Origin of the sequence: Paraburkholderia dinghuensis, from assembly GCF_003837865.1 — a bacterium.
Taxonomy (GTDB): domain Bacteria; phylum Pseudomonadota; class Gammaproteobacteria; order Burkholderiales; family Burkholderiaceae; genus Paraburkholderia; species Paraburkholderia dinghuensis.
The window spans coordinates 113,180-169,438 of the sequence record NZ_RQIS01000014.1 but is presented as its reverse complement, the minus strand read 5'-3'; the positions used below and the strand labels follow the sequence as shown (position 1 = coordinate 169,438).

At 64.9% G+C, this 56,259-nt stretch carries 47 protein-coding genes and 1 pseudogene (1 of these 48 running past the window's edge); 21 read left to right on the top strand and 27 right to left on the bottom strand.

Annotated features, from left to right (window positions below):
• Positions 1 to 93: 93 nt before the first annotated feature.
• The 4 genes and pseudogenes from D1Y85_RS19415 to D1Y85_RS19395 form a co-directional block, all read left to right on the top strand.
• Positions 94 to 786: pseudogene (locus tag D1Y85_RS19415) on the top strand (IS3 family transposase); the annotation flags it as partial.
• A gap of 149 nt (positions 787 to 935) precedes the next feature.
• Positions 936 to 1,676, top strand: a complete 741-nt coding sequence (locus D1Y85_RS19405) for a PAAR domain-containing protein (RefSeq protein WP_246024981.1) — start codon at positions 936 to 938, stop codon at positions 1,674 to 1,676.
• Entirely contained in the window at positions 1,669 to 2,232 is a 564-nt protein-coding gene (locus D1Y85_RS19400; protein WP_124152696.1) for a lysozyme family protein, read from the top strand. The genes D1Y85_RS19405 and D1Y85_RS19400 overlap by 8 nt, the downstream gene beginning before the upstream one ends.
• The gene (locus D1Y85_RS19395) at positions 2,229 to 2,795 is read left to right on the top strand and encodes a hypothetical protein (RefSeq protein ID WP_124152695.1); all 567 of its coding nucleotides are present in this window, start codon (positions 2,229 to 2,231) and stop codon (positions 2,793 to 2,795) included. Before D1Y85_RS19400 ends, D1Y85_RS19395 begins: the two co-directional genes overlap by 4 nt.
• Positions 2,796 to 3,088: 293 nt before the next feature.
• Here the strand turns inward: D1Y85_RS19395 and mnmA are convergent, their stop codons facing one another.
• Complete coding sequence (gene mnmA, locus D1Y85_RS19390) at positions 3,089 to 4,306, bottom strand: tRNA 2-thiouridine(34) synthase MnmA (RefSeq protein ID WP_124152694.1); 1,218 nt, start codon at positions 4,304 to 4,306, stop codon at positions 3,089 to 3,091.
• Between the two features lie 13 nt (positions 4,307 to 4,319).
• Positions 4,320 to 4,823 (bottom strand): NUDIX hydrolase, encoded by a 504-nt coding sequence (locus D1Y85_RS19385; RefSeq protein WP_124152693.1) that lies wholly within the window; start codon positions 4,821 to 4,823, stop codon positions 4,320 to 4,322.
• A gap of 274 nt (positions 4,824 to 5,097) precedes the next feature.
• On the opposite strand from D1Y85_RS19385, the gene D1Y85_RS19380 reads away from it, so the two are divergent.
• The 3 genes from D1Y85_RS19380 to D1Y85_RS19370 are packed head-to-tail and all read left to right on the top strand — an operon-like array spanning position 5,098 to position 8,046.
• Entirely contained in the window at positions 5,098 to 6,249 is a 1,152-nt protein-coding gene (locus tag D1Y85_RS19380) for a Re/Si-specific NAD(P)(+) transhydrogenase subunit alpha (protein ID WP_124152692.1), read from the top strand.
• A gap of 13 nt (positions 6,250 to 6,262) precedes the next feature.
• Positions 6,263 to 6,595 carry an NAD(P) transhydrogenase subunit alpha part 2 gene (locus D1Y85_RS19375; RefSeq protein WP_124152691.1) on the top strand — a complete coding sequence of 111 codons (333 nt, stop codon included), beginning with the start codon at positions 6,263 to 6,265 and terminating at the stop codon, positions 6,593 to 6,595.
• Positions 6,592 to 8,046, top strand: coding sequence for an NAD(P)(+) transhydrogenase (Re/Si-specific) subunit beta (locus D1Y85_RS19370; protein WP_124152690.1), 1,455 nt, complete (start codon positions 6,592 to 6,594; stop codon positions 8,044 to 8,046). The genes D1Y85_RS19375 and D1Y85_RS19370 overlap by 4 nt, the downstream gene beginning before the upstream one ends.
• Here the strand turns inward: D1Y85_RS19370 and D1Y85_RS19365 are convergent.
• The 8 genes from D1Y85_RS19365 to D1Y85_RS19330 all read right to left on the bottom strand — a co-directional run bounded on the left by D1Y85_RS19365 (position 8,015) and on the right by D1Y85_RS19330 (position 15,633).
• Positions 8,015 to 8,404 carry a porin family protein gene (locus D1Y85_RS19365; RefSeq protein WP_185219046.1) on the bottom strand — a complete coding sequence of 130 codons (390 nt, stop codon included), beginning with the start codon at positions 8,402 to 8,404 and terminating at the stop codon, positions 8,015 to 8,017. The two genes, D1Y85_RS19370 and D1Y85_RS19365, sit on opposite strands and share 32 nt — an antisense overlap.
• 201 nt (positions 8,405 to 8,605) lie before the next feature.
• Positions 8,606 to 9,292, bottom strand: coding sequence for a helix-turn-helix transcriptional regulator (locus D1Y85_RS19360; protein ID WP_124152688.1), 687 nt, complete (start codon positions 9,290 to 9,292; stop codon positions 8,606 to 8,608).
• 272 nt (positions 9,293 to 9,564) lie between these two features.
• Positions 9,565 to 9,954: a VOC family protein gene (locus tag D1Y85_RS19355; RefSeq protein ID WP_124152687.1), complete on the bottom strand. Its 390-nt coding sequence runs from the start codon at positions 9,952 to 9,954 to the stop codon at positions 9,565 to 9,567.
• Between the two features lie 297 nt (positions 9,955 to 10,251).
• Positions 10,252 to 11,553 carry a THUMP domain-containing class I SAM-dependent RNA methyltransferase gene (locus D1Y85_RS19350; protein WP_124152686.1) on the bottom strand — a complete coding sequence of 434 codons (1,302 nt, stop codon included), beginning with the start codon at positions 11,551 to 11,553 and terminating at the stop codon, positions 10,252 to 10,254.
• Positions 11,554 to 11,692: 139 nt separating this feature from the next.
• A complete protein-coding gene (locus tag D1Y85_RS19345) occupies positions 11,693 to 12,463 on the bottom strand; it encodes a PqiC family protein (RefSeq protein ID WP_124152685.1) in 771 nt (256 codons plus the stop codon).
• Positions 12,460 to 14,097: a PqiB family protein gene (locus D1Y85_RS19340; protein WP_124152684.1), complete on the bottom strand. Its 1,638-nt coding sequence runs from the start codon at positions 14,095 to 14,097 to the stop codon at positions 12,460 to 12,462. The genes D1Y85_RS19345 and D1Y85_RS19340 overlap by 4 nt, the downstream gene beginning before the upstream one ends.
• Positions 14,090 to 14,752, bottom strand: coding sequence for a paraquat-inducible protein A (locus tag D1Y85_RS19335; RefSeq protein ID WP_124152683.1), 663 nt, complete (start codon positions 14,750 to 14,752; stop codon positions 14,090 to 14,092). Before D1Y85_RS19335 ends, D1Y85_RS19340 begins: the two co-directional genes overlap by 8 nt.
• Before the next feature lie 8 nt (positions 14,753 to 14,760).
• Positions 14,761 to 15,633: a paraquat-inducible protein A gene (locus tag D1Y85_RS19330; RefSeq protein WP_221410323.1), complete on the bottom strand. Its 873-nt coding sequence runs from the start codon at positions 15,631 to 15,633 to the stop codon at positions 14,761 to 14,763.
• A gap of 370 nt (positions 15,634 to 16,003) precedes the next feature.
• Between D1Y85_RS19330 and D1Y85_RS19325 the strand changes: the two genes are divergently transcribed.
• The 4 genes from D1Y85_RS19325 to D1Y85_RS27135 all read left to right on the top strand — a co-directional run bounded on the left by D1Y85_RS19325 (position 16,004) and on the right by D1Y85_RS27135 (position 18,205).
• On the top strand, positions 16,004 to 16,570 hold the full coding sequence (locus D1Y85_RS19325; RefSeq protein ID WP_124152682.1) for a cytochrome b: 567 nt from the start codon (positions 16,004 to 16,006) through the stop codon (positions 16,568 to 16,570).
• Positions 16,567 to 17,154: a YceI family protein gene (locus tag D1Y85_RS19320; RefSeq protein ID WP_124152681.1), complete on the top strand. Its 588-nt coding sequence runs from the start codon at positions 16,567 to 16,569 to the stop codon at positions 17,152 to 17,154. The genes D1Y85_RS19325 and D1Y85_RS19320 overlap by 4 nt, the downstream gene beginning before the upstream one ends.
• A 78-nt stretch (positions 17,155 to 17,232) precedes the next feature.
• Complete coding sequence (locus tag D1Y85_RS19315) at positions 17,233 to 17,799, top strand: YceI family protein (RefSeq protein ID WP_246024983.1); 567 nt, start codon at positions 17,233 to 17,235, stop codon at positions 17,797 to 17,799.
• A gap of 238 nt (positions 17,800 to 18,037) precedes the next feature.
• On the top strand, positions 18,038 to 18,205 hold the full coding sequence (locus D1Y85_RS27135) for a hypothetical protein (protein ID WP_185219045.1): 168 nt from the start codon (positions 18,038 to 18,040) through the stop codon (positions 18,203 to 18,205).
• 132 nt (positions 18,206 to 18,337) lie between these two features.
• On the opposite strand, the gene secF is transcribed toward D1Y85_RS27135, so the two are convergent.
• From secF to queA, 5 genes are all read right to left on the bottom strand, one after another.
• Entirely contained in the window at positions 18,338 to 19,288 is a 951-nt protein-coding gene (gene secF, locus D1Y85_RS19310) for a protein translocase subunit SecF (protein WP_124152679.1), read from the bottom strand.
• A 15-nt stretch (positions 19,289 to 19,303) separates the two neighbouring features.
• Entirely contained in the window at positions 19,304 to 21,370 is a 2,067-nt protein-coding gene (gene secD, locus D1Y85_RS19305) for a protein translocase subunit SecD (RefSeq protein WP_124152678.1), read from the bottom strand.
• A gap of 143 nt (positions 21,371 to 21,513) precedes the next feature.
• Positions 21,514 to 21,843, bottom strand: a complete 330-nt coding sequence (gene yajC / locus D1Y85_RS19300; RefSeq protein WP_042262488.1) for a preprotein translocase subunit YajC — start codon at positions 21,841 to 21,843, stop codon at positions 21,514 to 21,516.
• Positions 21,844 to 22,228: 385 nt separating this feature from the next.
• Complete coding sequence (gene tgt, locus D1Y85_RS19295; protein ID WP_124152677.1) at positions 22,229 to 23,431, bottom strand: tRNA guanosine(34) transglycosylase Tgt; 1,203 nt, start codon at positions 23,429 to 23,431, stop codon at positions 22,229 to 22,231.
• 105 nt (positions 23,432 to 23,536) lie between these two features.
• Complete coding sequence (queA, locus tag D1Y85_RS19290; RefSeq protein ID WP_124152676.1) at positions 23,537 to 24,607, bottom strand: tRNA preQ1(34) S-adenosylmethionine ribosyltransferase-isomerase QueA; 1,071 nt, start codon at positions 24,605 to 24,607, stop codon at positions 23,537 to 23,539.
• A 290-nt stretch (positions 24,608 to 24,897) separates the two neighbouring features.
• Here queA and recG point away from each other — a divergent pair, with 290 nt between their 5' ends.
• The 5 genes from recG to ubiA all read left to right on the top strand — a co-directional run bounded on the left by recG (position 24,898) and on the right by ubiA (position 30,552).
• Complete coding sequence (gene recG / locus D1Y85_RS19285) at positions 24,898 to 27,384, top strand: ATP-dependent DNA helicase RecG (protein WP_246024980.1); 2,487 nt, start codon at positions 24,898 to 24,900, stop codon at positions 27,382 to 27,384.
• 156 nt (positions 27,385 to 27,540) lie between these two features.
• Positions 27,541 to 28,500 carry a hydrogen peroxide-inducible genes activator gene (locus tag D1Y85_RS19280; RefSeq protein WP_124152675.1) on the top strand — a complete coding sequence of 320 codons (960 nt, stop codon included), beginning with the start codon at positions 27,541 to 27,543 and terminating at the stop codon, positions 28,498 to 28,500.
• 194 nt (positions 28,501 to 28,694) lie between these two features.
• Positions 28,695 to 28,820 (top strand): hypothetical protein, encoded by a 126-nt coding sequence (locus D1Y85_RS27960; protein WP_281278303.1) that lies wholly within the window; start codon positions 28,695 to 28,697, stop codon positions 28,818 to 28,820.
• Between the two features lie 172 nt (positions 28,821 to 28,992).
• A complete protein-coding gene (locus tag D1Y85_RS19275) occupies positions 28,993 to 29,481 on the top strand; it encodes a Dps family protein (RefSeq protein WP_124152674.1) in 489 nt (162 codons plus the stop codon).
• Between the two features lie 207 nt (positions 29,482 to 29,688).
• A complete protein-coding gene (gene ubiA / locus D1Y85_RS19270) occupies positions 29,689 to 30,552 on the top strand; it encodes a 4-hydroxybenzoate octaprenyltransferase (RefSeq protein ID WP_124152673.1) in 864 nt (287 codons plus the stop codon).
• A gap of 101 nt (positions 30,553 to 30,653) precedes the next feature.
• Here ubiA and proC read toward each other — a convergent pair whose 3' ends face one another.
• The 6 genes from proC to D1Y85_RS19240 all read right to left on the bottom strand — a co-directional run bounded on the left by proC (position 30,654) and on the right by D1Y85_RS19240 (position 37,837).
• Complete coding sequence (proC, locus tag D1Y85_RS19265; RefSeq protein WP_124152672.1) at positions 30,654 to 31,469, bottom strand: pyrroline-5-carboxylate reductase; 816 nt, start codon at positions 31,467 to 31,469, stop codon at positions 30,654 to 30,656.
• Positions 31,470 to 31,491: 22 nt separating this feature from the next.
• On the bottom strand, positions 31,492 to 32,190 hold the full coding sequence (locus D1Y85_RS19260; protein WP_124152671.1) for a YggS family pyridoxal phosphate-dependent enzyme: 699 nt from the start codon (positions 32,188 to 32,190) through the stop codon (positions 31,492 to 31,494).
• Between the two features lie 166 nt (positions 32,191 to 32,356).
• Entirely contained in the window at positions 32,357 to 33,586 is a 1,230-nt protein-coding gene (gene glcF / locus D1Y85_RS19255) for a glycolate oxidase subunit GlcF (RefSeq protein WP_124152670.1), read from the bottom strand.
• Between the two features lie 18 nt (positions 33,587 to 33,604).
• Entirely contained in the window at positions 33,605 to 34,693 is a 1,089-nt protein-coding gene (gene glcE / locus D1Y85_RS19250) for a glycolate oxidase subunit GlcE (RefSeq protein WP_124152669.1), read from the bottom strand.
• 159 nt (positions 34,694 to 34,852) lie between these two features.
• The gene (locus D1Y85_RS19245; RefSeq protein WP_124152668.1) at positions 34,853 to 36,346 is read right to left on the bottom strand and encodes an FAD-linked oxidase C-terminal domain-containing protein; all 1,494 of its coding nucleotides are present in this window, start codon (positions 36,344 to 36,346) and stop codon (positions 34,853 to 34,855) included.
• A 75-nt stretch (positions 36,347 to 36,421) separates the two neighbouring features.
• Entirely contained in the window at positions 36,422 to 37,837 is a 1,416-nt protein-coding gene (locus D1Y85_RS19240; RefSeq protein ID WP_124152667.1) for an FAD-linked oxidase C-terminal domain-containing protein, read from the bottom strand.
• A gap of 178 nt (positions 37,838 to 38,015) precedes the next feature.
• Here D1Y85_RS19240 and D1Y85_RS19235 point away from each other — a divergent pair, with 178 nt between their 5' ends.
• A complete protein-coding gene (locus D1Y85_RS19235) occupies positions 38,016 to 38,591 on the top strand; it encodes a cob(I)yrinic acid a,c-diamide adenosyltransferase (protein WP_124152666.1) in 576 nt (191 codons plus the stop codon).
• A gap of 175 nt (positions 38,592 to 38,766) precedes the next feature.
• Positions 38,767 to 39,972: an NO-inducible flavohemoprotein gene (hmpA, locus tag D1Y85_RS19230; protein WP_124152665.1), complete on the top strand. Its 1,206-nt coding sequence runs from the start codon at positions 38,767 to 38,769 to the stop codon at positions 39,970 to 39,972.
• Positions 39,973 to 40,099: 127 nt separating this feature from the next.
• Here the strand turns inward: hmpA and aroG are convergent, their stop codons facing one another.
• The 4 genes from aroG to D1Y85_RS19205 form a co-directional block, all read right to left on the bottom strand.
• The gene (aroG, locus tag D1Y85_RS19225; RefSeq protein WP_124152664.1) at positions 40,100 to 41,173 is read right to left on the bottom strand and encodes a 3-deoxy-7-phosphoheptulonate synthase AroG; all 1,074 of its coding nucleotides are present in this window, start codon (positions 41,171 to 41,173) and stop codon (positions 40,100 to 40,102) included.
• Between the two features lie 414 nt (positions 41,174 to 41,587).
• On the bottom strand, positions 41,588 to 43,054 hold the full coding sequence (gene tldD, locus D1Y85_RS19220) for a metalloprotease TldD (RefSeq protein ID WP_124152663.1): 1,467 nt from the start codon (positions 43,052 to 43,054) through the stop codon (positions 41,588 to 41,590).
• Positions 43,055 to 43,173: 119 nt separating this feature from the next.
• The gene (locus D1Y85_RS19215; protein ID WP_124152662.1) at positions 43,174 to 44,013 is read right to left on the bottom strand and encodes a carbon-nitrogen hydrolase family protein; all 840 of its coding nucleotides are present in this window, start codon (positions 44,011 to 44,013) and stop codon (positions 43,174 to 43,176) included.
• 235 nt (positions 44,014 to 44,248) lie between these two features.
• Complete coding sequence (locus tag D1Y85_RS19205; RefSeq protein ID WP_246024979.1) at positions 44,249 to 48,790, bottom strand: YhdP family phospholipid transporter; 4,542 nt, start codon at positions 48,788 to 48,790, stop codon at positions 44,249 to 44,251.
• Positions 48,791 to 48,879: 89 nt separating this feature from the next.
• On the opposite strand from D1Y85_RS19205, the gene glnE reads away from it, so the two are divergent.
• The gene (glnE, locus tag D1Y85_RS19200) at positions 48,880 to 51,840 is read left to right on the top strand and encodes a bifunctional [glutamate--ammonia ligase]-adenylyl-L-tyrosine phosphorylase/[glutamate--ammonia-ligase] adenylyltransferase (RefSeq protein WP_484217435.1); all 2,961 of its coding nucleotides are present in this window, start codon (positions 48,880 to 48,882) and stop codon (positions 51,838 to 51,840) included.
• A gap of 49 nt (positions 51,841 to 51,889) precedes the next feature.
• On the opposite strand, the gene recN is transcribed toward glnE, so the two are convergent.
• Both recN and D1Y85_RS19190 read right to left on the bottom strand, forming a co-directional pair.
• Positions 51,890 to 53,566: a DNA repair protein RecN gene (recN, locus tag D1Y85_RS19195; protein ID WP_124152660.1), complete on the bottom strand. Its 1,677-nt coding sequence runs from the start codon at positions 53,564 to 53,566 to the stop codon at positions 51,890 to 51,892.
• A gap of 55 nt (positions 53,567 to 53,621) precedes the next feature.
• A complete protein-coding gene (locus tag D1Y85_RS19190; RefSeq protein WP_124152659.1) occupies positions 53,622 to 54,533 on the bottom strand; it encodes an NAD kinase in 912 nt (303 codons plus the stop codon).
• 233 nt (positions 54,534 to 54,766) lie between these two features.
• Here D1Y85_RS19190 and hrcA point away from each other — a divergent pair, with 233 nt between their 5' ends.
• Positions 54,767 to 55,786 (top strand): heat-inducible transcriptional repressor HrcA, encoded by a 1,020-nt coding sequence (gene hrcA, locus D1Y85_RS19185; RefSeq protein WP_124152658.1) that lies wholly within the window; start codon positions 54,767 to 54,769, stop codon positions 55,784 to 55,786.
• A gap of 136 nt (positions 55,787 to 55,922) precedes the next feature.
• Positions 55,923 to 56,259, top strand: the beginning of a protein-coding gene (hemH, locus tag D1Y85_RS19180) for a ferrochelatase (protein WP_124152657.1). It continues 731 nt past the right edge of the window; 337 of the gene's 1,068 nt are visible here — the first part of the coding sequence; the start codon lies at positions 55,923 to 55,925; its stop codon lies beyond the right edge, outside the window.

The following is a 56,259-nucleotide window of genomic DNA, read 5'->3' as shown; positions in this document are numbered from 1 at the left end:
GCCCCACCAGGCGCTGAAGATGAAAACCCCGGCTGAGGCATTCGCTTTAGCTGCTTAATCTGTGCAGGTTTCGCTGGGTCAATACAGGCATGCATGAATCGAATTCCAGGAACGGTCTATACGAAGGAGCTTCGCGACGAAGCGGTCAAGCTGGCGTTGACTGAAGGTGTTGGGGTATCGGAAGCTTCCCGACGGTTGTCGATCCCAATCAAGACGCTGGCAAACTGGGGGCGCGCGGCGAAGGTCGGCAAGCTGAAAGATGTCGGTCGGCACCAGAAGCCACTGACGGAAATGGAGGCCGAGCTGGCGCAGGTCAGGCGCGAACTGGCCGAGGTCAAAATGGAGCGCGATCTCCTAAAAAAGTTCGCGACGCACTTCGTGAAGGAGTCGCGGTGAGGTACGGCGTGATTGAACAAATGCGACAGGACTATGCCGTGCCGCCGATGTGCCGCGTTCCGACGACCGCCGGCTGGCCTGATTCACCATAGCGATCGTGGGTCGCAATATTGTGCGTTGGCCTAACAATGGCTCGTGAGCCAGTTCGACATGCGGGCATCGATGAGCCACCGCGGCAATTGCTACGACAACGCCCCGATCGAATCCTTCTGGGGAACGTTGAAGAACGAACTGGTCTATCATCAACGCTTCGCCACGCGCGAGCAGGCGCGGCACTCGATCAGCGAATACATCGAGATTTTCTACAACCGGCAACGCTTGCAGGCGCGTCTCAATTACCAATCGCCGGTCGCATTTACGCAGCGGTTCTATCGGAATCAGATCGCTGCTCAACCCGTTGGCCTCCACGAATTCCGTCCGACCTCACATACCCGGGTATGTCTTCGAGTAGATCCAAACGTTTGCCTGTGAAGCTGGTCCGCGAGAGGTTAGTGCCGAAGTCCTCGCGGACGGCAACAGCCAGATCACGAATCCGGTCGATGGCCAGCGGTGGAAAATCGTCGTTGAGAGAATTGGCGTTCATGTCGCGACTATCCGTTGCTATGCAACAGCCGGCAACGCAGCACCATTTCAGTCGTCGACCGATGGACTATCATCACGCACTTTCTAATCGCCAATTGCTGTTAATGCTTTTTGCATATACATGTTTTGCCGATACCCCGGCAAAGAGGAAGCAAAGAATGAAGCGTTCTCGTCTTAAAAAAGGCGATAAGTCGTCGGTCGGTGGCATAGTCACTGAAGGAATCCCCTTCATGTCGCACGAAGGAACGGAACTAACGTTTCTCGGGGCCAGCGTGAACTGCCCAGCGTGCAAATCGACGGGACATATTGTTCCCATCGGGCCGCGTCTATCATCCAACTTCATGGGCAAGCAACCGGCATTGGAGGGCGACTTGTGCGCGTGCAAGTGCGCCCCCAAGCCCGTGATGATCGCCTCACAGTCGGTCATGTTCGAATCGTACGAAGCCCATCATCTCGCGAGCATGGGCTACGACGCGGCGGGAAACCCGTTGCCGACGGAGAAATTTTTTGACGAGCAGTTTCAGCTGCTGGACACGCATACCGGAAAGCCATTGGCAAACGTTGAATACGCCATAAAGCGCGCAAGCGGCAACCTCGAACACGGCGTAACTGACGCAAACGGCTACACGCACCGCCTTGCAAAGACGAGTGAAGCCGAAGGCGTGAATATCTTTTGCAGCGGAGCTGAATATGCCTAACACCGTAACGTCTCGTTCCGGTAAGCCGCTCGCTCATGCCGCGCATAGAACGACGACTAGCACGACCGATAGCGCCGCAAAGCAACTGCAAATCGCATCCCGGCAAAAGACCCGACGCGACGAGAATGAGGAATACCTCAAGAACGCCAACGTCAAGGCGTTTCTCTACATGACCGGGAAGTCCGAAGGCGGCGACTATCACGCCAAATACGGCTGGTATCCAGGAAATACAACGTGGGGCTTTACCGACGAAACAACGCACCCAGGCGTGGGAAAGGATGGTCGCACGACTGCCGCAGGGCTTTATCAGATTAACAATGCGGCGTGGACCGAGCACGGAAAAAAGGCGATGGGGCTTGATGACTTCTCCCCGCATACTCAAGACCTGATCGCGGTTGAGGACATCCGGAAACATAACGTGCTGGACGCCGTAATCGGCGGCGACATCAAGACGGCCATCGACAAACTGAAGCCGCATGAGTGGGTCTCCTTCCAGGTCCACGATTACAAAACGCTGAAAGGCTGGTTTGTGGAAGGCGGCGGAACACCAAAATGAAGCGCACATACATTCTTCTCTTGCTCATCGGCCTTGCGGCCGGACACGCATCCGCGACTGAAGCGCTGTTCGAGAATCACACCGAAGACTCAACCAATGGATGGGCGCATGTGACCCCGGCTTTTGCCAAAGCGCTGATGAAGCATGAAGCGCAACAACAGGATTTGAGCGGATATGCCGAGTCGGGTGACATTCCGAAAGATCCAGGCACAAGGCTTGTACAGAAGGCAGTTCCTATCGGCCTTCACGGGAAAAAGGTCCTGTACGTGAGACCGACCCTTGAGCCGTATTTCGCGCCGTTCTATGGCGCGCATCAATTCCAGCATTGGCTCGTTTCTAATGGCCGTATCTTCTACGAAGGTAGCTCAGACGTGTTTCGAGTTCTACCGTCCGATCACGATGGCATGCGCGACATTGAGGAAACGGCATGTACAGCCGTCAAGTGCTACTCGACTCAATTCAAGTTCGACAGCAAAAGCGGTTGTTACAAAGCCGCGTCGTGTCACGCAACTTCGGTGTCGAATGACAAAGAGACCGAGCCGTGCGATCTCGTTGGCAAGTAGTGGACGGGAATCGCCGCGGTGTTGGTGTCGTTCATGTGACCGGCTATTCCGGCAGTGCCGCGATCCCGCAACGAAGCGCCCCTGTTGCCACAGTGACTTCGCTATACTCGCCTGACAGTGCGTATCCTGCTGTTGGCTCTGCGCGGACGCGATTCGAGCAGGGGGCTAATTACCTGACTGGGGCCGTTCCGGTCGAAAAATGGTGATTTCTTCGATAGCCACATCGACTTGCCATAGTGCGTTCTCTTGTTCAAGACTGAAGAATGCACCATGACTTACTGGGACCATACATCTTAGGCTTCGCTCGCCGCGCCGCCGAGCAGCGCGGGTTTTTTCTGCGGTGCGCCCTTCGTGCGCTTTGCGCGCTTCGCGCGGACCGGCTCGGGCGGCAGCACGTCAGGCACGTGGGGCGCAAGCGTTTGAACCGCTTCGATGATCCCGCCGCCGAGGCACACATCGCCGTCATAGAGCACCGCAGACTGGCCGGGAGTGACAGCCCATTGCGCGTCGGGGAAGTGCAGCGAGAACCCACCCGCGCTGGATGACGCCGACGCGCCGAACGTGCAGCGCGCGTCCGCCTGGCGATAGCGCGTCTTGGCTCCGCACGTGTGGCCGTCGACGGGCGCCTCGCCCGCGACCCAGCTCACGTTGCCCGCGCTCAGGTCGTGCGCGAGCAGCCACGGATGATCGTGACCCTGCACGACGTAGAGCGTGTTCGACGCCATGTCCTTGCCCGCGACGAACCACGGTTCGCCGCTGCCGTCCTTGCTGCCGCCGAGGCCGATGCCCTTCCTCTGCCCGAACGTATAGAACGCGAGGCCGATGTGCTCGCCCACGATCTTGCCGTCGGGCGTCATCATCGGGCCGGGCTTCGTCGGCAGATAGCGGTTCAGGAAGTCGCGGAACGGCCGCTCGCCGATGAAGCAGATGCCCGTCGAGTCCTTCTTCTTCGCGTTCGGCAGACCGATCTTTTCGGCGATCTCGCGCACCTTCGTCTTGGGGATCTCGCCGAGCGGGAACATCGTCTTCGACAACTGCGCCTGGTTCAGCCGGTGCAGGAAATACGACTGATCTTTCGTGTGATCGAAGGCCTTCAGCAGTTCGAAACGCCCCTTGTTTTCACGCACGCGCGCGTAGTGGCCCGTCGCGATGGTTTCCGCCCCGAGCGACATCGCGTGATCGAGGAATGCCTTGAACTTGATTTCGGCGTTGCAGAGCACGTCCGGGTTCGGCGTGCGGCCCGCGGAATACTCGCGCAGGAACTCCGCGAACACGCGGTCCTTGTATTCGGCGGCGAAGTTCACCGCTTCGACGTCGATGCCGATCAGGTCCGCCACCGACACCACGTCGATCCAGTCCTGGCGCGTTGAGCAGTATTCCCCGTCGTCGTCGTCTTCCCAGTTCTTCATGAAAAGACCGACGACGTCGAATCCCTGCTCCTTGAGCAGCCATGCCGTCACCGACGAATCGACGCCGCCCGACATACCCACCACGACCTTACGTTTGCTCATCTCTTAGCTGCCTTCAACCTTGGGGACCACCGCTGTGACCCGATCTGGGTCCAACCGCATGCACATGCACGAATTCGAGCGGCACGCGTACACCCGCGAGGTAATCATCGATGCACTTCATCACGAGCGGCGTGCGATGACGCTCGCTCGCGGCGCGCAGCTCGTCGGCGCTCATCCACAGTGTGCGGACGATATCGGGATCGAGCGCGCGCGCTTCCGGCTGATCCGCGACCGAGCCGGAATACGTGAAGCGCAGATACGTCGCGCCGCTCTCGCCCGGTTTGCCGAAGTGGGTCATATAGACGCCGACGAGCGCCTCGGGCGTGAACGCGTGCGCGGTTTCCTCGAGCGTTTCGCGCACGACGGCCTCGACGAGCGTTTCGCCCGCCTCCAGATGGCCGGCGGGCTGGTTCAGCCGCAGGCCGGCCGGCGTGTGCTCCTCGACGAGGAGAAAGCGGCCGCCGCGCTCGACGATCGCCGCCACGGTGACGTGCGGAGCCCAGGTGTCCTCATTCATGGACCGCCATTTTACCGATACATGCCGTGGGCTGCTGGCGGCTGGCTCGACCGGTCATCCACCGCCCGCGGCCGTGACCGGTGGCCGGTCGGTCCGTCTGCCTGCCAGAACACACGATATCGCGCAACCGGCGCTTTTCGCGGGGTCGATCCGCCCCCGGCTTTCGGTTACAGTGGTGCGTCGTTATGCCGTTGCACTACAAAAAATACTCGCCGGCGAACCTCGTCGGCCCCCCGAATCTTTAAAGTGCTGGAAGGTCGAGGAGATTTCAACGATGCATATCGGAGTGCCCGCAGAGACGCGGGCGAACGAAAGTCGCGTGGCCGCGACACCGGAGACAGTCAAGAAATACGTCGCACAGGGCCACACCGTGACCGTCCAGAGCGGCGCGGGCGGCCCCGCCAGCTTTCCCGATGAGGCCTATGCGGCCGTCGGCGCCCAGATCGCCGACGCCGCTGCCGCCTTCGGTGCCGACCTCGTGCTCAAGGTCCAATCGCCATCCGTGAGTGAACTGGCCTTCATGAAGCGTGGCGCCGTGGTGGTCGGCATGCTCGATCCCTTCAACGCCGAAAACGCGGCGCAGCTCGCCGGGGCGGGCGTGACGGCCTTCGCCCTCGAAGCCGCGCCGCGCACCACGCGGGCGCAGAGTCTCGACGTGCTGTCGTCGCAGGCCAACATCGCGGGCTACAAGGCTGTGCTCGTCGCTGCGAACCTCTATCCGCGCTTCATGCCGATGCTCATGACCGCCGCCGGCACCGTCAAGGCCGCGCGCGTGCTGATCCTCGGCGCGGGCGTAGCTGGCCTGCAGGCGATCGCCACGGCGCGGCGCCTCGGCGCCGTGATCGAAGCCTCCGATGTCCGCCCGGCCGTGAAGGAGCAGATCGAATCGCTCGGCGCGAAGTTTCTCGACGTGCCCTTCGAAACCGACGAGGAGCGCGAGGCCGCGCAGGGCGTGGGCGGCTACGCCCGGCCGATGCCGCCATCGTGGCTCGCACGCCAGTCCGCGCTTGTGCACGAACGCGCGAAGCAGGCCGACATCGTCATCTCGACGGCGCTGATCCCGGGCCGCGACGCGCCCACGTTACTGCCCGCCGAAACCGTGCAGGCGATGAAGCCGGGCTCGGTGGTGATCGACCTCGCGGCGGGGCGCGGCCCGGTCGCCGATCCGGCGACCGGAAGGCGCGGTGGCAACTGCCCGCTCACCGTGGCGGACCAGGTGGTCACGCAGCACGGCGTGCAGGTTTGCGGCTACACGAACCTCGCGTCGATGGTGGCCGCCGACGCCTCCGCACTCTACGCGCGCAATCTGCTCGACTTCCTGAAGCTGATCGTCACGAAGGAAGGCACGCTCAACATCGATCTCGCGGACGACATCGTCGCGGCCACGCTGCTGGCTCGCGACGGCGCCGTCACGAAGAAGACGTAAACGGAGACCGGCGATGGAAATCATCAACCACACCGTCATCAACCTGATCATCTTCGTGCTGGCCGTGTACGTCGGCTATCACGTGGTCTGGAACGTCACGCCCGCGCTGCATACGCCGCTCATGGCTGTGACCAATGCCATTTCGGCGATCGTGATCGTCGGCGCGATGCTCGCCACCGGACTCACCGTGGGCGGCGCGGGCAAGTTTTTCGGCACCTTCGCGGTGCTGCTCGCGGCGGTCAATGTGTTCGGCGGGTTCCTCGTCACGCGGCGCATGCTCGAAATGTTCCGCAAGAAGGAACCGAAAAAGCTGGCGGGTGCCGGCAGCAAGGAGGGCGCGCAATGAGCATGAACGTCGTTACGCTGCTCTATCTGGTGGCGTCGGTCTGCTTCATCCAGGCGCTCAAGGGACTCTCGAATCCGAAGAGCGCACGCGCCGGCAATGTGTTCGGCATGGCCGGCATGGCTATCGCGATTCTCACGACGCTCGCGCTGATCGTGAAGGAATCCGCACAATTCGGCTCGAATCTCGGGCTCGGGCTCACCCTGTTGTTCGGGGCGCTCGTGGTGGGCGGGGGCCTCGGTGCGTATGTCGCCGCGCGTGTCGAGATGACGAAGATGCCCGAACTCGTCGCCGCCATGCACTCGCTGATCGGTCTCGCTGCGGTGTGCATCGCCTATGCGGTCGTCTCCGAGCCTTCCGCGTTCGGGCTGGTTGCCGAAGATGCGCCGTATCCGGACTTTCTGCCCTACGGCAATCGCGTCGAGCTGTTCATCGGCACGTTCGTCGGGGCCATCACGTTCAGCGGGTCGGTGATCGCGTTCGGCAAGCTGTCGGGCAAGTACAAATTCCGGCTCTTCCAGGGCGCGCCCGTGGTCTACGCGGGCCAGCATCTGATCAACCTGATGCTCGCGCTCGGCATGATCGGCTTCGGGATTCTGTTCTTCCTCACGCAATCGTGGCTGCCGTTCATCATCATGACGTTGATCGCGTTCGCGCTCGGCGTGCTCATCATCATTCCGATCGGCGGTGCGGATATGCCCGTCGTCGTGTCGATGCTGAACTCGTACTCGGGCTGGGCGGCGGCGGGCATCGGCTTCTCGCTGAACAACGCGATGCTGATCATCGCGGGGTCGCTCGTCGGTTCGTCGGGCGCGATTCTCTCGTACATCATGTGTCACGCGATGAACCGCTCGTTCTTCAACGTGCTGCTGGGCGGATTCGGTGCGGAAGCGGGCAGTGCAGCGGCGGGCGGTGCGCAGGAGCAGCGTCCGGTGAAGTCGGGTTCCGCCGACGATGCCGCGTTCATGCTCGGCAACGCCGAATCGGTCGTGATCGTGCCGGGCTATGGCCTTGCCGTCGCACGGGCGCAGCATGCGTTGAAAGAACTGACCGACAAGCTCGTGGAAAAGGGCGTCGATGTGCGCTACGCGATTCATCCGGTCGCAGGGCGCATGCCGGGCCATATGAACGTGCTGCTCGCGGAAGCCGAAGTGCCCTACGACCTCGTGTTCGAGATGGAGGACATCAACAACGAGTTCGGCCAGACCGATGTCGTGCTCGTGCTCGGCGCGAACGACGTGGTGAATCCGGCGGCAAAGAACGATCCGAAATCGCCGATCGCGGGCATGCCGATCATCGAGGCGTACAAGGCGCGCACGATCATCGTGAACAAGCGGTCGATGGCGGCGGGTTATGCCGGGCTCGACAACGAATTGTTCTACATGGACAAGACGATGATGGTGTTCGGCGATGCCAAGAAGGTCATCGAGGAGATGGTGAAGTCGGTGGAGTGACCGGACCGCGTGGGCATTGCGGGCCGGTCACGCCGATGATCGCGCGACTATCGGGCGATAGTCGCGCTACGACCGGGGGAAACGAAGCGTCGAACGCCTGGAATCGCGTTTCGATTCCCACGCGGGTGAGGAACTGGCTCGGACCGCTCGACGTCCCGTTCGGGGCGAGGATGCCGCTGATCAGCGCCTGCGCACCGGCGTTCGCGCGTTGATTCACCGCCTGCGTATAGACCATCGTACGCTTGGAGCGGAAGTAGTCGATCGACGCCGAGATCCGGTGCGCGTGGTTGTTGTTGAGATACCCGTTGCCCTTCATGGACATGTAGTCGGCGCCGAATTGCACGGCGGTCGTCAGCATATACGTCGCGCCGACTTCACCCTGGGCGATTGGCCATGTTGCGCACCGCTTCGAAACAAGGCGGCTAAAAAGTCGCGCAAATCTAAGCGTTGATTGGCGATTGCGTCCAGCCTTTGTGCTCGACGCGTCGGGACGCATGACATCGCGCCAAACGTTTCATCGAATTGCGCAGTCCCGCACGTCCAGGCGCGCGCTTCTCCGCTACTGCGAAGGCGCATTCACTCGCCGCAAATAATCGGCCAGCCTGCGCCCGCTCACATCTGGAAACGGTTCGAGCACCTGAACGCCGGTCATGCGCGCGATGTCGAAATTGCGGAAGTCCTCGCGCAACTCGCACCACGCGCCGACCGTCCAGCGCGCCCCCCAGTAGACGAGCCCGAGCGGCCACACGCGCCGCTCGGTGTGCGCGCCGAGCCGGTCGCAGTAAGCGAAACGCACGACGAGCCGCGTATCGACGGCGCGGTGCAGCGCATCTACTTTCTCCGAGAAGCCCCGGTCGACGTGATACGAAGGTGCGAACACCGCGAGGCGTTCAAGAACCACGCGCTTGTCCGCAGGCATGGCGGCGGCAATTTTGGCGAGCGCGCCACGCGCGCCGCCTGCGAGCGCCGCGCCGCCCCACGATTCGGCCATGCGCGCGCCGACGGCAAGGGCAGTGAGTTCATCGGCGGTGAAGGTGAGCGGCGGCAGGCTCGCGGTGCGCGCAAGACGATAGCCAATGCCCGCTTCGCCCTCGATCGGCACACCCGACAACTGCAGGTCCCGCACGTCGCGATAGACGGTGCGTGGCGATACTTCGAGCCACTCGGCGAGCTGCTGCGCGGTGGTGAGACGCCGTCCGCGCAATAGCTCGGCGATGCGGAACAGGCGGTCGGCGCGACGGGACATGTATAGGCGCGGAGAGTCAGCGGTGAAGGGGCCGGACGGTTGTCCGGCGGCGAATGGAAGGATTGGTGAGGTTCGATGCCGCGATCATAGCGCCGCTCGCGCGCGCTCGTACGGGCGGACGCGAGCGGCATTGGGCACGACAACGCCCCACGCTTCGCTGCGGTGACGCGGTGCACCGGGCGTCGCTTCGCACGCAGTCGTCTGGGCGGTCCGCTCGTTCACGCGACCGCCCACAACCCGACGCCCGGGCGAGCGAGATGCCCTGGTGCACCTCACCCGAGCTTCGGTGCGTGCAGCCCGACGCGGTTGCCTTCGGTGTCGATGAAGAAGCCGATATAGCCGTAGTTGTTCGGCAGTTCCTGCGCCGGCCCCTGCCTTTTGCCGCCGGCCTTCTCGACGCGCTCGAGCACCGCCGACACCGATGGCTGCGCGTTCAGATAGACGAGCACGCCTTTCGGATCGGGCTTCACGTCGAGGGGATTGAACACGATGCAACCGCCTGTGTCGGCTTCGGTGTGGGCGAACAGCGCCATCTGCACGCCGCCGACCACGTCACGCTGCAGTGACGTCCCAAGGGCCGTTTCGTAGAAGCGGGCGGCGCGATCCAGATCGTGCGCGGGGATTTCGAACCAGGAGATGACGCGGGACACTTCGGCCGACATGATGCGCTCCTCGAGTACGGGCTGCTGACAGTGGATACTGCGGCTGCGCCAGATGGCGTATCTCGAGTGTGCCGAGGGGCTGCTGACAACGTATTGTCAGTACAGGCGGCGTGGTGCGCCTGTTGCGAGGCGACGGCTAAACGGCCCAAGCGCGGTCAAGGCGCTGAAAGGTGCTCCGGCCCCGAATCGGCACGTGGGCCAGGTGTGGAGTACGAAGGTTATCCGCGGCCGCATCGCGATGCGTACCGCGGTCTTCCGCGTCTTGCGGCGCGTCTCGCAGCGCGCCGCAACGCCGGCTCAGGCCTCGTTACCCGTATCGGCGGCACCTGCTGCGGGACGCTGGCGAACGCTGCCCGCGATCAGGTCGAAGCGGAACAGACGGCATTCGAGCGCGCCATTGAAGAGCGGCGTCTTCGCCGATTCGCGCAGGCGCAACTGGCCCGGCAGCTTGCGGTCCGAGGTGAGCACGAACGCGCGCCAGCCCGTGAAGCGCTGCTTGAGCGCGTCGCCGAACGCGTTGAAGAACTCGGCGTCGGGTGCGTCGGTATCGGCCCGGCGAAAGCCTTCGCCGTCTTCATCGCGGTCGCGCGCCGTCGGCCGCGCTTCGCCGCGCGCGTTACGTCCGCGCACTTCGATCCGCTCGCCATACGGCGGATTCGCGACGAGGATGCCCGGAGCGTCTTCGGGCGGCGTCATGTTGCGCGCGTCGAGCTGCTTGAGTGGCACGTTGCCAAGGCCCGCGCGTGTGAAGTTGGCACGAGCCTTTTCGAGCATCAAGTCGGAAATGTCGCTGCCGTAGATGTGCAGATCGCGCACCTTGCTTTGCGCGGTGTTGCGCGCCGTGTTCGCTTCGCTTTTCAGATGGCGCCACGCGGCCGTGTCGAACTGCTTGAGGCGCTCGAAGCCGAAGCTGCGCGTGAGTCCCGGCGCGATGTCGAGCGCGACCTGCGCGGCTTCCGCCAGAAACGTGCCGCTGCCGCACATCGGATCGAACAGCGGTGTGCCGGGCGTCCAGCCGGTCAGGCGCAGGATGCCGGCCGCGAGGTTCTCGCGCAGCGGTGCCGCGCCCTTGTCGAGACGCCAGCCGCGCTTGAAGAGCGGCTCGCCCGAGGTGTCCAGGTAGAGCGTGCAGTCGCCCGCTGTGAGGAACGCGAAGACGCGCACGTCCGGAAACGCGGTGTCGATGCTCGGACGCGCGCCCGACTTCTCGCGCATGCGGTCGCAGATCGCGTCCTTCACGCGCAGCGTCGCGAATTCGAGGCTGCGCAGCGGCGACTTGATCGCCGTGATGTCGATGCGCAACGTCTCGTTCGCCGAGAACCACTGTTCCCAGCGCTGTTCGCGCGCGAGCGCATAGATGTCCTGCTCGCTGCGATAGGGCTGCTGGGCGATTTTCAGGAGCACACGGCTCGCAATGCGCGAATGCAGGTTCGCGGCCATGCCGCCGGCCCAGTTGCCGCGGAAATGCACGCCGCCGGGCACTTCGGCGCCGACGTCGAGAGCGCCGGGCGGCAGGCGCTGTTGCGCGGTTTCGGCCAGTTCGGCGGCGAGCGCGGTTTCGAGGCCGCGCGGGCAGGGGGCGAAGAATTCGAAGGACATGAAGGAGGAGGGACGCTGCGAGGAAGGCGCTATTGTACGCGGGTTGCCGCGCCGGTCCGCGCACCGTGACGCGGGCGGCGGCCGGTACTCGAAAAGCGTGGGCTACAGCGAGCCGCGCCGCGCTACCCGTGCGCCGGGACTAGCCTGCCGCCACGCCCGGTGCCGCCGACGGGCAGGCGATCGCGCTCATCGGCTTTTGATGGCCGGCGGCCTTCGTACCTTCCTGTGGCGTCATCGGCTGTGGCTGCGCCGCAAGCGAGCGCACGCCGCTCGCGATCGCCGTCGAAAGCGCCTCGACTGCGCGCCGGTGTCCGGCGACGAGCGCATCGTAGCCGTCGCCGACGGGTTCGTTGAGCACGCTGCGGCACGTCATGAGCGACTGCGATGCGAGCGAACGCACGCTCCATACGGCGTCGATGAGCGCGTGCGAGCCGGGCCACGACTCGAAGCGCTGCACGTTGACGCTCACGCGGTAGACCGGAACGCCCTCGGGACGCGGCGAGCCGTAGACGTCGATCGTGTCGAGCCGCTGCGTGAGGTCGACGGACAGCGCGCGGCGGATCTCGTCACCGGGCATGGACGCCCAGCGTTGCTGTTCGAGCACATCCACCTGTGTGGCGCCGGTCTGCACGACGATCTGCGGTTTCGCGACCTGAGGCGGCACGTCGACCGGCGCTAGTTCGATCAGCCACGCGGGGTTGGCGCCTCGCGTCGATGCGGTCGCTTGCGTCGCGTCATCGGGTGCGCTTAGCGTGTAAAAGTGACTCGCGGGCGAGGCGCAGCCCGTCAGCACGGCAATCGCCGCTGCAAGGGGCAGTGCCGCACGTCGGACCGCGAGGGAAGTGAGGGCCGCGCAGCGCGGCTCTTCAGCGGTTCCGGCGCGGCGCGCGGGGACCCGGTCGAACGTCATGGCTTGTCTCCTGATTTGCCGCGCAGCAGCGATTCCGGATGGCGTTCCAGATAGTCGGACAGCGAATTCAGCGACTGGAGGGTGCGCGTCAGTTCCTGCATCGCCTGATGCACGTCGGACTGCAGCGGCGAGTCCTGCTGCAGCGTGGCCTGGGCCGCACCGAAGGTCTTCTGGGCTTCGCTGAGGGTGCCGCGCAATTGCGGCAGCACCTCGTTGTTCACCTGGCCGAAGAGCTGGTTGGCGTTCTTGATCGACTCGTTCAGGTTCGTGCCGATCTGGTCGAACGGAATCTTGTCGAGTTTCTTCGCGATGTCGGCTACCTGCAGCTGCAACTCTTCCAGCGAGTTCGGGACGGTCGGCAGCTCGATCGGGTCGCGATCGAGATTGGCCTTCGCCGGGCTCACCTTCGGGAAGATGTCGAGCGCGATGTAGAGCTGGCCCGTGATCAGGTTGCCGGTGCGCAACTGGCCGCGCAGCCCGCGCTCGACCAGGCGCTTGAGCAGATCGCGCCCCTGCGGCGTGCCCGCCGCCGGCGTTTCGCCGCGCGTGCGGCGCGAAAGGCGCAGCGGATAGAGATCGATCGCGACCGGCATCGTGAAGTCGTGCTCCTTCGGGTCGTACTCGACGCCGATTTCGGTGACCTGGCCGAGCGCGATGCCTCGGAAGTCTATCGGCGCGCCCACCGAAAGCCCGCGCAGCGACTGGTTGAAGTACATGACCACGCGCACCGGCGCGCCGTCTGGCTCGCGCATCGCCTCGGTTTCGTCGGTGGCCAGCGAGAACGTGGCGCTGTCGGGCGCCTGCGGACCCGCGGACTGGCCGGGCGGCGCCTGGAACGCGAGGCCGCCCACGACGATGGTCGCGAGCGACTGCGTGTTCACCTTGATGCCGTTCGAGTCGAGCCGCACGTCTACGCCGCTCGCGTGCCACCAGCGCGTATTGGTGCCGACGTACTGGTCGTATGGCGCGCTCACGAAGACGCCGACCGTGACGCCGGTGCCGTCCTTGTCGAGCGAATAGCCGGTCACCTGGCCCACCTGGATGCGCCGGTAGAAGATGGGTGTGCCGATGTCGAGCGAGCCGAGCGTTTCGCTGCGCAGCGTGTAGCGGTGGCCCTTCGCGTCGATTGTGACCGGGGGCGGCCCATCGAGTCCGGTGAAGTCCGTCGCGGTTTCGCCCGAGTGGCCCGCGTCGGCACCGATGTACGAGCCCGACAGCAGCGTGTTGAGTCCCGAGACGCCGCTGGCGCCGATGCGCGCGCGCACGACCCAGAAGCGGCTGTCCTTTACCGCGAAGGCTTCCGCGTCGTTGGTCAGCTCGACGGTGACGAGCACACGCGAGCGATTCGGCGAGAGCTTGATCGTGCGCACCGCACCGATGTCGACGTCCTTGTACTTCACCTTCGTCTTGCCGGGCTCGAGGCCTTCGGCGCTAGAGAAACTGATCGTGATCGTCGGCCCGCGCGTGGACACCGACTTCACCACGAGCGCCACGCCGATCAGCGCCGCCACGAGCGGCACGATCCAGACGAGCGAGGGGAGCCAGCGCCGTGGCTTGACGATCTCCGGTTCCGGAAGATCGGGCGGGACCGGGCCGCCCGCGGAAGGCGGCGTCGGCCCATTCGGATTATTCATGAGGGTGATCCTGAGAGTGTTGCTCGGGCTTTTGTGAATCGTCGTCGAACGGATCCCAGATGAGGCGCGGATCGAACTGCATGGACGCCAGCATGGTCAGGATCACGACCGAGCCGAACGCAATCGCGCCCGGACGCGCCGTGATCACCGCGAGCGACTGGAAGCGTACCAGCGCAACGGTCAGCGTGACGACGAAGATATCGAGCATCGACCAGCGGCCGATGAATTCCACGAGCCGATAAAGCTTCGCGCGCTCGACGGGGCGCCACTTCGAGCGGCGTCCCGCGGTGATCGAAAGGAGCGCGAGGACGAAGATCTTGAGCATCGGCACCAGAATGCTCGCGATGAACACGATGATCGCGAGCGGCCACGAACCTGAGGTCCAGAAGTACACGATGCCGCTCATGATCGTGTCGTCTTCGTCGCCGGTCAGCGAAGCCGTGTGCATGACCGGTAGCAGATTCGCGGGGATATAGAGCAGCGCCGCGGCGATGAGCAGCGCCCAGGTGCGCATGAGGCTGTCGGGGTTGCGCTCGTGCAGCGTCGAGCCGCAGCGCGCGCAGCGCGCCGGCACGCCTCGCCGCGTGCGCGGCTGCACGCGTCCGCATGCGTGGCACGAGACGAGTCCGGCGGCGGTGGCGGTCACGTATTTCATCGGGTGCCTCAGTGCGGTGACGGGCCCGAAGGCTTCGGGTTGACGCGCGGCGGCTTCGTCCCCGCGCGGTCCCGGATTTCGGGTTCGGTGAGCGGGTGGGGTCGTGTGGCGCGTGTCGCAGGCGCAGCCTCCGCCGTGGGTGTGGGCGGCGCGCCGTGTCCGGCCGGGCTCGCGGGAGTAGTGGGTGCATCGGGTGCAGCAGGGCCGCGAGGCCCGCCCGTGCCAGGAAGTCCGCCCCCAGGCGCGCCGCCGCCCGCGCGCCTTGTCGGCTCGCGTTCGCGCAGGTCATCGACGATATCCCACAGCGTGCGAGCGTCGAATGTGACGACCACGGTGAACATGAGCGTGAGCGCGCCGAATGCGAAGAGCGCCGTCTCCGGAATCACGCGCGCAAGACTTGCCATCTTCACGATCGTGATCAGCACGCCGAGCATGAACACTTCGAGCATGCCCCAGGGCCGCACGAATTCGATGGCGCGCAGCACCCGGTTGAAGCCCGGCGGAACGAAGCCGCGACGCACGGGCAACAGCACGTAAAGCAGCGCGACGAGTTCGGTGAGCGGAAAGAGGATGGTGGCGCAGAACACCATCAGCGCGATGATCTGCATGTCCTCGCCCCACAGGATGACGAGCGCGCCGAAGAGACTCGATGCCGACGTGATGCCGTTGGCGTCGAGTTCGATGATCGGAAATGACTGGGCGATGATGAACGTGACGAGCGCGGCGACGGCCATCGCGCAGATGCGGTCGAGTTGCGCGGACCCGCTGTTATAGAGGGTTGCGCCGCAGCGCGAGCAGCGCGCGGCCTGCCGGCCAATGAGACGCGGCTTGCGAAAGAGCGCGTCGCATTCGTGACACGCGATGAGTTGCTCCTGGGCCATGCGGGCAGATACGCAAAACGACGTGAACGGGACGAACAGCGATGGCGCACGCGACACAGGTTCGCGGCGGCTCGGCGCCATGTTACCAAACAGCGAACCGTGCGCGACTTGCGGCAAGCAGGGTGGCAAGCGCGGCCAGTCTTTCGTCGCCCTTTCGCCGCCCCGGCGCCACGTGCGGCACTGGAGTAGCATGACGGGCCAGGAGTGTGCCACGTTTGCCCGATCGGCGGGTGCCAGCCGGGTCTGATGTTTGCCACCGGGACATCCGTGGAAGCGAGCGGCCTGCGCTGTTGTGCTGGCGTTCCCGTCGCACGACGCGATGCTGCAACGCACGAGCGCCGCGCGGGTGAACCAGAACGGATTTCGATCGATGTCGCACGATTTCGCCCCATCCGACGACTACACCCACACCGCGATTGCACTGCACTGGCTGATCGCGCTTCTCATCGTTTGCGCGTTCGCGCTCGGCTGGGTGATGACGGGGATACCCGGAATAACGCCCACCAAGCTCCGTTATTACTCATGGCACAAGTGGCTGGGCGTCACGGTGTTCGGACTCGCCGTGCTGCGCGTCGCGTGGACCGCGACGCACCGCTCACCCGCGCTTCCGCAGGGTATGCCGCGCTGGCAGCGCACGGCGGCGCGCGGGACGCACGTGTTGCTGTACATCCTGATGTTTGTCGTACCGCTGACGGGGTATCTTTTCAGTTGCGCGGCCAACGTGCCTGTCGTTTATCTCGGGCTCGTGCGTCTGCCGATGCTGATCGGTCCCGACCCGGTCATGAAGCCGATCCTGCGCGGACTTCACGTCGCGCTGAACTATGCGTTCGCTGCACTCGTCGTGACGCATGTGCTGGCTGCGCTCAAGCATCAATGGCTGGACCGCGACGGGCTGCTTGCGCGGATGATTCCTTTGCTCAGACGAGGACGATCATGAAGGCGTGTTTCGGGTTGGCGCGATACCGTCCCGCGGCCATGCTGGCGCTCGTGGCGGGTTGTGCCGCCGCGCTCGCGTCCGGCGCCGACGCGCAGGCGCAGATCGATGCGGCGAAGAGTACGCTCGTCGCCATCTCGCGGCAGATGAGCGTGCCGGTGGAAGGCCGCTTTACGAAATTCGACGCCCAGATCGCCTTCGATCCCGCGAAACCGCAGGCCGCCACGGCGCGCATCACGGTGGATGTCGGCAGCTACGATCTCGGCGATGCGAGCTATAACGACTCCGTGCGCGGCCCCGAATGGTTCGATGCGAAGTCGTATCCGCAGGCCACCTTCGTTTCGAATGCAATCGCGCCGACCGGTCCGAACCAGTTCCGCGTGAACGGCAAACTCACGTTCAAGGGGCACACCGAGGCCGTGGCCGTGCCCATCGTCGTCACGCAGCAAGGCACGACGCAAACCTTCGACGGCACGCTGCCGATCCATCGCCTCGCGTTCAACGTGGGCACGGGCGAATGGAAAGACACGTCCACGGTCGCCGACGAAGTGCTCATCAAGTTTCACATCGTCGTCGCGCACCCCTAGCGCGGCGGTCTGCTGGACCTTCAACTTTCTCCCTGGGAGGCGCTTTTGAAGACCTTGTCCCGCGTTACTGTAGAGGCAATTGCCGCTGCGTCCGTTGCGTGCATCGTTTCGTACTCCATTCCAGCGCTCGCCGCCGACACGTACCAGCTTGATCCGAACCACACCTACCCGAGCTTCGAAGCCGATCACATGGCCGGACTCTCGGTCTGGCGCGGGAAGTTCACGAAGACCACGGGCACGGTCACGCTCGATCGCGACGCAAAGACGGGCACCGTGAACGTCACGGTCGATCCGGCCTCGGTGCAGACGGGGAACGCAGAGCTGGACAAGCACGTCGCCGGGCCGGAATTTCTCGATTCGGCGAAGTACCCCACGGCCACCTTCAAGGGCACGCAGATCGTCTTCGACGGCGACACGCCGAAGCAGGTGATCGGCACTTTCACGCTGCACGGCGTGACGCGGCCACTCAACCTCGACATCGTGTCGTTCAAATGCATGCAGCATCCGATGCTCAAGCGCGAGGTGTGCGGGGTCGAGGCCTCGGGCGTGTTCAATCGCGAGGACTTTGGCGTCGACATGGGCAAGAAGTACGGCTTCAATATGGAAGTCAGGCTGCACATTCAAGCCGAAGGGATCAAGCAGTAGGGCGGGGCGGTGAGGACACACGTGGTCGCATCCGGTAAAGGTGCTTCGTCCGCATTTTCTGCGCGATGAGGCGGCCGCCAGGGCGTGATCGAAGGGCGGAATGAACCGGTCGACGACCGTCGCCCTGCATCGGGTGTTTCCTCGCGCTTGCCCCTGTCGGCAATTCAACGGACGCTTTGCAGCAAATCCGGCGACGCGATGGGCAGGTGGCATCCGAGGTATTTGAACGGGTGATTCAATGACAAGGAATGCGGTTGCCGTACTTTACGTGTTGGCGTTGATAGCCGTTATCGTCGGTGTCGACGTACTGTTCTTCAAGGATCGGCTCGTGGCACGGCTGATCGTGAACATCGGCATTGCCGCCGTGTTTGCAGCCGTCTATGTTCTGTTCGTCAGGCGCCGTTAGGGCAAGCGCTGCTGGGTAGCTCGAGAATGCCAAACAACGACTCGCTTCTCCGCGTGCTTTGCACGCATGAGGCAGATAAAAAAATGGCTCACTTACGTGAGCCATTTTTCATTCGCCGAATCGAAGAAGCGCTTAAACCTGCGCCCCCGCATTCGGATCATTCGGATCGTGCCGTTCCTTCTTGTCCTTGATGAGGTCCTCGCGCTTCACGCCGAGCCACATCGCGATCGCCGCTGCCACGAACACCGACGAGTAGATGCCGAAGAGAATACCGACCGTCAGCGCGAGTGCGAAGTAGTGCAGCGTCGGGCCGCCGAAGAAGAACATCGACAGCACCATCAATTGCGTACTGCCGTGCGTGATGATGGTTCGCGAGATCGTGCTCGTGATCGCGTGGTTGATGACTTCGGAGACGGCCATCTTGCGTTCACGTTTGAAGGTCTCGCGGATCCGGTCGAAGATAACGACCGACTCGTTCACCGAGTAGCCGAGCACCGCGAGCACGGCCGCGAGCACGGAAAGCGAGAACTCCCACTGGAAGAACGCGAAGAAGCCGAGAATGATCACGACGTCGTGTAAGTTCGCGATCACGCCGGCCACGGCGTACTTCCATTCGAAGCGGAACGACAGGTAGATGATGATGCCCGCGACCACGCACGCCAGCGCGAGCAGGCCGTCGGTGGCCAGCTCCTTGCCGACCTGCGGACCGACGAACTCCACGCGCTGCAACTGCACCTGCGGATTCGTGGCCTTGAGCGCGCCCATGACCTGATCGCTCTGCTGCGCCGAGCTGAGGCCCGGTTTGAGCGGCAGGCGGATCAGGACGTCGCGCGAGGTGCCGAAGTTCTGCACCTGGGCGTCGCCGTAGCCGATCTTCGCGAGCGTGTCGCGCACGGGCTCAAGTTCGAGCGCTTGCGGATACTGCACTTCGATGACCGTGCCGCCCGTGAACTCGATCGACAGATGCAGGCCGCGGTGGAACAGGAAGAACACCGCGAGAACGAACGTGATGAGCGAAACCGCGTTGAAGACCAACGCGTGCTTCATGAACGGGATGTCTTTGCGGATGCGGAAAAATTCCATGATCTTGACTCCGTATCAGCGGGACGAGCCCGGGTTGCCTGGGCCACTCTGCCCGTTCCTGCGGCGCACGACCGGCTTGGCGCGTGCGGCGCCGGTCGGAGCCTTCGCTCCGCTCGTCGCTTCACGACGCTTCGCTGCACCGGCGAGGGCGCGAGCCGTGTCGGTGTCGGCATCGTTCACGCCGAGCGCGCCTGCGCTTGCCGCACCGCCCGCACCTGCCATCTCCGGCGCCGGACGCCACACCTGGCCGATGGCCAGCGATTTGAGCTTCTTCTTGCCGCCGTACCAGAGATTCACGAGTCCGCGCGAGAAGAACACGGCCGAGAACATCGACGTGAGAATGCCGATACAGTGCACGATCGCGAAGCCGCGCACCGGGCCGGAGCCGAATGCGAGCAGCGCGAGACCGGCGATGAGCGTGGTCACGTTCGAATCGAGAATCGTCGCCCAGGCGTGCGCGTAGCCGTTCTGGATCGCGAGCTGCGGCGGCGCGCCGTTGCGCAGCTCTTCGCGGATGCGCTCGTTGATAAGCACGTTCGAGTCGATCGCCATACCGAGCGCGAGCGCGATAGCGGCGATGCCCGGCAGCGTGAGCGTGGCCTGCAGGATCGAGAGCACCGCGATGAGCAGGAGCAGGTTCACCGAGAGGCCGATCACCGAGACCACACCGAACAGCATGTAGTAGGCGATCATGAACACGGAGATCGCGGCAAAGCCGTAGATCACCGAGTCGAAGCCCTTCTTGATGTTATCGGCGCCGAGGCTCGGGCCAACCGTGCGTTCTTCGATGATCTCCATCGGTGCCGCGAGCGAGCCGGCGCGCAGCAGCAGCGCGAGGTCGGCGGCGGCCTGCGGCGTGGGCTGGCCCGTGATCTGGAAGCGGTCGCCCAGTTCCGACTGGATCGTCGCGACCGTCAGCACCTGGCCCTTGCCGCGCTCGAACAGCACCATCGCCATCGGCTTGCCGATGTTGTCGCGCGAGACGCTGCGCACCGCGCGGCCACCCGCCGAGTCGAGACGGATGTTGACCGACGGACGCTGGTGCTCGTCGAAGCCCGCGGACGCGTCGATGATGCGGTCGCCGGTGAAGATCACCTGCTTCTTGAGCCACACCGGCACCTGGTTGCCCTGCGTGAAGAGTTCGCTACCGGGCGGGACCGGCGCGTTCGGGTCCGGATGCAGGCCCATCGGGTCGGCGAGACGTGCTTCGAGCGTCGCCGTGCGGCCGATGATGTCCTTCGCCTTCGCGGTGTCCTGCACGCCCGGCAGCTCGACCACGATGCGGTCGTTGCCCTGCTGCTGGATCACGGGCTCGGCGACGCCGAGTTCGTTCACCCGGTTGTGCAGCGTCTGGATGTTCTGCTTCAGCGCCGCCTGCTGAACTGCTGTTTTCACCGCCGGCGTGAACGTGCCGACAAGCTGCACGCCGCCTTCCGGCTTGTTCTGCGCGGCCCACTGGAGTTCGCTGACGCCGGACGCGAGCACCTTGCGCGCTTCTTCAGCGACCGCCGGATCGGCGAAATCGATCACCACCGACTGGTCCACGCGGTTCACACCACCGTCACGGATGTTCTTGTCGCGCAGCATCGTGCGCGCATCGGCGGCGTCCGAATCGAGCTTCTTGTTCAGCGCGCCGTTCATGTCGACCTGCAACAGGAAGTGCACGCCGCCGCGCAGATCGAGGCCGAGGTACATCGGCAGCGCGCGCATGGCCGTCAGCCAGCGCGGCGAGGCGCTCTGCAGGTTCAGCGCGACGATGTACTGCGGATCGTTCGGGTCGGCGTTCAGCGCCTTCGAGAGCGCGTCTTTCAGTCGCAGCTGCGTGTCCGTGTCGGCGACGCGCACGCGGATGTTCGCGTTCATCGCCGAGTTGTCGAACGTGACGTCGTCGGCCCGGATGCTGTTCGCGGTGAGCGCGGCTTCCACCCGCTCGAGCGTGGTGTTGTCGAGCCTGACGGTGGCCTTGCCGCTCGACACCTGGACCGCGGGTGCTTCGCCGAAGAAATTGGGCAATGTGTACACGAGGCCAATGGCGAGCGCCACGACCATCACGACATATTTCCAGAGGGGATAACGGTTCATTGGTTGACCCAACGGGGGAGGAGAACTGCCTGCTCGATGCGCGCGCGTCCGGCAGGGCCCTTGCTGTGGTCAGCTTGGACGTTGCCGGACGCGTGAGTCCGCCCGATCAAACGCAGCGGCCTGTGAACCTCGCGAGCGAGGGCTTACAGCGACTTGATCGTGCCCTTCGGCAGGATCGTCGAAACCGACGACTTCTGCACGGTGATCTCGGTGCCGTCAGCAATTTCGACGCCGACATACGCTTCGCTGACCTTCGTCACCTTGCCGACGATGCCGCCGCTCGTGATGACTTCGTCACCCTTGGCCATGGCCGCGAGCATGTTGCGGTGTTCCTTCTGACGCTTCATCTGCGGACGGATCATGATGAAGTAGAGCACAGCGAACATCAGGATCAGCGGCAGGAAGCTCATCAGGCTGGATTCTGCGCCACCTGCTGCGGAGCCTTGTGCGAAGGCATTGGAAATGAACGACACGTTGGTCTCTCCGGTTATACGATCACGATCAAAAATCAAGCCGGTTATTCTACCACCGGCGGCTGGTGTCACGACGTCGCGAAATTGGCTTTCCGATCAAGCGGTTAAATGCGGGTTAGATGCGGGTCAATGCTGGTTAGGGCGATCAAGGCCCCGATGGTTGGCTACAACGAGGGCCATAGCGAAGACCAAAGCGCAGGCACCCAACGCGGCGATAAAAACGCAAGCCGGCAAAAGCGCATTTCGGGCGACGGTTGAAGTGGTTCGTCGGTACTACGCTGGCGCTGCGCTGGACCGACGTGCCGGATCGTCCGGCCGTCGTCGTCGGTGAAAGTTAATTGTAATGCACGGCGATACCGCGAACGGATCACCGCTAAAGCCGCCGCTACTGCTCCACGCCCCGGGCACGGTTCTCGTGGAAGCGCTGGCGGAACGCCGCGAACGTCTTCGTTTCGATCGCCACGCGCATTTCGCCCATCAGCTCAAGGTAGTAGTGCAGATTGTGGATCGTGTTGAGCTGCGCGCCGAGAATCTCGCCGACGCGATGCAGGTGGTGCAGATAGCCGCGCGTGAAATTGCGACAGGTGTAGCAGCCGCATTGCTCGTCGAGTGGACGCAGCGAGTTGCGGTGCGTCGCGTTGCGGATCTTGATGTCGCCGAAGCGTGTGAAGATCCAGCCGTTGCGCGCGTTGCGCGTCGGCATGACGCAGTCGAACATGTCGACGCCCGAGGCCACACCCGCCACGAGATCCTCCGGCGTTCCGACCCCCATCAGGTAGTGCGGTTTGTCGGCGGGGAGCTTCGGTGCGATGTGCTCCAGCACGCGCATCATGTCTTCCTTCGGTTCGCCGACCGACAACCCGCCGATCGCGAAACCATGGAACGGCATCTGCGCGAGGCCGGCCAGCGATTCGTCGCGCAGGTCCTCGAACATGCCGCCCTGCACGATGCCGAAGAGCGCATTCGGATTCCCGAGGCGGTTGAACTCGTCGATCGAGCGCTTCGCCCAGCGCATCGACATGCGCATGGAGTCGGCGGCTTCCTGGTGAGTCGTCGGCACGCCGTTCGTCGCGTAGGGCGTGCATTCGTCGAACTGCATGACGATGTCCGAATTCAGCACCTTCTGGATCTGCATCGACACTTCGGGCGAGAGGAACAGCTTGTCGCCGTTGACGGGCGATGCGAAGCGCACGCCGTCTTCGGAGATCTTGCGCAGATCGCCTAGCGAGAAGACCTGGAAGCCGCCCGAGTCGGTGAGGATGGGGCGGTTCCAGCCCATGAATCGGTGCAGGCCGCCGTGGGCCTCGATCGTCTCCAGCCCCGGTCGCAGCCAGAGGTGGAACGTGTTGCCGAGGATGATCTGCGCGCGCATTTCTTCCAGTTCGCGCGGCTGCGTCGCCTTGACTGTGCCGTACGTGCCCACGGGCATGAAGATCGGCGTTTCGACGACCCCGTGGTTCAGCGTGACGCGGCCCCGACGTGCGAGACCATCGGTGCCGAGCAGCTCGAATTTCAGGCCGTTTTGCGGACGTTCGCCGAGGTAGGTGCCGTGCTCGGCGCGTGCGTTGTTTTGATGACCGTCGGTCATGCGTTGACTCCTGTGCCACCGGAAGACAGTCCGGCGCAGATGGTGAATACCGCCGTGTGTTCACGTGCATGCGCGGCGGTTTGGGAAAACCTGTGTGGGTGCTTCTTACACGTTGAGTGCGTCGGCAGTTCTGGTCAGCAGCATCGCGTCGCCGTAGCTGAAGAAGCGATAGCGCTCCTCGATCGCATGACGGTACGCCGCGCGAATTGTCTCGATCCCCGCGAACGCCGACACCAGCATCAGCAGTGTCGACTTCGGCAGGTGGAAGTTCGTCACGAGCCGGTCCACCACGCGAAACTTGTACCCCGGCGTGATGAAAATGTCGGTTTCTGCCGACGTCGCCGCAAGCGGGCGTCCTTCGCGCTCGGCATCGCGTGCGGCGGCTTCGAGTGCGCGCATCGACGTCGTGCCCACCGCGATCACACGTGAGCCGCGAACACGCGCGGCCGCGATCTTGTCGACGAGCGACTGCGGCAACTGATACCACTCGCTGTGCATCTTGTGCTCGTCGATGTTTTCCACGCGTACCGGCTGGAACGTGCCCGCGCCCACGTGCAGCGTGAGCGTCGCGCGCTCGACGCCCATCGCGTCGAGTTTCGCGAGCATCGCGTCGTCGAAATGCAGTCCTGCCGTAGGCGCGGCCACGGCGCCTGGATTCTGCGCGAACACGGTCTGGTAGCGCGTCTCATCAGTGGAGTCGGCGTCGTGCGTGATGTAGGGCGGCAGCGGCAGGCGGCCGTACTGCTCGATCAGCGTGAGGCAATCGTCGGGGAAATGCAGCGTGTAGAACGGCTCGACACGTTCGCCGACCGTCACGTCGAATGCATCGGCGAGGCGTAGCGTCGTGCCAGGCGAGGGGCTCTTGCTCGCGCGGATCTGCGCGAGCGCCGTGCGCGCGCCGGTCAGGCGCTCGACGAGCACCTCGATTTTGCCGCCACTGGCCTTCTGGCCGAAGAAACGCGCCTTGAGCACCTTGGTATCGTTGAAGATGAGCAGGTCGCCTGGCGCGATGCACTCGGGCAGCTCGGAGAACCGGCGGTCGACAAAATGTGCGGGCTGCGTGCGGCTGCCGGAGTGTGTGACCTCAAGCAGACGGCTCGCACTGCGCTCGGGAAGGGCGGTCTGCGCAATCAGCTCGGCGGGGAGGTCGAAATCGAAATCGGAAAGCTTGAACATGCTGCCTGACGAAACGGGAATGCAATTGAAATCCGGCGGGTGGCGCTGTCACGAGAGACACCTCGCGTGTGGCGATCGGGGCCGGAACGCCCGCCGCGGCGCGGCGAGCGGCTATGATGGCGGGACTGCCCACGCTCGACGCGGCAAGCTATGCGTGCAACGCTTGCCGTGCGGTTGACATTGGACGCCGTCGACATGCGCGCCGTTGACATGCGGATCAACCGCCGGACTCGCGTCCGTTGTCTGCCGCGTCACGCCGGAAAGCCGATATTGTACTTGCGAAGCTGCCTATGCCCTCATCTGTGAGCCGTCTGATGCCCGAACCCGACTCGTCCGGCGATCCGCGCGAGCGCGCCGGTGCGCGCGACGCGGCGGCAGACGGCGAGCGCGCGAATGCGCAGCGCACTCCGAAGCGCCGGACGCAGTCGCGGCGAGATGCGGATGTCGCGAATGTCGCGGATGTCACGAACAACGCGGCGGGCGCTGGACAGACCGCTCCGGAGACCGCAAGCGACCGCGATGTGTCCGCTGCACCGTTGCCGCCAGCCGCGAAGCGCGGCAAACGCGTGGTGAGCGCGGCGAGCGCGCCGCCCGCCGACGACGAGAATGGCGGCGCAGGCGACGCGCCGAAGGGCAAGAAGAAGACGCCGGGCGCGAAAGAGAAGCCCGCAGTCACGAAAACCGCCGATCGCCTTGCCAAACTCGGCCTCACGCGCGACATCGACCTCGTGCTTCATCTGCCGATGCGCTACGAGGACGAAACCACGTTGACGCCGATCGGCGAGCTACTGCCGGGCGGCGTCGCTCAGAGCGAAGGCGTTGTTTTCGACAACGAGATCGCCTACCGTCCGCGCCGCCAGTTGCTCGTGAAGCTGCGCGACGACCACGGCGACGAACTCGTCCTGCGCTTTCTGAACTTCTACGGCTCGCAGGTCACGCAGATGGCAATGGGCCGACGCCTGCGCGTGCGCGGCGACGTGCGCGGTGGATTCTTCGGCATGGAGATGGTGCATCCGGCGGTGCGCGTCGTCGAGGACGACACGCCGTTGCCTCAGGTGCTCACGCCGGTCTATCCGTCGACGGCGGGCGTGAGTCAGGCGTATCTACGCAAGGCGATCGACAATGCGCTGTCGCGCGCGTCGCTGCCCGAACTGCTGCCGGAGGCTGTCGCGCGCGAGTTCATGGAACCGCTTCACTTGCCCCAGCTGATGGAGTCGGTGAAGACGCTGCACCATCCGGGCGTCGGTGCCGACGAAACCGCGCTGATGGACGGCACGCATCCGGCGTGGACACGCATCAAGTTCGAGGAACTGCTCGCGCAGCAGCTCTCGCTCAAACGAGCCCACGAAGAGCGCCGCACGCGAGCGGCACCGGTCATGCCGTCGCGCGAGATTGCGACGAACGCCAGCGCAAGCGACACCGCCGATGACGCAACCGCGCCGCTCGTCGCGCGCCTTCGCGCGTCGTTGCCGTTCCAGCTGACGAACGCGCAGCAGCGTGTCGTCGCGCAGATCGCGCACGACCTCGAAGAGCCGCATCCGATGCAGCGTCTCTTGCAGGGCGATGTCGGCAGCGGCAAGACGGTGGTGGCGGCGCTCGCGGCCGCGCAAGCCATCGACGCGGGTTATCAGGCGGCGCTCATGGCGCCCACCGAAATTCTCGCGGAGCAGCACGCGCGCAAGCTGCGCGGCTGGCTCGAACCGCTCGGCGTGCAGGTGGCGTGGCTCGCGGGCAGTCTGAAGGCGAAAGAGAAGCGTGCGGCACTCGAAGCGGCCGCGCTCGGCACGGCGAAGCTCGTGATCGGCACGCACGCGATCATTCAGGACGCCGTCGAATTCGCGCGCCTCGGCCTCGTGATCGTCGACGAACAGCACCGCTTCGGTGTGGAGCAACGGCTCGCGCTGCGCGCGAAGGCGCAGAACGCAAAGTCCGCCGATCACGGCGCGCGTGAATTTCAGCCGCATCAGCTGATGATGTCGGCGACACCGATCCCGCGCACGCTCGCGATGACCTACTACGCGGACCTCGACGTCTCCACGATCGACGAACTGCCGCCCGGCCGCACGCCGATCCTCACGAAGCTCGTCTCCGATGCGCGCCGTGAAGAAGTGATCGCGCGCGTGCGCGCGGCGGCGCTGACGGGGCGCCAGGTCTACTGGGTTTGTCCACTGATCGAGGAGAGCGAGACGCTGCAACTGCAGACCGCCGTCGAGACTTACGAGACACTCGTGGCCGCGCTGCCGGAACTGACGGTCGGGCTCGTGCACGGACGACTCTCGTCGACGGAGAAGGCCGCTGTGATGGACGCGTTCTCGCGCAACGAAGTGCAGCTGCTCGTTGCGACGACCGTGATCGAAGTCGGCGTGGACGTGCCCAATGCCTCGCTGATGGTGATCGAGCACGCCGAGCGCTTCGGCCTCGCGCAGCTGCATCAGCTGCGTGGGCGCGTGGGGCGTGGCAGCACGGCGTCGGTGTGCGTGCTGCTCTACAGCGGGCCGTTGTCGCTCACGGGCCGTGCGCGTCTACAGACGATGCGCGAAACCACCGACGGGTTCGAAATCGCGCGCCGCGATCTGGAGATCCGTGGCCCCGGCGAATTCCTCGGCGCGCGCCAGTCGGGTGCAGCGATGCTGCGTTTCGCGAACCTCGAAACGGATGCCTGGCTCATCGAACCGGCGCGCGGCGCAGCCGACCGGCTGCTGCACGACTGGCCGCACGTCGTCACACAGCACCTGAACCGCTGGCTAGGTGCGCGCGAGCAATATCTGAAGGCCTGACGGACAGCGCCGACGGATCTTCGAACGTACATCTAAGCATTACCTGCTCAATCGCGTGTTCCCGCCCGAATATGGGCGTTGAATATTGGCGAATCGACGCCATAGGTGTATAAGTACAGACTATCGAATTACCTTTCCTGATTGGTCCCTAAAGAAATGACGCTCACTGAACTGAAATACATCGTCGCGGTTGCCCGCGAGCGCCACTTCGGACGGGCCGCCGAAGCCTGTTTCGTCAGCCAGCCGACTTTATCGGTCGCCATCAAGAAGCTCGAAGACGAACTCAACGTGCAGATTTTCGAGCGCGGCACGAGCGAAGTGAGCGTGACGCCGATCGGCGAACAGATCGTCACCCAGGCGCAGCGCGTTCTCGAACAGACGCTTGCCATCAAGGAAATCGCCAAGCAGGGCAAGGATCCGCTCGTCGGGCCGCTGCGGCTTGGCGTGATCTACACGATCGGACCCTATCTGCTTCCGACGCTGGTCAAGCAGATGATCAAGCGCGTCCCGCAGATGCCGCTCATGCTGCAGGAGAACTACACGCTCAAGCTGATCGAACTGCTCAAGCAGGGCGAAATCGACGTGGCGATCATGGCGCTGCCGTTTCCCGAAACCGGCCTCACGCTGCGCGCGCTGTATGACGAACCGTTCGTCGTCGCGCTGCCGTCCGGTCACGCGTGGGAAAAGCGCGAAAAGATCGACCCCGACGATCTCAAGCAGGAAACGATGCTGCTGCTCGGCAGCGGCCACTGCTTCCGCGATCACGTGCTGGGCGTGTGTCCTGAACTGATGCGCTTCTCGCAGAACGCGGACGGCATCCAGAAGACCTTCGAGGGCTCGTCGCTCGAAACGATTCGCCACATGGTCGCGAGCGGCGTCGGGATCACGGTGCTGCCGCGCATGTCGGTGCAGGAAGTGAAGCCGCATGCGGGCGGCGCCGACTCGGGACTCCTCTCGTATGTGCCGTTCGATGAGCCGGTGCCGGATCGGCGCGTTGTGCTTGCGTGGCGCAAGAGCTTTACGCGCCTGCCCGCGATCGAGGCGATCGTCGACGCCATACAGGCCTGCGACCTGCCCGGCGTCAGAAAGATCGAGGCGCCGGCCGAGGTGGCCTGACGTTTTGGCTCCTTGAAACCGCCGCTAGCGCTGGCTGGCGGCGTAGTCTATTTTCCCTTTCCGCTTCCCACGGCGATTGGCTGTGCGCCACGTTAAATGCTATTTAATAGATTAAATAAATCAAAAATAAACTATCAATAGCTGCATTAGAATTCTTCCAACTGATCTCTACCTGAAATCAACTGGAGGAAGTGATGCACGCTCTTACCCGTCTTCCGCTGCATACTGGGTCGCTGCGTCGCGCAAGTGGCTTCGCGATTTTCGCGGGCGGGATGCTCGTGCTCGCTGTTCACGCGGCGGTGCGTCTCTTCGGTGGTTGAATCCGGGGAACTCGCAATAACGTTGCGCTGTGCGGTAGACAGGGACAGATGATCGTTTCTGTTCCGCACCCTACGATAAACTTACATTAATTCGATCGTTCACGGATCGCCAGCGAAGCGGCGTAACCGGATCGACACCGATGGTTCGTCTCCCTGCAAACAAGGAGTTGTCATGGCTAAAAAAGCAACTGTGCAGCATGTGAATATCGGCATTAGCGACAAGGATCGCAAGAAGATTGCGGAGGGCCTTTCGCGCCTGCTCGCCGACACGTACACGCTTTACCTGAAGACACACAATTTCCACTGGAATGTCACGGGGCCGATGTTCAACACGCTGCATCTGATGTTCGAGACGCAGTACACGGAACTGGCGCTGGCCGTTGACTTGATCGCCGAGCGCATTCGCGCGCTGGGCGTGCACGCGCCAGGAACCTACAAGGAGTTTGCGAAGCTTTCGTCGATTCCGGAAGCGGACGGCGTGCCGGCAGCGGAAGAGATGATCCGCCAGCTCGTGGAAGGCCAGGAAGCCGTGGTGCGCACGGCGCGCGCGATTTTCCCGGCGACGGAAGCCGCCTCCGATGAGCCGACCGCCGATCTGCTCACGCAGCGCATGCAGACGCACGAAAAGACAGCGTGGATGCTGCGCGCGATGTTGGCATAACCGGTTTTTCGCGGTGCAGGGTACCGCGATTCGTTGGCTTCGTTGCTGCGTGGGCCTGCTGGAATGTCCAGCAGGCCTTTATTTTGATGGCTGGCGCCCGATGAGCAATCAACTGCGCCCGATTCTCGTGCGCGGTGGCCTGTGCGCGAGGCGGCGTTTGCTGGACACGCTGGCCTACAATAGCGGCATCATTTTTTTGCTCCGACCATGTTCGCCCGAATCCCGCTCTATCTGCGGCTCGTCCGCATGGACAAGCCGATCGGCAGCCTGCTGCTGCTGTGGCCTACGCTCAACGCGCTGTGGATCGCCTCGAACGGCCGCCCGCCGTTGGCGCTGCTCGTGATTTTCACCGTCGGTACCGTGCTCATGCGCTCGGCGGGCTGCGCGATCAACGACTATGCGGACCGCGATTTCGACCGCCACGTGAAGCGAACAGCCGAACGGCCCATCACGTCGGGCCGGATCCGCGCGTGGGAGGCGGTGGCGATTGCAGCGGTGCTCGCGCTCGTTTCGTTCCTCCTGATCTTGCCGCTCAACACGCTCACGAAGGAGCTTTCGGTGGTGGCGTTGTTCGTGGCGGTGTCGTATCCGTTTACGAAGCGATTCTTCGCGATTCCGCAGGCGTATCTGGGCATCGCGTTCGGTTTTGGCATTCCGATGGCCTTTGCCGCCGTGCAGGATCACGTGCCGCTCATCGGCTGGATCATGCTGGCGGCGAACGTGCTCTGGTCGGTCGCCTACGACACCGAATACGCTATGGTCGATCGCGACGACGACATCAAGATCGGTATCCGCACCTCTGCACTGACGTTCGGCCGTTTCGATGTGCTTGCGATCATGCTGTGCTACGCGGCGACGCTTGGCGTTTACGTCTGGGTCGGCATCGAGCTTGGCTTCGGGCTGCTTTACTGGATCGGCTGGGCCGCCGCGGCAGGCTGCGCGGTGTACCACTACACGCTCATTAAAGACCGTGAACGCATGCCGTGCTTCGCCGCCTTCCGCCACAACAACTGGCTCGGCGGGGCGCTGTTTGCGGGCATCGCAGCGCATTACGCTTTCGCTTCGATGTAACGGTGTGCCGGCGCGGCGCGTTTGCCGCTTCGGGCGCAAGCGCCACGGCGGCAGACGCGTGCTTCACCAGAAACACGCGTACTGCTGCGAATCCGGCTCGCTTACTGCTTGCCGAACTCCTCGCCCATTTCCTTCGCGCGCGCGTTGGCGGCCAATGCGCCGCGCACGATGGCATCCTTTACGCCGGACGCCGCAAATGAAGCAAGCGCCGCGGCCGTCGTCCCGCCCTTCGACGTCACGCGTTCGCGCAGCACCGAGGGTGATTCCTCCGACTGCAACGCGAGTTGCGCTGCGCCCGTGAACGTCGCGATGGCGAGTGCGCGACCTTGCTGCTCGTCCATGCCAAGCTGGCGCGCCGCTTCTTCCAGCGCCTCGATGAAATAGAACACATACGCCGGACCGCTGCCCGAAATCGCGGTGACCGCGTCGATCTTTGCTTCGTCGTCGAACCACACGGTCTGACCAACCGCGCCCAGCGCGTCCGATGCGAGCTGGCGGCCCGCCGCGTCCACACCGAGGCTCGCGACGAGACCCGTCGCCCCCATCCCGATCAGCGCAGGCGTATTCGGCATCGTACGAACGATGCGTGCGTGGCCATTGAGCCAGCGCGACAGGTCGTCGATCCGGATGCCGGCCATGATGCTGATGACCACCTGGTGTGCCCCGAGATGAGGCGCGATTCCTTCGGCCACGCCCTTTGCGATCTGCGGTTTGACCGCGAGCAGCACGGCGTCGTAATCGGCGAGTGCCGCGTCGGCGCTCGCGGCGGTGCGCACGCCGAACTGGTCGGCGTTGCGCTTGCGGACGTCCTCGTTCGGATCGATCGCGTACAGATTGCTGGCGGGCACGCCTTTGCGGATCAGGCCGCCGATGAGTGCGGCGGCCATGTTGCCGCCGCCGATGAATGCAATTTTCATGGTGATGGAGAGCGTCAGTGAATCAGTGAGCGTAGTCGCGAGCGCCGAAGATCGCGGTGCCGATCCGCACGATCGTCGCGCCTTCGAGCACGGCCGCCTCGAGGTCGGCCGACATGCCCATCGACAGTGTGTCCAGCGCGAGCCCGTCGGCGCGAAGTGCGTCGAACAACTCGCGCAGTTGCCGGTGCGGCGCGCGCTGGCCCGCGAGGGTGGACTCCGGTTCGGGAATCGACATCAGTCCCCGCAGCCGCAGATTGGGCAACGCCGCGATCGCACGCGCAATCTGCGCTGCTTCCTGCGGTGCGACGCCGCTTTTGCTGGCCTCGCCGCTGACGTTGACCTGCAAGCACACGTTGAGCGGTGCCATGCCTACGGGCCGCTGTTCCGAGAGACGCTGCGCGATCTTGAGGCGATCGACCGAATGCACCCAGTCGAAGCGTTCAGCCACGGGCCGTGTCTTGTTCGACTGGAGCGGCCCGATGAAATGCCAGTCGAGGCTGGCGCGCAGATCGGCGAGCGCCTCGATCTTGTCCACGGCTTCCTGCACGTAGTTCTCGCCGAATGCACGCTGTCCAGCCGCGTGCGCGGCACGCACGTCCTGCGCGGGGAATGTCTTGGAAACTGCGAGCAGCGCGACCGAATGCGGATTGCGGCCGGCGTTGCGGGCGGCGGCGGCGATGCGTTGCTGGACGGCTTCGAGATTGCGGGCGAGATCGGTCATGGGACTTGGGGCTGGCCGCCTCGCGTTGCAGGCGGCCGTTTAAACGAACCGGAACGAACGAAGGGAATTATACGGACTGCGCCGGATGCGAAACATAGGCCGAACGGCCGGCTTTTTTCGTGTCCGGCGCTCCGTTACGCTGATTCGACTTTTCGACTTCGTGCGTTCAGTTCGCCGCCAGCATATGTTCGACCAGCTCGATCCAGTGTGTGACCGGTATCGTTGTGCCGCTCTGCAGGTGCGCGATGCAGCCGATATTCGCCGACACGATCAACTGCGGATCGAGCGCCTTGAGGTGCTCGACCTTCTGGTTGCGCAGCGTATAGGACAGGCGTGGCTGCAAGATCGAATACGTGCCAGCCGAGCCGCAGCACAAGTGGCTGTCGGTTGGCAGGCGCACGTCAAGACCGAGCGCGCCCAGCACCTTTTCCACGCCGCCGCGCAACTGCTGGCCATGCTGCAGCGTGCAGGGCGGATGCCACGCCACCGTGTGGATGCCACGTCGGCGCGTCGCCGCGATGAGCTGATCCTGGAACGCAGGGAGGATTTCGGAAAGGTCGCGCGTCAACTCGACGATACGGCGTGCTTTCTCCGCATAGGCCGGTTCACTGCGCAAGAGGTGCGCGTATTCCTTCACCGTCGCGCCGCAGCCCGAGGCGTTCATCACGATCGCCTCCACGCCTTGCTCGACGTAGGGCCACCAGGCATCGACGTTCGCGCGCACGTCGGCGAGGGCTTCGTCCACGTAACCCAGATGCAGGCGGATCGCGCCGCAGCAGCCGGCTTGGGGCGCCACGACGGTCTCAATGCCGAGTGCATCCAGCACGCGCGCTGTCGCGATGTTGATGTTCGGCATCATCGAAGGCTGCACGCAGCCCGTAAGCATCAGCATTTTGCGCGCGTGCTTCGCCGTGGGCCAGACGAGCGGGCGCTGGCGTACGGGCACCTTGTCGCGCAGGCGCCGTGGCAGGAGCGGACGGAGTTGCTGTCCAAGCCGCATCGCTGGCGAGAACAGCGCCCGGCGCGGCACGAAGCTCGCCAGCACCCGGCGCAGGATGCGCTGGCGAAGCGGACGCGGCACCATCGCCTCGGCGTGCTTGCGGCCGATTTCGACGAGCCTGCCGTACTGCACGCCCGAGGGGCAGGTGGTCTCGCAACTGCGGCACGTGAGACAGCGGTCGAGGTGCATCAGCGTGCTCCTCGTCACGTCGGCACCCTCAACCATTTGCTTCATCAGGTAGATGCGTCCGCGCGGACCGTCGAGTTCGTCGCCGAGCAGTTGATAGGTCGGGCACGTTGCCGTGCAAAAGCCGCAATGAACACACTTGCGCAGGATGGCGTCCGCTTCGTCGCCGTCGGCGGTGTTCCGGATGAAGTCCGCGAGGTTTGTCTGCATTGCGGGCGGTCGTTGGGTTCAGAAGTCGGAGTACAACCGGCCGCGATTGAAGATGCGGGCCGGATCGAAGGCGGCCTTCAGGCCTCGGTGGATCTTCATGAGCGGCGCGGGCAGCGGCGTGAACACGCCTGCGCTGCGGTCGTAGTCCCGGCCGGTGCGGAACATCGTCGCGTGGCCGCCTGCCTGCTTGGCTGTGATGCGCACGGTTTGGGCGTCGGTTTCCGTGATCCACCAGCGCTGCGCGCCGCCCCATTCCATCAATTGGGCGCCGGGCAACTGCAGTGGCTCGGCGATCGAGGGCAGCGCGAGACGCCAGAGCGCCGCGTCCGGCGCGATGGCCGCGAAGAACGGATCGCTCTGCTCGCGCAGGCCAGCCCAGAAGCGTTCGGCTTCCACCGCGTCCACCACCTCGCCGCCCAGCGACGCGCGCGCGGACTTCACTGCAGCATCCGCGCCACCCAACCTGACAGCGAGCGTGCCGTTTCGCCAGGCGCTCGCCGTGATCGGCAACGGGCGTCCCCCCCATTCGTTGAGCTTGCGCACTGCGTCGCTTCCGCTCATGTCGAACTTGAGCGTCGCTTCGGCCTGCGGCATGGGCAGCACTTTCACCGACAGTTCGAGCATCAGCCCAAGTGTGCCAAGCGAGCCGGCGAGCAGGCGCGATACGTCGTAGCCTGCTACGTTTTTCACGACCTGGCCGCCGAAGTGCAGTACGTCGCCATGGCCGTTCATGATCACCGCACCCAGCACGAAGTCGCGAGCCGCTCCCGCCGCCGCGCGGCGCGGGCCCGCGATGCCGGCCGCAATGCACCCGCCAAAGGTGGCCTGCGCGCCGAAGTGCGGTGGTTCGAACGCGAGCATCTGGCCTTGCGCGGCGAGCGTCGCTTCGATTTCGGCGAGCGATGTGCCCGCGCGCGCGGTGATCACGAGTTCAGCCGGATCGTAGGCGATGACGCCTCGATGCGCGCGCGTGTCGAGAATCTCGCCCTCGAGTGCCTGGCCGTACCAGTCCTTCGTACCGCCGCCGCGTATGCGCAATGGGCGGCCATCGGCGGTGGCCGCGCGAACGCGGTCCGACCAGACGGCTACGATGTCGTCGTCTTCCATGGCGTGATTGTCGTTGTCGTTCGTTTGATTGTAGCCACAGGCCCCGCCCTGGCAACCCGGAGCCGACCCGTATTGCCGGGTGCGTCGATCAGTAGCGGCAGAGGCGGCCGTGCGGTGCCGCAAGGACAGTCGGCGCGCGCGGCGCCGGCTGTCCTTGCGTCAGAACCTCGGCAGTTCGGGATGCGGCAGCAGGTTCCCGCGCACGTGCATCTTGCCGTACTCGGCGCAGCGCGCGCGGGTGGGAATACCCTTGTCGGGGTTGAGCAAGCCGGCGGGGTCGAATGCGTGCTTCACGGCGTGGAACGCATCGCGTTCCTGAGGCGAGAACTGCACGCACATCGAATTGATTTTTTCGATACCCACGCCATGTTCGCCGGTCACCGTTCCGCCCAGTTCGACGCAGGTTTCGAGGATGTCGGAACCGAACGCCTCGGCGCGGTGCCACTCGTCCTGGTCGTTGCCGTTGAAGAGAATGAGCGGGTGCATGTTGCCGTCGCCCGCGTGGAACACGTTGATGCAACGCAATCCATACTGCTGTTCCATCTCGTGGATGCGCGCAAGCAGCAGCCCGATGGTGCGGCGTGGCACGGTGCCGTCCATGCAGTAATAATCGGGCGAGATGCGGCCTGCCGCCGGGAACGCGTTCTTGCGGCCGGACCAGAAGCGCAGCCGCTCTTCCTCGGTGCGCGAAATCTGGATGCGCGTCGCGCCGTGTTCGCGCAGCACGAGCGTCGTGCGTGCCACTTCGTCTGCGACTTCCTCCGGTGTGCCGTCCGACTCGCACAGCAGGATCGCCTCGGCTTCGAGGTCATAGCCCGCGTTCACGAATTCTTCGACGGCGCGTGTGGCCGGCTTGTCCATCATTTCGAGGCCGGCTGGAATGATGCCGGCTGCAATGATGGCCGCGACGGCGTCGCCTCCCTTCACGACATCGTCGAAACTGGCCATGATGACCTGGGCGGTCTGCGGGCGCGGGATCAGCTTCACAGTCACTTCGGTCACGATCGCGAACATGCCCTCGCTGCCGATCATCACGGCGAGCAGGTCGAGGCCCGGTGCGTCGGGCGCGAGCGAGCCGAACTCGACGATCTCGCCGTCCATCGTCACGGCACGCACGCGCAGCACGTTATGCACGGTGAGGCCGTATTTCAGGCAATGGACGCCGCCCGAATTCTCGGACACATTGCCGCCGATCGTGCAGGCGATCTGCGACGACGGATCGGGCGCGTAGTAGAGCCCGAATGGCGCGGCCGCTTCGGACACCGCAAGGTTGCGCACCCCGGGTTGAACCGTCGCGGTGCGGGCGTATGGATCGACTTCAAGAATGCGACGAAAGCGTGCGAGCGAGAGGACAATGCCGTGGCGGATCGGCATGGCGCCGCCGGAAAGACCGGTGCCCGCGCCTCTCGGCACGACCGGAACGTCGAGGCGGCGGCAGATCTGCACGACGCGCTGGACCTGCGATTCCGTTTCCGGCAAAGCGACCGCGAGCGGCAGACGCCGGTACGCAGCGAGGCCGTCGCACTCGTAGGCGACCGTGTCCTCTTCCCGATGCAGCAGGCAGTGCGCAGGCAGCACCGCCATCAAGGCCTGGACCACTTCGCGCTGTCGTTGCGCGAGTACTTCCGGCGACATTTCGCCCGGTGCATTCATGTGTCCTCCCGCAGTTCTGCGCAGTTTTGTCCCGCCGCCGTACGATGGGCCATGGCCCGGATGTCGCTCAGACGCTCAGACAGCCCACGAAAAAATCTTTCCAGGATTCATGAGATTGTGCGGATCGAGCGCACGCTTGATCGCGCGCATCGTGTCCACGGTGTCTACGCCATGTTCTTCCACGAGGAAGCCCATCTTGTGCAGGCCGACGCCGTGCTCGCCCGTGCAGGTACCGTCCATCGCGAGCGCGCGCTTTACGATGCGGTGATTCAGCCGTTCGGCTTCCTCGATCTCTTCCGGTTTGGTCGGGTCGACCAGCATGCAAACGTGGAAGTTGCCGTCGCCGACATGGCCGACGATCGGGCAGGTCAGCGGCGACGTCTTCAGGTCCGCTTCCGTTTCGACGACACATTCCGCGAGGCGCGAGATCGGCACGCAGACGTCGGTCGACAAGGCGCGGCTGCCCGGCCGCAATTGCAGCATTGCGAAAAGCGCGTTATGACGGGCGTTCCAGAGCCGGGTGCGGTCTTCGGGGCGAGTCGCCCATTCGAAACCGTCGCCGCCATTCTGCGCGGCGATCTCCTGCACGAGTTGCGCCTGTTCCTCGACGCCCGCGGCCGTGCCGTGGAATTCGAAAAAGAGCGTGGGCGCTTCGCGCAGCGTCAGATTCGAATGGCGGTTGAGCGCACGCACGGCGAGCGAGTCGATGAACTCCACGCGCGCGACCGGCACACCGATCTGGATCGTCTCGATCACGGTACGCACGGCGTCGGCCATCGAATGGAATGTGCAGACGGCAGCCGACACCGCCTCGGGCTGGGGATACAGCCGCAAGGTGATCCCGGTGATGACGCCAAGCGTACCCTCGGAGCCAACGAAGAGGCGCGTGAGGTCGTATCCCGCCGACGACTTTCGCGCACGCGAGCCGGTTTTGATGACGCGGCCGTCGGCGAGGACCGCGGTGAGCCCAAGCACGTTCTCGCGCATCGTGCCGTAGCGCACGGCGTTGGTGCCGGAAGCGCGCGTCGCGGACATGCCGCCGATGCTTGCGTCCGCGCCGGGATCGATCGGAAAGAAGAGACCCGTATCGCGCAGCGCTTCGTTCAGCTGCTTGCGCGAGATGCCGGGCTCGACGGTCACGGTGAGATCTTCCGCGTTGATCGACAGCACGCGGTTCATCTCCGAGAGGTCGATCGACACGCCGCCCTGCACGGCCAGCAGGTGGCCTTCGAGCGACGATCCGTTGCCGTAGGGAATGATGGGCACGCCATATTGCGCACACAGTCTCACGGCCGCCTGGACGTCTTCGGTGCTGCGCGCGAACACGACGGCGTCGGGCAGTTGCGGGTCGAACATGGATTCGTCGCGGCCATGGTGGGCGCGCACCGCCTCAGAGTTGGAGACACGGTCGCCGAACGTGGTGCGGAGTGTGTCGAGGAGTTCGGCGGGAAACGGGCGGCGTGCGACGGCCGGCGGCGCGGGGTGATTCACGCGGGGTCTCCTTCGTATGGTCGCTGTTTTCTGTGCGGTTCATTCTACGCTGAACGATGGCGCCCGCGAGGGCTTGCCGCGAGCGCCAGGCCATTCATGCGACGCACAAAAACTATAATGTCCGGCCACGCGCAGCGGCGCGCAAGTACACGATTCACATAGTTTCGGAGGACACATCATGGGTAATCGGCTGAGCAAGATCGTCACGCGCACAGGCGACGACGGCACCACCGGACTCGGCGACGGCAGCCGCGTTCGCAAGGACGATGCGCGGATCGCGGCGATCGGAGATGTTGACGAACTCAATTCGCAGATCGGCGTGCTGCTGTGCGAGACGTTGCCCGACGATGTGCGCGCCGCGCTCACGGCGATTCAGCACGATCTCTTCGACCTGGGTGGCGAGCTTTGCATGCCGGGCCATACGATCGTGACCGACGCCCATCTCGCGCGGCTCGACGGCTGGCTCGTCGAGTACAACGCCGGACTGCCTCCGCTCAAGGAGTTCATCCTGCCGGGCGGCTCGCGTGCGGCGGCCCTCGCGCACGTGTGTCGCACCGTGTGCCGGCGTGCCGAGCGTGTTGTGGTGGCACTCGGGGCGGCATCGGTAGAGCAGGGGGCGCCGCTTGCCGATACACCGCGTCGCTATGTGAACCGGCTCTCCGACCTGTTGTTCGTGCTGTCGCGCGTGCTCAATCGCGCTGATGGTGGCGATGACGTGTACTGGCGCAACGACCGCGGCGCATCGGCGGGCTGATGAGCGGCGTCGGAACGCCGGCAATTCAGGGGTAAAAAACAGGGTGGCAACAACCCTCCCCGCGCGGAAAATTAAGGGCCAAAAGCAGATTGCTGCACCTGCGACAAAATGCCCGGACTTTGCGTTGCATCAAAGATGTATCGTGTGGGCATCTTTAACGCGGAGAAACTGAAGAATGACTGCGCTTACCGCCGATCAAATGGCCCTCGTCAAGGCCACTGCTCCTGTTTTTGCCGAGCACGGCGCCACGATCACCAAGCATTTCTACACGAGGATGTTCAATGCGCATCCGGAACTGAAGAATCTCTTCAACCAGGCGCACCAGCAAAGCGGCAGCCAGCCAGAAACGCTTGCTCGCGCCGTTTATGCGTATGCAGCAAACATCGACAATCTGGGCGCGCTCGGCGGCGCGGTCACGCACATTGCTCACAAGCACGCGAGCCTGAACATTCGTCCGGAACACTATCCGATCGTCGGGCGCCATCTGCTGGGCGCGGTCGTCGATGTGCTCGGCGACGCAGTCGATCAGCCCACTCTCGATGCATGGACCGTCGCCTACGAGCAGCTCGCGCAGATCATGATCGGCGTCGAGGCAAAGCTGTACGACGGCGCATCGTGGAGCGGCTTCCGTCCGTTCAAGGTCGTCAAGAAGCACGTCGAAAGCGACGAGATCACCTCGTTCTATCTCGCGCCTGCCGACGGCTCGCCCGCAGGTGGCTTCGAACCCGGCCAGTACGTGAGCGTGGTGCGTTACGTCGACAAGCTCGGCGTCGATCAGCCGCGTCAATACAGCCTCTCCGATGCACCGCACGGCCGCTGGCTGCGCATCTCGGTCAAGCGCGAATCGGGGCGTGGCGAGGCACACCCGGGCCACGTGTCGAACCTGATGCATGACGGCGTGACGGAAGGCACCGTCGTTCACGTCAGCGCGCCGATGGGCGAATTCACGCTCGACCGCTCGAAGGACTCGCCGGTCGTGCTGATGAGCGGTGGCGTCGGCATCACGCCGATGGCGTCGATGCTCGCGACGCTCATGGCCGAAAAGAGTGCTCGCCCGGTCACGTTCGTGCACGCCTGCCGCAATGCGAGCGTTCACGCTTTCCGCGACTGGCTGCACGAAGTTGCCGACGGTCATCCCAACTTCCGCCGTGCCGTGTTCTACGAAACCGTGGGTGCAAACGACCGCGCGGGCGTCGACTACGACTTCGAGGGCCGGCTCGATATCGGCCGCATCGAGGAGGCCGCGCTGCTGCCCAACGCCGACTATTATCTGTGCGGCCCCGTCGCGTTCATGCGCGAGCAACTCGCGGCGCTCGTTGCGCGCGGCGTAGATCCCAAGCGCATTCACACGGAGATCTTCGGCTCGGGCATGCTCAGCTAAGCGTCGCTGCCTGTACCCCGAAAAGTAGCAAGCCCGGCAAGAAAGTCGGGCGATCTACATGAAAAACCCCGGCGTGAGCCGGGGTTTTTGCGCATGTGATTCTGCGTGCGAGGCGGCTCAGTTGCCTTCAGTTGCCACTGCCGCTAGCGACGCGGCGCAGCTTGACGCTCTCCGCGAGTCCCTCGAGCACGGCCACGCTTTCGTCCCAGCCGATGCACGCATCGGTGATGCTCTGGCCATACGTGAGCGCGCAACCTTCCTTCAGGTCCTGGCGGCCCGCGACCAGGTGCGACTCGACCATCACGCCGACGATGCGCTCGTCGCCCGCCGCGAGCTGGCGGCCAATGTCGGCGCAAACGGGAATCTGGTTCTCGTGCTTCTTCGAGCTGTTTGCGTGGCTCGCGTCGATCATCAGGCGCGCGGCGAGGCCGGCTTTGCCGATGTCGGTGCAAGCGGCGTTCACGCTGTCGGCGTCGTAATTCGGTGTTTTGCCGCCGCGCAGGATAACGTGGCAGTCCTCATTACCTGCCGTCGAGACGATGGCCGAATGCCCACCCTTCGTCACCGAGAGGAAATGGTGCGGCTGCGAAGCCGCCTTTATCGCATCGACGGCGATTTTCACGTTGCCATCCGTGCCGTTCTTGAAGCCGACCGGGCACGACAGACCCGACGCCAGTTCGCGATGCACCTGCGATTCGGTCGTGCGCGCACCGATCGCACCCCACGAGATCAGGTCGGCGATGTACTGCGGGCTGATCATGTCGAGATACTCGGTGCCGGCGGGCAGGCCCAGCTCGTTGATGCTCACGAGCAGTTCACGCGCCGTGCGCAGGCCGTCGTTGATCTTGAAGCTGTTGTCGAGATACGGGTCGTTGATGAGGCCTTTCCAGCCCACCGTCGTGCGCGGCTTTTCGAAGTACACGCGCATCACGATTTCCAGTTCGCCCGCGAAGCGCTTACGCAGCGGAAGCAGCTTTTCGGCGTACTCGACCGCTGCCTTCGTGTCGTGGATCGAGCACGGGCCGATCACGACGATCAGGCGGTCGTCCATGCCATGCAGGATGCGGTGCAGCGACTGGCGCGCTTCATAGATCAGGGTCGACGCGGCCTCGGAGCACGGGAATTCGCGGATCAGGTGCGCGGGCGGCGTGAGTTCTTTCAATTCCCGGATGCGGACGTCGTCGGTATTGTGCGGGGGCATGGCGGTTTCTCCTGATCCTGTTTGTAGCGTGCGACGCTGCGAAAATCGGTTAGATGAAAATTGCGACTCGGTTACGTAGAAGGCAAAAAAAAACCGCCAGTTTTGCTGGCGGTTTCTCGTGTATTCGGGTCCTGCGCGTACTATCAACCCTCTCGATCCGCCAGCGGTCTGAGATACCAGAAAAAATAAAAGTAAAACTTCGTGGCGGTCATAGATGGCAAAAGTGACTTTGGCGACTCTGGATCGCGCTCTGGAACGTGAAGTTCGTCGAAAAGGTTGATTGCCTTTATAACCCGATCAAGCCGGCGCTGGCAAGCGCCGTGATGCAAAAACGCGGACTTCGCGCGGATATGCCGCGCAATATGCAGAATAATTGCACGGTGATGCGGAATTTCCGCATCACCGTGCATGTAATCAGACGGTGCCGCCCACGGTCATGCGATCGATACGCAAAGTCGGCTGGCCGACACCCACCGGCACGCTCTGGCCTTCCTTGCCGCACACGCCGACGCCGGAGTCCAGCTTCATGTCGTTGCCGATCATGCTCACGTACTTGAGCGACTCGGGCCCGCTGCCGATCAGCGTCGCGCCTTTCACCGGATACGTGATCTTGCCGTCCTCGATCATGTACGCCTCGGAGGCCGAAAATACGAACTTGCCGTTCGTGATGTCGACCTGGCCGCCGCCGAAATTCACCGCGTAGAGGCCGCTCTTCACCGAAGCGATGATTTCCCGCGGGTCCTTGTCGCCATTGAGCATGTAGGTGTTCGTCATGCGCGGCATTGGCAGTGCGGCGTAAGACTCGCGGCGCGCGTTGCCGGTCACCGGCATCTTCATCAGGCGCGCGTTGAGCGAGTCCTGGATGTAGCCCTTCAGGATGCCGTCCTCGATCAGCGTCGTGCACTGCGTCGGGTTGCCTTCGTCGTCGATGTTGAGCGAGCCGCGGCGGTTCGGCAGCGTGCCGTCGTCCACGACCGTCACGCCCTTCGCAGCGACCCGCTCGCCGATGCGTCCCGCGAACGCCGACGAGCCCTTGCGGTTGAAGTCGCCTTCGAGCCCATGGCCGATCGCCTCGTGCAGCAGCACGCCGGGCCAGCCCGGGCCGAGCACGACGGTCATCGCGCCCGCCGGGGCGGGGCGCGCTTCCAGATTGACGAGCGCCGCGTGAACCGCGTCGTCGACATACTTCGCGAGCACGTCGTCGGTGAAGTAGCCGTAGTCGAAGCGGCCGCCGCCGCCGCCGTTGCCGATTTCGCGGCGGCCGTTCTGCTCGGCGATCACCGTAACCGACACGCGCACGAGCGGGCGGATGTCCGCCGCGAGCGCACCGTCACTGCGCGCGACGAGCACGACGTCGTATTCGCCCGCGAGCGCGGCCATCACCTGCGTAATGCGCGGGTCACGCCCGCGCGCCATCTGCTCGATGCGCTCGAGCAGCTTGACCTTTTCGGTGGCGTCGAGCGAGGCGAGCGGATCAGACGGCAGATACAGATTGCGACCGTCGATGCCCTTGAGCGACGTCGCCACCTTGATCTTCTGCTTGCCGCCGCCTGCTTTCGCGATCGAACGCGTGGCGATGGCGGCCTGGCGGATCGCTTCGGGCGAGAGGTCGTCCGAGTAGGCGAACGCCGTGCGCTCGCCGGACACGGCGCGCACGCCGACGCCCTGGTCGATGCTGAAGCTGCCCGACTTGACGATGCCTTCTTCGAGGCTCCACGCTTCACTGCGCGTGGCCTGGAAGTAGAGATCGGCGTAGTCGACGCGATGCGTGAAGATCTCGCCGAGCGTGCGCGTCAGCACTGCCTCGTCGAGGCCGTAGGGCGCGAGGAGCACTTCCTTCGCGGTCGCCAGATTGCGAATGCTGGGTTCGATGATGTTCATGCGTTCCGTATGGAAAGTCCGATAGGTAGATTCGGGCGGGGTGCTGCTTTTCAAGTTGGGCTGCTGCTCGATTGCCCGATGTGTCGTCGCTTTGCCGTTGCTTTGCCGTTTCAGTGCGTTCAGTTGCAGTCGAGCACGCGATGTCGCCACGCGGGCAAGCTCGCGCGCACGGCGGCGATGCGTTCAAGGTCGACGTCACCGGCCACCACGCCAGGGCCTTCGTCGAGTACGTCCATGACGTCGCCCCAAGGGTCGATCAGCATGGTGTGGCCCCAGGTGCGGCGGCCGTTTTCGTGCTCGCCGCCTTGTGCAGCCGCGAGGACATAGCACTGGTTTTCGACGGCGCGGGCGCGTAGCAGCGTCTGCCAGTGGGCGCGGCCCGTCGTGTAGGTGAACGCGGACGGCACCACGATCAGCGCGCAATCGCCCATTCGGCGGTACAGCTCCGGAAAGCGCAGATCGTAGCAGACCGACAGGCCGACGCGGCCGAACGGCGCGTCGAATGTGCGGACTTCGGTGCCGGGGCGGATCGTGCGTGCTTCGTCGAACGATTCCTTGCCTTTCTCGAAGCTGAACAGGTGGATCTTGTCGTAGCGCGCCACTTCCTTGCCGCGCGGATCAAACACTAGCGACGTGTTCAGCACGCGGTTTTCTTCCGGAGCCGGGTCGGGCACGAAGAGGGGCAGCGTGCCGCCGATCACCCAGACGTCGTGCTTCGAGGCCATATCCGCGAGAAAACGCTGGATCGGTCCGTCGCCGTAGGGTTCGCGGACCTTCAGCTTGTCGCTGTCCTTGTACCCCATGAAGCAGAAATATTCGGGCAGCAACACGAGGCGCGCGCCCTTCGCGGCGGCCTCGGCGATCAGGCGTGACGCTTCGGCCAGATTGCGCTCAGGGTCGGGCGTGCTGACCATCTGCAATGCGGCAACGCGAAACGGCGAGGTGGGGGAGGGGCTCATCGATGGATTCTGACCTGGCTCTGGAACGAGGCCGCGCATCATTCATGCAATGCGGCGGCGGGGTGGCCGGCGACGCCCTGGCGCCGCTTCAGCCGGGACGACTGGCGTTACGGGCAATCCGGCCGTGTGGCTTCGGTATTGCGGGACGCTATATGTACTAATCGCGTTTACTCTCTGCGCGCATCCACTGGGAAACATCGCGCAAGCGCCGCGCCCGCCCGATGCCGTATTGCCCTCAACGCGCCGCGGCTGCGGGCGTTTGCGCGTCAATCTTACCCTGATCGCCTCGCAGCCGCTCGATGTGCGGTTTTGACCACGAGCCGGTGATCGCATACTCGAGCGTGAAGGCCGATTCGAGCGTATGCGAGAGCGCGAAGTCGGCCACGAGGGCGCCGAGGCCGATCAGCGGGTTGATGATCGTCGCTGCGATTACACCCGCTCCGACGCTGAGGGTCGGGGCGACGCGAACGCGCAGATCCTGAGTCTCGTGCACGAGATCCACGGTGCCGGTCATCTGGGCCCGCCCCGGCGCCGTGATGAGCCTGAAGTCATTGGTGTGGCCGACACCGTCCTCGATATGGCCCGTGCCGGTGACGCTGGTAAAGGGCAGGCCTTCGCCGATTATGTCGCGGAAATCCGTGGTCGCGAAGCGCGCGAGGCTCTGCAGGCTCAGCACGCCAAGCAGTCTGGACACACCCGGATCGACCTTGAGGATCTGGCCGTGGCGCAGATCGACAGCGAGGTTGCCGTTGAGCGTCGGGTAATTGATCTGCGACGGGCCTCCGTTCCAGCTCACGTCGCCGGTGAGCGTGCCTCTGCCGCCCTTGAGCGTGCGCGGCATGCCTGCGCGTTCGAGCAGCGCGCCCGCGTCGAGGATGTCGAGATGGAAGTCGAGCGCGGTGCGGCGCGGCGTCGGCGTATCCTCTCCGGCGACTTCGCTGGACGTGCGCCAGTTCCCCGTGGCGCTGAGGTGGGCGGCCGGGTTGCTGATGTCGAGCGCGTCGAGCTGCCAGACCGGCTCGCCGCTCTCGTCGAAATTGTGCGCGTTGACCTGCAGGCGGCCCAGGTCGTGGCCGCGCACGATCAGCTGGTTCACGATGAGGTCGATGGCAGGCATGTTCTGCACCGGTGCCGAGATCGCCCGGCCGATGAGGTCGTTTTCGGTGGCGGCGGGCACGACGAGGCGCGCGAGGCGCGCTTCGAGGGTGCCCGGCGTGCCGGGGACGGGACCGGGCTTCCACGAGAGGTGGCCGGAGACCTGGTTTGACGCGAGGTTCGCCTGCCAGTCCCTGCCGCTGCGCGTGGCGCCGACGACAACGTTTTCCCAATGGCGCTTGAGGAGCGTGAGCGTGCCGACGTGAACCGCAAACCGTGATGGCACGTATTGCGCGAACGCGCCGCCGGGCATGAACTGCGCTGCGGTGGACGAAGCGGCGTCGGAGGCCGGGGTGGTTGGGGCAGCCGTGGCAGCGGCGGCGGTGGCGGCGGTGGTGGCGCTGGCCGTTGCGGTCTGGCCTCGGTCGGCGGTTGACGTGGGCGAGGCGCTCAGGCTCGCCACCGCTTCAGAAGCGGACGTCGGCAACGCGCCGCGTTCACGCGATGTGGCGAGCGCAGCAGCATCGGCAGACGAAGCGCGACCCGGACGCGGCGGCGTGACGACCGGCGCCGCGTCAGCCGCGGACTGGCGTGCCGGCGCGGAGCTTGCCGCCGGTGTCGCGCCGGTGCCCGTGCCACTGGCGCCGGCAGCACCCGCGCTCGCACCAGCCGTGCCGCGAATTTCCTGCACGACGCGACGCCATGCGTCGGCGTCGAATGTCGGGGTGTCGATGGTCGCGATCACGCCTTCCGATGGCAGTTCCGCGGGACGGTTCATCGCGATCACGCCGCGCACCACGTCCGGCACGTGCCCCGGCACGCGCCGCATCACGTAGCGCGCCACCAGCGGCCCGAGCGTCACATCCGCGTGCTGGAACGCCGCCGGATTCCCGGCGTCGGTGCCATCGCCCGTGCCCGGCTGCAGTTCGGCGCGCAGCGGCATCGGTTGCCCGGCGGGCTTGCCGAACGGCGCGGGCAGGTCGAGTGCGAGGTCGGTCAGATCCGAACTCGCCTTCACGTCCGGAAGATGCCCCTGCCTGCCGCTCACGCTCAGCGCGTAAGGCGCGGCGCCGCTCATGCGCCCGAGCGCGGCCGCTGCTGCGCCGCGCAGGTTCAACCCGCGCGCCGCATCGACGGCGACATCGCCCGAGACGTCGAATGCATAGCGGCCATCCGGGTGCAGTGCGCCGCTGGCGCGCAGGGCACCACCGAGAAAGCGGGCCGTCAGTTGCTCGACCTGCGCGCTGTGGTTGGCGAAGTGGACCTTCCCGGTGAGATTCGATACCGGCGGCACGTTGTCGGCGGCAAGCATGTTGTTCTCGAAACCGATCGTGCCTTCCGCGCGCACCTTAGGCATGGGTATGCGCGGGATGTCCAGTGTGAGCGCAAGCGTTGCGGGCCCTTGCGCGCGCACCTTTTCCCCGGCGTGCTTCGACATGTAGCCGAGCGAGCTGTTGTTCGCGTAGTCGAGCAGATCCGCGAGCGGTCCGCGGCCGGTGCCTGTGATGACGAGATCCGACGCTTTGGTGCCGAGGTCGTCGATGCGGCCATTCACGTCGCGCAGGACGAAGTCGCGATAGCGGCCTCGCGCGACGTCGAAGCGCAGCTTGTTTTCGTGGAGCGTGAACACGCCGTCGATATCGTCGAATGCGGGCCACACGTTCGGTGAGCCGTTCCTGAGCGTGCGGGGCGGGAACGGCGTCGGGTCGAAGCGTCCGCGTGTGAACGGTGCAACGATGCGGAACTGCCCCGCATCGGGTGCGCGCGAGTAGGGGAACAGGGTGAGGTCGCCGTGGACCTCGATCGTGGCGCCCTTCGAGACGCCTCCCTGCAGGCCGTGCCCAAGATAGGTGCGGGTCTTTTCGGGCAAGCCCGTCGGCAGGTAGCGCGGGATCGCCTTGACCTGCGCCGTCTCGAAGTCGGCCTTCAGGTCGAGCGCGCCGCGTCCGTGGCCCGGGTTTGAGTAGTGCGCCGTCATCGTCGCGCGAGCGTCTTCGTTCTGGACGCCGAACGTCGAGACATCGACCACGAAGGCTTTGTGCAGTTCGCCCGGTTCGCGCTTGTCCGCGACCGTCCACTTGCCCGCGCCGAAGAGCCGGTCGAACGTGAGGCGCGGATTGTCGAATACGCCTGGCAGCGTCACGGCGGCTTTCGTCGTGTCCAGCTGGAACGTGCCGCGCCTTTCATCGGCGTCGATGTGGCCCCAGAGATTCTCGAAGCCAGGCAGGCCCGCGCGCGGGTGGCCGCGCGGCGTGAGACCCGGCCCCGGCTCCTGAGCGGCCAGGCTGATTCCCTGAAGGTCACCCTTGAAGCGGTAGTGGGTCACCGGCTCGACGATGGGCGCGCGCTGCTCCGAGGCGGCTTCGCCCGATTCGGGCGACGCGCGTTCGAGCGACAGGTCGTAGTTCGCGACAAGGCCCTGTGGATTGAAGCGCACCAGCGCATTGAGCACGCGGCCCGGCAGCGGTAGCGCGCGCATGAATTCGGCAAGTATGCCGAGGTCGATGCGATCGCCCGCCACGCTGATCAACTGGCCATGCTGGAGCGTTTGCTGCCGGAAGCGGCCGTCGAGCGTGGTGAGCGCAAGCGTTCGCACAAGCGGCGTGCCGTCGTCGAGCGGCGGCTGGCCGAGTTCGGCGTGGAAATCGCGCAGTTGCAGCGTGTAGTCGTCGGGCTGCACGCCCACGCGCCAGGCGAAGTGCGCGATGGGCAGGTCGAGGCGCGGCTGCGTCGGGCGGACCTGCAACGCGATGTCCCTGCCGTCGAGCACGCCGGTCGCCGAGAGCAGGTGGCCAGACGCGAAGTGCGCCCAGATCGCGTTGTCGATGCGGCCTGCATAGGTTGCGATCGGTATCTTGATGTAACCGGCGAGCGTCGGTAGATCGACGGGGCCCGTCGAGAGATACGCGTTGCCGTTCCAGTCGGCGGGCTTGCCGGCCGGCGTATCGCGTGCATGCCTGAAGTGCGCGCGGAAGTCGATCGGTCCGTGGAGCACGGTGCCCTCGCTCGGCGCCTGTAGCGCGACGCGGTGGTCGTAGCCGTCGTTGAGGATCGCGAGGCGGATGTCGTTGAGCGCGAGATCGGGCACGTCCCGCGTCGCGTCGTGCCAGCGCAGCGTGCCGCCGCGCAGCACGATGGCCTGCTGGCGCATGAGCCAGGTGGTGAACGTTGCGTTGCCCGTGTGGGCTGTCGGCACCGGCACGCCCGCCACGGTGAGTGTGCCGTCGTCCTCGCGTGCGATCAGCACGTCGGGTTTCTCCACGGTCACGCTCGACAGCAGCAGTTCGAACGTGACAAGCGAGCGCCACGAGACCGTCGCCGTCGCGTGCGGCACCCTCAGCGCGACGGCGCCGTGGCGGTCGCGGATCGTGAGGTCGGTGACGTCGATGCCGGGCTGGAAATCGAGCCAGTGCGGCCCGAGCTTGCCGATACGGAATTCGGCGTGGATTTTGTCGGAGACGACGGCTTCGATGCGAGGCCGGAAATGGTCGATGTGCGGCAGGACGACGTAACGCAGTCCGAGCAGCAGCCCCGCGACGATGAAATAGAGGACGAGCGCAATGGCGGCCAGCACGCGCAGCGTGTGGCGCAGCACGGGATGGTGGTGCTCGGGCGCATCCGGGGTCTCCCGGGTGGCATGTCCGGTTTGATGCGGGCCGGCGGGATCGTTTCGCTCGGACATGCTGCTGCGGGTACGGTGTGATAGCGTTGCGTTCTGACCACGAAATGTATCACATGGGGCCGTGGTGACGGACATCCGGAGATCACTGGGTGGCTGCGCCGCGCGTCTTGCGCATCTGCAGTTTGCCTGCGTTTGCGCGTTTGTGCGTTTGCGTGCGCAGTTGTGTGATTTTGCATCGACCCCGGCCAACGGGCCGGTACGCCAGCCAACACGCACGCCGCCGCCGCCGCGCCCCAGCGAGCCACGCTTTCATGACCGACCTGACTCTTATCAGTTCCAGCTATTCCCGCTACGCGACGCGCGCGTACGCGGCCCGTTCCGATCTCGCAGAGCAGGTCAGGTCGCTGGCCGCCGAGCCGCTCACGCGCGAGCGCCTCGTTGCGCGCCTCGATGCGCTGTGTGCGCAGGCGGGCGGCGTGCCTGGCGTGCCGCTCACCGACGAGCAGTTGAAGAAAGCGCTTCGCCAGTTGCGCGTCGAGACGATCTGCGCAGTCATGGAGCGCGACCTCGCGCGCGCGGCCGACGTCGACGAAATCACCGGAACGATGACTGATCTCGCCGAAGTCGCAATCCAGCGCGCGCTGGCGGTCCTCAGCGCCGACCTCGAAGCGCTTTTTGGCGAGCCGCGCGGGCCGAACGGCGAGCGCCTCACGCTCGGCGTCGTGGGCATGGGCAAGCTGGGTGGGCGCGAACTGAACGTTTCGTCGGATATCGACCTCATCTTCGTCTACGAGGACGACGGCGAAACAACGGGCGGCCAGCGCTCGCCCATCGCGGCGCAGGACTTTTTCACGCGCATGGGTAAGCGCCTGATCGGTGCGCTCTCCGATGTGACCGCGGACGGCTTCGTGTTTCGCGTCGACATGCGACTGCGGCCGAACGGCGACTCGGGGCCGCTCGTGTGCAGCCTTGGCATGCTCGAAGAATATTTCTACGTGCAGGGCCGCGAGTGGGAGCGCTATGCGTGGATCAAGGGGCGGCTCGTTTCGGAGGAGGAAAGCGAGAGCGGGCTGCGCCTCGCCTCGCAACTCGATGCGCTCGTGAAGCCGTTCGTGTACCGCCGCTACCTGGACTTCGGCGTCATCAGCGCGATCCGGTCGCTGCACGTCCAGATCCGCCAGGAAGCGCAGCGCCGCGCCCACATGCGCCCCGACAAGGCAGACGACATCAAGCTCGGGCGCGGCGGCATCCGCGAGATCGAGTTCAGCGCCCAGGTGTTCCAGTTGATCCGCGGCGGCCAGGACGCGGGTTTTCGCGTGCGCCCGACGCTTGCAGTGCTGGGTTACGCGGCGGCGCGCGGGCTGATCGCCCACGAGGTCTGCACAGACCTCTCGCGCGCATACAACTTCCTGCGCGAACTGGAACACCGTCTGCAATACCGCGACGATGCTCAGACGCATGCCATGCCGGTCGATCCGGATGAACGCGCGGCGCTGGCGGGCTCGATGGGCTTTGACGACTATGCCTCGCTAATGACGACACTCGACGCGCATCGCGACGTCGTGGAGCGCCAGTTCGACCAGATCTTCGCCGACAAGGCCAACGGCGACGGCGGCGCTGCGTCCGATGACGCAGCGGGCGCTCTCGTGTGGAGCGAGGTGCTCGCGGAAGACGGCACCGACGAGGAACTGCACGAACGCCTTTGCGGGCTTGGCATCGACGATCCAGCGCCGCTGCTTTCGAGGCTGCGCGGGATGTGGCGCTCGTCGCGCTACGCGGGGCTGCCGGAGAAGAGCCGCCAGCGTTTTGACAGCGTGGCGCAGCGCGCGCTCGAAGCCGCGCGGACGCTGGAGCCCCGGGCGCGGCGCGGCGACACGCTCGTGCGCATGTTCGACCTGCTCGATGCGGTGGGCCGGCGCGGGGCCTACCTCGCGCTGCTCACCGAATACCCGGATGCGCTCAACCGCGTGCTGAAGGTGCTGGGCGCGACGCGCTGGGGAGCGGGCTATCTGATCCGCCATCCTCAGTTGCTCGACGAACTGCTCGACGACGAAGCCATCGCGACACCGTTCGACTGGCCCGAGTTCTCGCACCACTTGCGCGTGCGGCTCGCCGCGGCTGCGGACGTGGAGCAGCAGATGGACCTGCTGCGCCACGCGCACCAGGCCGAAGTGTTCCGCATCCTGCTTAACGATCTGGGGGGCCTGCTAACCGTCGAGCATGTGAGCGACCAGCTCTCAGCGCTCGCGGACGCGGTGCTCGACGTGACCATCGAAGCGGTCTGGCAGCAGTTTCCGAAACGTCACCGCGAAGTGCCGCGATTCGCGGCGATCGCGTATGGCAAGCTGGGCGGCAAGGAACTCGGTTACGCATCGGATCTCGACCTGATCTTCCTCTACGACGACGATGACGAGCGTGCTTCGGAGATCTACGCCTTGTTCGCGCGCCGCCTCATTACGTGGCTGACCACGGCGACGGGCGCGGGCACGCTGTTCGACATCGATCTGCGGCTGCGGCCCAACGGCGAATCGGGGATGCTCGTCACCGATCTCGACGCGTTCCGCCGCTATCAGCTACGCGAGGGCGACGCGGCGAACACGGCGTGGGTGTGGGAGCATCAGGCGCTGACGCGCGCGCGGTTTTCGGCCGGTGACGAAGCGATCGGCAACTCGTTCGAGGCGATCCGCGTGCAGGTGCTCACGACATCGCGCGATGCGGCGCCGCTCGCGAAGGAAATCGTCGAGATGCGGCAGCGTGTGGAGGACGGGCATCCCAACCACACCGAGCTTTTCGATCTGAAGCACGACCGCGGCGGCATGGTCGACATCGAGTTCCTGGTGCAGTACTGGGTGCTGCTGCACGCTGCACAGGACCCCGAATTGATCCGCAACACGGGCAACATCGCGCTGTTGCGCGAGGTGTCGCGCTTCGGACTGATGGGTGAAGAAGAGGCCGAAACGATCGGTTCGGCGTACCGGCTATATCGCAAGCTGCAGCACCGTTTGCGGCTCGACGGCATGGAGGTCGCGCGCGTCGAGCCGGAGAGTGTCGAGGCGCAGCGCGATGCGGTGCTGGCGCTGTGGAAGCGGGTGTTCGGCGACCGGGGTTGATGCCGCGGGCGTGGGTGTCATTGTCGCGCGGTTGTCGCGCGGATCGCGCTCACGCCGCCAGCATTTCCTTCGCGTGACGCCTCGTCGTGGCGGTGATTTCGAGCCCGCCCAGCATGCGCGCGACTTCCTCGACGCGCCCGGGTTTGTCGAGCGTCGTGACGAGCGAGAGCGTGCCGCCGTTTCCGTCGCTTGCCTTCGAGACCTGGAAGTGATGCTCGCCGCGCGCCGCGACCTGCGGCAGGTGCGTGACGCAAAGCACCTGACGCTCGCGCCCGAGTTGATGGAGCAACCTGCCGACCACTTCCGCGACGCCGCCGCCGATGCCGGTGTCGACTTCGTCGAAGATCAGCGTCGGCGTGGGGCTCGCGGCGCTTGCGATGACGGCGAGGGCAAGGCTGATCCGCGCGAGTTCGCCGCCTGAGGCGATCTTCGCGAGCGGCCGCAACGGCACGCCCGCGTGGCCCGCCACGCGAAATTCGATCTGCTCCAGACCATGCGCGCCGCCGCCTTCGCCGCCGGCACCGTTCGTGAGCGGCACCAGCGCGACTTCGAAACTGCCGCCCTGCATCGAGAGTTCCTGCATGCCTTGCGTTACCGCCGCGCCGAGTGCCTTCGCGGCCTTCTCGCGCGCCTTCGAGAGCTGCTTCGCTTCGACGAGATACGCCTCGTGGGCGCGGTCCGCTGCGGCACGCAGGCCGTCGAGGTCGGCGGCGGCGTCGAGCGTCGCGAGTTGCGCGCGCCGCGCCGCGTGTTCTTCCGGCAGCGACTCGGCCCGAAGACGGAACTTGCGCGCCGCCGAATGCAGAGCGTCGAGGCGCTTCTCCACCTGCGCAAGCCGCGCGGGATCAAGCTCCAGCCGTTGCGCGTAGTGCGAGAGCGAGTATGCGGCTTCCTGCAACTGGATTGCAGCCGGTTCGAGCGCGGCGAGTGCGTCGCCGAGTTCCGGGTCGATCTCCACGAGATCGCGAAGCTTCGAAACGACCGAATTCAGATGCGAGATCATTGCCTCGTCCGACTCGGAGAGCGCGGCGAGCGCGCCTTGCACGCCATCGATCAGATTCGCCGAATGCGAGAGCCGCCGATGCTCGGCGTTCACTTCCTCCCACTCGCCCGGCTGTGGCGCGAGCTTGTCGAGTTCCGCGAGCTGCCATGCGAGCCGTTCGCGTTCGAGCTGCAACTCACGGTCGCGCGAGAGCGCGTGTTCGACGGCGTGGCGCGCGTCTCGCGTGGTGCGCCACGCGCGCGTCACGGCGGCAGCGAGATCCGTGAGGCCCGCGTGAGTGTCGAAGAGTTCGCGCTGTGCGTCGGGCCGCATCAGCAACTGGTGCGCGTGCTGGCCGTGGATGTCCACGAGCATTTCGCCCACTACGCGCAACTGCGCAAGCGTGGCGGGCGTGCCGTTGATGAACGCGCGCGAGCGTCCGCCGCTATCCACGACGCGGCGCAGCATGACGACGCCGTCGCCGTCGGGGCTCGCGAGCGCCTGCTCGTCGAGCCAGGCGGCGACGTGCGGCGGCACGTCGAATTCGGCCGTGACGTCGGCGCGCGTCTCGCCCGTGCGCACGACGCCTGCATCCGCGCGCGCGCCGAGCGTGAGCGCGAGCGCATCGATCAGAATGGATTTGCCCGCGCCGGTTTCGCCGGAGAAGACGGAAAAGCCGCTGTCGAATTCGAGGTCGAGCGCCGCGACGATCACGAAGTCGCGAATCGAGAGATGACGGAGCATGGGTCCTGGCGTCTGGCTGCTGGCGTGTTGGATGGGCGTTCGGGTTGCGACGGCGTCAGTCTTCCGGGTCGTCGTGCAGCGACGGATGTTCGTTCCAGTGGAGCTTCTTGCGCAGCGTCGCGTAATAGCTGTAGCCGACCGGGTGCAGGACCGTCACGGTATGGCGCGAGCGGCGCACCTCGATCACGTCGCCGAGTTCGAGCGACGTGAACGACTGCATGTCGAAGTTCACGTTGACGTCGCGGCCCGAGACGATCTGGATGCTCACCTTGCAGTCGTCCGGCAGCACGATCGGGCGGTTTGAGAGCGCGTGCGGTGCGATCGGTACGAGCACGATGCCCTTGAGCTGCGGATGCAGGATCGGACCGTTCGACGAGAGCGCGTAGGCGGTCGACCCCGTGGGCGTCGATACGATCAGTCCGTCCGAGCGCTGGTTGTACATGAAGCGGCCGTCGACATTCACGCGCAGCTCCGCCATGCCCGAGAAGCCGCTGCGGTTCACGACGACGTCGTTGAACGCGACTGCGTGATAGATCGGCTCGCCGTCGCGCATGATGCGCGACTCCAGCAGCATGCGCTCCTCGCGCTCGAACGAGCCGGCGAGCAGTTGCGGCACGACCTCCTGCATATCCTTGAACGGAATATCGGTGATGAAGCCGAGCCGCCCGTGGTTGATGCCGATGAGCGGTGTACCGTAGGGCGCAAGCTGGCGGCCGATGCCGAGCATCGTACCGTCGCCGCCGAGCACGACGGCGACATCCGCGCGCGTGCCGATTTCGTCGGGAAGGAGCGCGGGATAGCCGCTTGCGCCGATTTCCTGGGCTGTTTGCGCCTCGAACACCACCGCTAGACCGAGCTTCGAGATGGTCTGCGCGAGCGCGATCAACGGCTCGCCGATGCCCGGCGTCTGGCTGCGTCCGACAAGCGCAACGGTCTTGAACTGGCTGTAAATCTTCTGGGTCTGCATGCCGGCATTACACCATAGTCAGGTCATGAAAAGAACCTGGCGGCCCCCGCGGGCGGGCGGCGGCGCCTCGCGCATTTCCCGTTAAAATCGGTGACGTGGTGATGACCGCCTCGCGCGTCACAATCGTTACGGTCGCGTCCGGACGAGCTGCCGTGCGATGATGCTCCGGCGGCGCCCGGCGCGGCCGGGCGTCCACTCGCCGCCGTCGCGCCATTAGGCTAAAATTTTCCCTCATGCTAGATCCCCGCGCACAAACCCTCCTCAAGACGCTGATCGAGCGCTACATCGCCGAAGGTCAGCCGGTCGGGTCGCGCACGCTTTCGCGCTATTCCGGTCTTGAGTTGAGCCCGGCGACGATCCGCAATGTCATGTCGGATCTCGAGGAGCTGGGGCTGGTGTCCAGCCCGCACACGTCGGCGGGGCGTATACCTACGCCGCGCGGCTACCGTTTGTTCGTCGATACGATGCTCACCGTCGAGCACGCGGCCGATGAAGAAGCCGTCACGCGTGTCATCAAGACGACGCTGCGCCCGGGCGAGCCGCAAAAAGTTGTGGCGGCCGCGGCGAGCGTGCTCTCGAATCTCACGCAGTTCGCGGGCGTGGTGATGACACCGCGACGCAGCCACGTGTTCAAGCAGATCGAGTTCATGCGCCTGTCGGACAAGCGCATCCTGCTTATCATCGTGACGCCGGAAGGCGACGTGCAAAACCGCATCATGGCGACGCAGCGCGACTTCGCGCCGTCGGAACTGGTCGAAGCCTCGAACTACATCAACGCGCATTTCGCGGGCCTCTCGTTCGACGAAGTGCGCCAGCGCCTGCGCGACGAAATCGACGCGCTGCGCGGTGACATGACCACGCTCATGCACGCGGCGGTGACCGCGAGCACCGACGAAACCGACACCGGCGAGACCGTCCTCATCTCCGGCGAGCGTAATCTGCTGGAAGTGGCCGATCTTTCCTCGGACATGGCGCGGCTTCGCCGTCTCTTCGACGTGTTCGACCAGAAAACGAGCCTGCTGCAGTTACTCGACGTATCGAGCCACGCGCAGGGCGTCCAGATTTTCATTGGCGGCGAGTCGAATCTCGTGCCGATCGAGGAAATGAGCGTTGTCACGGCGCCGTATGAAGTCAACGGCAAGATCGTGGGCACGCTCGGCGTGATCGGCCCGACGCGCATGGCGTACAACCGTGTGATTCCCATCGTCGACATTACCGCGCGCCTCCTTTCGCTCACGCTCAGCCAGAACTGAGCACGTGATCATCATCGGGCAGTTGCATTCGGCGCGCCATCGGCCGGACGGCCAGGTGGGCGCGTCTGACCCGGCCGCTATAATGTTTGCCTTGTGCAACTGTTGCCGCGCTTCCGCGCGGCGCAACTGACCGCCTATGCGTTTCGATCTGGAGCGGCCGCTGCAATCGGCTGTCGCGCATCGCGTCGCGGTGCTGCTCATCAATCTGGGCACGCCCGACGCGCCCACGCCGCGTGCCGTGCGCCGCTATCTGGCCCAATTCCTTTCCGATCGTCGTGTGGTCGAGATTCCCGCACCCGTCTGGCAAGTCATCCTGCGCGGGCTGATCCTGCCCATGCGCGGGCGCTCGTCGGCGAAAAAATACGCGGCCGTCTGGACGCCCGAAGGCTCGCCGCTACGCGTCCATACGCAGAAGCAGGCCGACGGCCTGCGCCAGCTGCTGCATGTGAACGACTACACGGTGATCGTCGATT

Coding starts and splice junctions, on each gene's coding strand:
- D1Y85_RS19405 (WP_246024981.1), top strand. CDS start 936: ATGGCCAGCGGTGGAAAATCGTCGTTGAGAGAATTGGCGTTCATGTCG.
- D1Y85_RS19400 (WP_124152696.1), top strand. CDS start 1,669: ATGCCTAACACCGTAACGTCTCGTTCCGGTAAGCCGCTCGCTCATGCC.
- D1Y85_RS19395 (WP_124152695.1), top strand. CDS start 2,229: ATGAAGCGCACATACATTCTTCTCTTGCTCATCGGCCTTGCGGCCGGA.
- mnmA (WP_124152694.1), bottom strand. CDS start 4,306: ATGAGCAAACGTAAGGTCGTGGTGGGTATGTCGGGCGGCGTCGATTCG.
- D1Y85_RS19385 (WP_124152693.1), bottom strand. CDS start 4,823: ATGAATGAGGACACCTGGGCTCCGCACGTCACCGTGGCGGCGATCGTC.
- D1Y85_RS19380 (WP_124152692.1), top strand. CDS start 5,098: ATGCATATCGGAGTGCCCGCAGAGACGCGGGCGAACGAAAGTCGCGTG.
- D1Y85_RS19375 (WP_124152691.1), top strand. CDS start 6,263: ATGGAAATCATCAACCACACCGTCATCAACCTGATCATCTTCGTGCTG.
- D1Y85_RS19370 (WP_124152690.1), top strand. CDS start 6,592: ATGAGCATGAACGTCGTTACGCTGCTCTATCTGGTGGCGTCGGTCTGC.
- D1Y85_RS19365 (WP_185219046.1), bottom strand. CDS start 8,404: ATGCTGACGACCGCCGTGCAATTCGGCGCCGACTACATGTCCATGAAG.
- D1Y85_RS19360 (WP_124152688.1), bottom strand. CDS start 9,292: ATGTCCCGTCGCGCCGACCGCCTGTTCCGCATCGCCGAGCTATTGCGC.
- D1Y85_RS19355 (WP_124152687.1), bottom strand. CDS start 9,954: ATGTCGGCCGAAGTGTCCCGCGTCATCTCCTGGTTCGAAATCCCCGCG.
- D1Y85_RS19350 (WP_124152686.1), bottom strand. CDS start 11,553: ATGTCCTTCGAATTCTTCGCCCCCTGCCCGCGCGGCCTCGAAACCGCG.
- D1Y85_RS19345 (WP_124152685.1), bottom strand. CDS start 12,463: ATGACGTTCGACCGGGTCCCCGCGCGCCGCGCCGGAACCGCTGAAGAG.
- D1Y85_RS19340 (WP_124152684.1), bottom strand. CDS start 14,097: ATGAATAATCCGAATGGGCCGACGCCGCCTTCCGCGGGCGGCCCGGTC.
- D1Y85_RS19335 (WP_124152683.1), bottom strand. CDS start 14,752: ATGAAATACGTGACCGCCACCGCCGCCGGACTCGTCTCGTGCCACGCA.
- D1Y85_RS19330 (WP_221410323.1), bottom strand. CDS start 15,633: ATGGCCCAGGAGCAACTCATCGCGTGTCACGAATGCGACGCGCTCTTT.
- D1Y85_RS19325 (WP_124152682.1), top strand. CDS start 16,004: ATGTCGCACGATTTCGCCCCATCCGACGACTACACCCACACCGCGATT.
- D1Y85_RS19320 (WP_124152681.1), top strand. CDS start 16,567: ATGAAGGCGTGTTTCGGGTTGGCGCGATACCGTCCCGCGGCCATGCTG.
- D1Y85_RS27135 (WP_185219045.1), top strand. CDS start 18,038: ATGACAAGGAATGCGGTTGCCGTACTTTACGTGTTGGCGTTGATAGCC.
- secF (WP_124152679.1), bottom strand. CDS start 19,288: ATGGAATTTTTCCGCATCCGCAAAGACATCCCGTTCATGAAGCACGCG.
- secD (WP_124152678.1), bottom strand. CDS start 21,370: ATGAACCGTTATCCCCTCTGGAAATATGTCGTGATGGTCGTGGCGCTC.
- tgt (WP_124152677.1), bottom strand. CDS start 23,431: ATGACCGACGGTCATCAAAACAACGCACGCGCCGAGCACGGCACCTAC.
- queA (WP_124152676.1), bottom strand. CDS start 24,607: ATGTTCAAGCTTTCCGATTTCGATTTCGACCTCCCCGCCGAGCTGATT.
- recG (WP_246024980.1), top strand. CDS start 24,898: ATGCCCTCATCTGTGAGCCGTCTGATGCCCGAACCCGACTCGTCCGGC.
- D1Y85_RS19280 (WP_124152675.1), top strand. CDS start 27,541: ATGACGCTCACTGAACTGAAATACATCGTCGCGGTTGCCCGCGAGCGC.
- D1Y85_RS27960 (WP_281278303.1), top strand. CDS start 28,695: ATGCACGCTCTTACCCGTCTTCCGCTGCATACTGGGTCGCTGCGTCGC.
- D1Y85_RS19275 (WP_124152674.1), top strand. CDS start 28,993: ATGGCTAAAAAAGCAACTGTGCAGCATGTGAATATCGGCATTAGCGAC.
- ubiA (WP_124152673.1), top strand. CDS start 29,689: ATGTTCGCCCGAATCCCGCTCTATCTGCGGCTCGTCCGCATGGACAAG.
- proC (WP_124152672.1), bottom strand. CDS start 31,469: ATGAAAATTGCATTCATCGGCGGCGGCAACATGGCCGCCGCACTCATC.
- D1Y85_RS19260 (WP_124152671.1), bottom strand. CDS start 32,190: ATGACCGATCTCGCCCGCAATCTCGAAGCCGTCCAGCAACGCATCGCC.
- glcF (WP_124152670.1), bottom strand. CDS start 33,586: ATGCAGACAAACCTCGCGGACTTCATCCGGAACACCGCCGACGGCGAC.
- glcE (WP_124152669.1), bottom strand. CDS start 34,693: ATGGAAGACGACGACATCGTAGCCGTCTGGTCGGACCGCGTTCGCGCG.
- D1Y85_RS19245 (WP_124152668.1), bottom strand. CDS start 36,346: ATGAATGCACCGGGCGAAATGTCGCCGGAAGTACTCGCGCAACGACAG.
- D1Y85_RS19235 (WP_124152666.1), top strand. CDS start 38,016: ATGGGTAATCGGCTGAGCAAGATCGTCACGCGCACAGGCGACGACGGC.
- hmpA (WP_124152665.1), top strand. CDS start 38,767: ATGACTGCGCTTACCGCCGATCAAATGGCCCTCGTCAAGGCCACTGCT.
- aroG (WP_124152664.1), bottom strand. CDS start 41,173: ATGCCCCCGCACAATACCGACGACGTCCGCATCCGGGAATTGAAAGAA.
- tldD (WP_124152663.1), bottom strand. CDS start 43,054: ATGAACATCATCGAACCCAGCATTCGCAATCTGGCGACCGCGAAGGAA.
- D1Y85_RS19215 (WP_124152662.1), bottom strand. CDS start 44,013: ATGAGCCCCTCCCCCACCTCGCCGTTTCGCGTTGCCGCATTGCAGATG.
- D1Y85_RS19205 (WP_246024979.1), bottom strand. CDS start 48,790: ATGTCCGAGCGAAACGATCCCGCCGGCCCGCATCAAACCGGACATGCC.
- recN (WP_124152660.1), bottom strand. CDS start 53,566: ATGCTCCGTCATCTCTCGATTCGCGACTTCGTGATCGTCGCGGCGCTC.
- D1Y85_RS19190 (WP_124152659.1), bottom strand. CDS start 54,533: ATGCAGACCCAGAAGATTTACAGCCAGTTCAAGACCGTTGCGCTTGTC.
- hrcA (WP_124152658.1), top strand. CDS start 54,767: ATGCTAGATCCCCGCGCACAAACCCTCCTCAAGACGCTGATCGAGCGC.